The organism is Stenotrophomonas geniculata ATCC 19374 = JCM 13324 (assembly GCF_001431625.1).
Lineage (GTDB): Bacteria > Pseudomonadota > Gammaproteobacteria > Xanthomonadales > Xanthomonadaceae > Stenotrophomonas > Stenotrophomonas geniculata.
Map to the genome: position 1 here is coordinate 1 of NZ_LLXT01000084.1, position 52,411 is coordinate 52,411.

44 protein-coding genes and 1 riboswitch are annotated in these 52,411 nt (G+C 66.8%); of the genes, 17 read left to right on the top strand and 27 right to left on the bottom strand.

The window, feature by feature from the left end; all coding sequences use genetic code 11:
• Positions 1–454: 454 nt before the first annotated feature.
• On the top strand, positions 455–2,419 hold the full coding sequence (locus ARC63_RS05315; protein WP_053443371.1) for a M2 family metallopeptidase: 1,965 nt from the start codon (positions 455–457) through the stop codon (positions 2,417–2,419).
• Between the two features lie 121 nt (positions 2,420–2,540).
• On the opposite strand, the gene ARC63_RS05320 is transcribed toward ARC63_RS05315, so the two are convergent.
• From ARC63_RS05320 to ARC63_RS05330, 3 genes are all read right to left on the bottom strand, one after another.
• Positions 2,541–2,933 (bottom strand): hypothetical protein, encoded by a 393-nt coding sequence (locus ARC63_RS05320; protein ID WP_019338658.1) that lies wholly within the window; start codon positions 2,931–2,933, stop codon positions 2,541–2,543.
• A gap of 83 nt (positions 2,934–3,016) precedes the next feature.
• A complete protein-coding gene (locus ARC63_RS05325; RefSeq protein WP_019338659.1) occupies positions 3,017–3,913 on the bottom strand; it encodes a siderophore-interacting protein in 897 nt (298 codons plus the stop codon).
• A gap of 141 nt (positions 3,914–4,054) precedes the next feature.
• Positions 4,055–5,281, bottom strand: coding sequence for a multidrug effflux MFS transporter (locus ARC63_RS05330; protein ID WP_010482798.1), 1,227 nt, complete (start codon positions 5,279–5,281; stop codon positions 4,055–4,057).
• A gap of 301 nt (positions 5,282–5,582) precedes the next feature.
• Positions 5,583–5,685, top strand: a riboswitch (glycine riboswitch).
• Positions 5,686–5,747: 62 nt separating this feature from the next.
• On the opposite strand from ARC63_RS05330, the gene gcvP reads away from it, so the two are divergent.
• Positions 5,748–8,615 carry an aminomethyl-transferring glycine dehydrogenase gene (gene gcvP, locus ARC63_RS05335; protein WP_019338660.1) on the top strand — a complete coding sequence of 956 codons (2,868 nt, stop codon included), beginning with the start codon at positions 5,748–5,750 and terminating at the stop codon, positions 8,613–8,615.
• Between the two features lie 92 nt (positions 8,616–8,707).
• Here the strand turns inward: gcvP and ARC63_RS05340 are convergent, their stop codons facing one another.
• The 3 genes from ARC63_RS05340 to ARC63_RS05350 form a co-directional block, all read right to left on the bottom strand.
• Positions 8,708–9,118: a VOC family protein gene (locus ARC63_RS05340; protein WP_057502732.1), complete on the bottom strand. Its 411-nt coding sequence runs from the start codon at positions 9,116–9,118 to the stop codon at positions 8,708–8,710.
• A gap of 139 nt (positions 9,119–9,257) precedes the next feature.
• Complete coding sequence (locus tag ARC63_RS05345; RefSeq protein ID WP_057502733.1) at positions 9,258–10,625, bottom strand: amino acid permease; 1,368 nt, start codon at positions 10,623–10,625, stop codon at positions 9,258–9,260.
• A gap of 82 nt (positions 10,626–10,707) precedes the next feature.
• Positions 10,708–11,430, bottom strand: coding sequence for an AraC family transcriptional regulator (locus ARC63_RS05350; protein ID WP_043399063.1), 723 nt, complete (start codon positions 11,428–11,430; stop codon positions 10,708–10,710).
• Positions 11,431–11,544: 114 nt separating this feature from the next.
• On the opposite strand from ARC63_RS05350, the gene ARC63_RS05355 reads away from it, so the two are divergent.
• Positions 11,545–13,635: a catalase gene (locus ARC63_RS05355; protein WP_057502734.1), complete on the top strand. Its 2,091-nt coding sequence runs from the start codon at positions 11,545–11,547 to the stop codon at positions 13,633–13,635.
• Positions 13,636–13,657: 22 nt separating this feature from the next.
• Complete coding sequence (locus tag ARC63_RS05360) at positions 13,658–14,164, top strand: hypothetical protein (protein WP_057502735.1); 507 nt, start codon at positions 13,658–13,660, stop codon at positions 14,162–14,164.
• A gap of 138 nt (positions 14,165–14,302) precedes the next feature.
• Here ARC63_RS05360 and ARC63_RS05365 read toward each other — a convergent pair whose 3' ends face one another.
• Entirely contained in the window at positions 14,303–16,426 is a 2,124-nt protein-coding gene (locus tag ARC63_RS05365; protein ID WP_057502736.1) for a methyl-accepting chemotaxis protein, read from the bottom strand.
• Between the two features lie 235 nt (positions 16,427–16,661).
• On the opposite strand from ARC63_RS05365, the gene ARC63_RS05370 reads away from it, so the two are divergent.
• Positions 16,662–17,621 carry a L,D-transpeptidase family protein gene (locus ARC63_RS05370; protein ID WP_057502737.1) on the top strand — a complete coding sequence of 320 codons (960 nt, stop codon included), beginning with the start codon at positions 16,662–16,664 and terminating at the stop codon, positions 17,619–17,621.
• Between the two features lie 4 nt (positions 17,622–17,625).
• Positions 17,626–18,276, top strand: coding sequence for a M23 family metallopeptidase (locus ARC63_RS05375; RefSeq protein ID WP_057502738.1), 651 nt, complete (start codon positions 17,626–17,628; stop codon positions 18,274–18,276).
• Here ARC63_RS05375 and ARC63_RS05380 read toward each other — a convergent pair.
• The 5 genes from ARC63_RS05380 to hflK all read right to left on the bottom strand — a co-directional run bounded on the left by ARC63_RS05380 (position 18,212) and on the right by hflK (position 22,866).
• Positions 18,212–18,874: a hypothetical protein gene (locus tag ARC63_RS05380; protein WP_057502739.1), complete on the bottom strand. Its 663-nt coding sequence runs from the start codon at positions 18,872–18,874 to the stop codon at positions 18,212–18,214. The two genes, ARC63_RS05375 and ARC63_RS05380, sit on opposite strands and share 65 nt — an antisense overlap.
• A 127-nt stretch (positions 18,875–19,001) precedes the next feature.
• Complete coding sequence (locus ARC63_RS05385; protein WP_010482787.1) at positions 19,002–20,294, bottom strand: adenylosuccinate synthase; 1,293 nt, start codon at positions 20,292–20,294, stop codon at positions 19,002–19,004.
• 325 nt (positions 20,295–20,619) lie between these two features.
• Positions 20,620–20,805 (bottom strand): DUF2065 domain-containing protein, encoded by a 186-nt coding sequence (locus ARC63_RS05390; RefSeq protein ID WP_005414170.1) that lies wholly within the window; start codon positions 20,803–20,805, stop codon positions 20,620–20,622.
• Between the two features lie 67 nt (positions 20,806–20,872).
• Complete coding sequence (gene hflC / locus ARC63_RS05395) at positions 20,873–21,736, bottom strand: protease modulator HflC (RefSeq protein ID WP_010482785.1); 864 nt, start codon at positions 21,734–21,736, stop codon at positions 20,873–20,875.
• Positions 21,733–22,866, bottom strand: coding sequence for an FtsH protease activity modulator HflK (hflK, locus tag ARC63_RS05400; RefSeq protein ID WP_010482784.1), 1,134 nt, complete (start codon positions 22,864–22,866; stop codon positions 21,733–21,735). Before hflK ends, hflC begins: the two co-directional genes overlap by 4 nt.
• A gap of 153 nt (positions 22,867–23,019) precedes the next feature.
• Between hflK and ARC63_RS05405 the strand changes: the two genes are divergently transcribed.
• Both ARC63_RS05405 and pilH read left to right on the top strand, forming a co-directional pair.
• Positions 23,020–24,015 (top strand): YhdH/YhfP family quinone oxidoreductase, encoded by a 996-nt coding sequence (locus ARC63_RS05405; RefSeq protein WP_010482783.1) that lies wholly within the window; start codon positions 23,020–23,022, stop codon positions 24,013–24,015.
• Positions 24,016–24,103: 88 nt separating this feature from the next.
• A complete protein-coding gene (gene pilH, locus ARC63_RS05410; RefSeq protein WP_005410644.1) occupies positions 24,104–24,475 on the top strand; it encodes a twitching motility response regulator PilH in 372 nt (123 codons plus the stop codon).
• Between the two features lie 88 nt (positions 24,476–24,563).
• On the opposite strand, the gene ARC63_RS05415 is transcribed toward pilH, so the two are convergent.
• Positions 24,564–25,457, bottom strand: a complete 894-nt coding sequence (locus ARC63_RS05415; protein ID WP_010482782.1) for a DnaJ C-terminal domain-containing protein — start codon at positions 25,455–25,457, stop codon at positions 24,564–24,566.
• Positions 25,458–25,718: 261 nt separating this feature from the next.
• On the opposite strand from ARC63_RS05415, the gene ARC63_RS05420 reads away from it, so the two are divergent.
• Together ARC63_RS05420 and ARC63_RS05425 are read left to right on the top strand one after the other, a co-directional pair.
• The gene (locus tag ARC63_RS05420; RefSeq protein ID WP_019338671.1) at positions 25,719–26,201 is read left to right on the top strand and encodes a peroxiredoxin; all 483 of its coding nucleotides are present in this window, start codon (positions 25,719–25,721) and stop codon (positions 26,199–26,201) included.
• A gap of 29 nt (positions 26,202–26,230) precedes the next feature.
• Positions 26,231–26,806 carry a ferritin-like domain-containing protein gene (locus ARC63_RS05425; protein WP_043399090.1) on the top strand — a complete coding sequence of 192 codons (576 nt, stop codon included), beginning with the start codon at positions 26,231–26,233 and terminating at the stop codon, positions 26,804–26,806.
• A gap of 154 nt (positions 26,807–26,960) precedes the next feature.
• Here the strand turns inward: ARC63_RS05425 and pbpC are convergent, their stop codons facing one another.
• The 9 genes from pbpC to prpB all read right to left on the bottom strand — a co-directional run bounded on the left by pbpC (position 26,961) and on the right by prpB (position 42,665).
• Positions 26,961–29,342, bottom strand: a complete 2,382-nt coding sequence (gene pbpC / locus ARC63_RS05430; RefSeq protein ID WP_019338672.1) for a penicillin-binding protein 1C — start codon at positions 29,340–29,342, stop codon at positions 26,961–26,963.
• Positions 29,343–29,391: 49 nt separating this feature from the next.
• On the bottom strand, positions 29,392–34,299 hold the full coding sequence (locus ARC63_RS05435) for an alpha-2-macroglobulin family protein (protein WP_057502740.1): 4,908 nt from the start codon (positions 34,297–34,299) through the stop codon (positions 29,392–29,394).
• A gap of 157 nt (positions 34,300–34,456) precedes the next feature.
• Positions 34,457–35,917, bottom strand: coding sequence for a bifunctional 2-methylcitrate dehydratase/aconitate hydratase (locus tag ARC63_RS05440; protein WP_057502741.1), 1,461 nt, complete (start codon positions 35,915–35,917; stop codon positions 34,457–34,459).
• A gap of 71 nt (positions 35,918–35,988) precedes the next feature.
• Complete coding sequence (gene prpF / locus ARC63_RS05445) at positions 35,989–37,167, bottom strand: 2-methylaconitate cis-trans isomerase PrpF (protein WP_057502742.1); 1,179 nt, start codon at positions 37,165–37,167, stop codon at positions 35,989–35,991.
• Positions 37,168–37,190: 23 nt separating this feature from the next.
• Entirely contained in the window at positions 37,191–37,517 is a 327-nt protein-coding gene (locus ARC63_RS05450) for a type II toxin-antitoxin system RelE/ParE family toxin (protein WP_019338676.1), read from the bottom strand.
• Entirely contained in the window at positions 37,504–37,761 is a 258-nt protein-coding gene (locus ARC63_RS05455; RefSeq protein WP_019338677.1) for a type II toxin-antitoxin system ParD family antitoxin, read from the bottom strand. The genes ARC63_RS05450 and ARC63_RS05455 overlap by 14 nt, the downstream gene beginning before the upstream one ends.
• Positions 37,762–37,861: 100 nt before the next feature.
• Positions 37,862–40,480, bottom strand: a complete 2,619-nt coding sequence (gene acnD / locus ARC63_RS05460; RefSeq protein ID WP_057502743.1) for a Fe/S-dependent 2-methylisocitrate dehydratase AcnD — start codon at positions 40,478–40,480, stop codon at positions 37,862–37,864.
• A gap of 97 nt (positions 40,481–40,577) precedes the next feature.
• Positions 40,578–41,735: a bifunctional 2-methylcitrate synthase/citrate synthase gene (prpC, locus tag ARC63_RS05465; RefSeq protein ID WP_010482770.1), complete on the bottom strand. Its 1,158-nt coding sequence runs from the start codon at positions 41,733–41,735 to the stop codon at positions 40,578–40,580.
• A 36-nt stretch (positions 41,736–41,771) separates the two neighbouring features.
• Complete coding sequence (gene prpB / locus ARC63_RS05470) at positions 41,772–42,665, bottom strand: methylisocitrate lyase (RefSeq protein ID WP_010482769.1); 894 nt, start codon at positions 42,663–42,665, stop codon at positions 41,772–41,774.
• A 154-nt stretch (positions 42,666–42,819) separates the two neighbouring features.
• Between prpB and prpR the strand changes: the two genes are divergently transcribed.
• Positions 42,820–44,403, top strand: coding sequence for a propionate catabolism operon regulatory protein PrpR (prpR, locus tag ARC63_RS05475; RefSeq protein ID WP_057502744.1), 1,584 nt, complete (start codon positions 42,820–42,822; stop codon positions 44,401–44,403).
• A 25-nt stretch (positions 44,404–44,428) separates the two neighbouring features.
• On the opposite strand, the gene ARC63_RS05480 is transcribed toward prpR, so the two are convergent.
• The 4 genes from ARC63_RS05480 to pdxH form a co-directional block, all read right to left on the bottom strand.
• Positions 44,429–44,866: an SMI1/KNR4 family protein gene (locus ARC63_RS05480; RefSeq protein ID WP_228354704.1), complete on the bottom strand. Its 438-nt coding sequence runs from the start codon at positions 44,864–44,866 to the stop codon at positions 44,429–44,431.
• Positions 44,867–44,898: 32 nt separating this feature from the next.
• On the bottom strand, positions 44,899–45,360 hold the full coding sequence (locus tag ARC63_RS05485; protein WP_057502746.1) for a DoxX family protein: 462 nt from the start codon (positions 45,358–45,360) through the stop codon (positions 44,899–44,901).
• A 159-nt stretch (positions 45,361–45,519) separates the two neighbouring features.
• Positions 45,520–45,879 (bottom strand): YqfO family protein, encoded by a 360-nt coding sequence (locus ARC63_RS05490; protein ID WP_057502747.1) that lies wholly within the window; start codon positions 45,877–45,879, stop codon positions 45,520–45,522.
• Positions 45,880–45,888: 9 nt separating this feature from the next.
• A complete protein-coding gene (gene pdxH / locus ARC63_RS05495) occupies positions 45,889–46,488 on the bottom strand; it encodes a pyridoxamine 5'-phosphate oxidase (protein ID WP_057502748.1) in 600 nt (199 codons plus the stop codon).
• 40 nt (positions 46,489–46,528) lie between these two features.
• On the opposite strand from pdxH, the gene ARC63_RS05500 reads away from it, so the two are divergent.
• The gene (locus ARC63_RS05500; RefSeq protein WP_043399110.1) at positions 46,529–47,356 is read left to right on the top strand and encodes a kinase; all 828 of its coding nucleotides are present in this window, start codon (positions 46,529–46,531) and stop codon (positions 47,354–47,356) included.
• Positions 47,357–47,362: 6 nt separating this feature from the next.
• Here the strand turns inward: ARC63_RS05500 and ARC63_RS05505 are convergent, their stop codons facing one another.
• The gene (locus tag ARC63_RS05505; protein ID WP_005410663.1) at positions 47,363–47,566 is read right to left on the bottom strand and encodes a dodecin family protein; all 204 of its coding nucleotides are present in this window, start codon (positions 47,564–47,566) and stop codon (positions 47,363–47,365) included.
• A 98-nt stretch (positions 47,567–47,664) separates the two neighbouring features.
• Here ARC63_RS05505 and ARC63_RS05510 point away from each other — a divergent pair, with 98 nt between their 5' ends.
• The 5 genes from ARC63_RS05510 to mdtD all read left to right on the top strand — a co-directional run bounded on the left by ARC63_RS05510 (position 47,665) and on the right by mdtD (position 52,287).
• Positions 47,665–48,207 (top strand): shikimate kinase, encoded by a 543-nt coding sequence (locus tag ARC63_RS05510; protein ID WP_057502749.1) that lies wholly within the window; start codon positions 47,665–47,667, stop codon positions 48,205–48,207.
• Positions 48,204–49,316, top strand: a complete 1,113-nt coding sequence (gene aroB / locus ARC63_RS05515) for a 3-dehydroquinate synthase (RefSeq protein WP_057502750.1) — start codon at positions 48,204–48,206, stop codon at positions 49,314–49,316. The genes ARC63_RS05510 and aroB overlap by 4 nt, the downstream gene beginning before the upstream one ends.
• A 120-nt stretch (positions 49,317–49,436) precedes the next feature.
• On the top strand, positions 49,437–49,676 hold the full coding sequence (locus tag ARC63_RS05520) for a WGR domain-containing protein (protein WP_019336384.1): 240 nt from the start codon (positions 49,437–49,439) through the stop codon (positions 49,674–49,676).
• 26 nt (positions 49,677–49,702) lie between these two features.
• Positions 49,703–50,785 (top strand): uroporphyrinogen decarboxylase, encoded by a 1,083-nt coding sequence (hemE, locus tag ARC63_RS05525; RefSeq protein WP_057502751.1) that lies wholly within the window; start codon positions 49,703–49,705, stop codon positions 50,783–50,785.
• Positions 50,786–50,877: 92 nt separating this feature from the next.
• Positions 50,878–52,287, top strand: coding sequence for a multidrug transporter subunit MdtD (gene mdtD / locus ARC63_RS05530; RefSeq protein ID WP_057502752.1), 1,410 nt, complete (start codon positions 50,878–50,880; stop codon positions 52,285–52,287).
• Positions 52,288–52,411: the final 124 nt, after the last annotated feature.

Here is a 52,411-nt window from a genome sequence, read left to right on the forward strand (position 1 = left end):
CGGCATCCATGCCGCGGACACTCCCGCCACCGGACCCACCCCGCCTTCGACAGTTTTCCGCGGTCTGTTGGGACGACCTTGGGTCGGATCCGTTTTCCGGAGGAAAACGGATCCGACCCCATTTTGACTGTCGATACCTGACAGATGTGTCGACCAAGGTCGACACCCACCAACAGCCGCTACGATCTTTCAGAGGTGGGGCGGTGTGGGCTTGCAGGACCGTTGGCGCCATGGATGGCGCCATCGAGCCCCCATGGATGGGTTCACGGCGTGTCCTGCAAGTCCACACCGCCCCGCCAAACCAAGAATAGTCCGCTGTTGCTGTTGCTTCGGCCTTTGCCCTTGCTTGAAAGCCTCTGCGGGTGCCGGGCGCCGCCCGGCCGACTTCCGCCACTTGCGGTGGCAGCGACGGCCCACTAGCCTTCGGCCGTCGTTCACCACCCAAGGACCGCCCGTGAAACACCGTCATCTCCTGCTGGCCTCGGCAGTCGCCGTCGCCACGCTGGCCCTGGCCGCCTGCAAGAAGGAAGCTGCCCCAGGCACCGATACCGCCAGCAGCAGCGCCCCGGCCGGCGAAACCGCCGACCAGTTCGTGGCCCGCATCAATGCCGAATTCAAGGCCGCCTACCCGGAGATGACCTCGGCACAGTGGCTGTCCTCCACCTACATCAACAGTGATTCGGAACGCATCGCGGCCAAGGCCAACGAGCGCTCGCTGACCCAGCTCAACAGCTGGATCGAGCAGGCCGCCAAGTTCGATGGCAAGCCGATGAGCGAGGACAGCAAGCGCGCGATCCACCTGCTGAAACTGATGTCCTCGATGCCGGCGCCACGCGATCCGGCCAAGCTGGCCGAGCTGACCCAGATCGCCACCCGCATGGAAGGCAGCTACGGTGCCGGCAAGTACTGCACCGACGCCAACGATCCCAACTCCTGCCGCCAGCTGGGCGAGCTGGAACAGGTGCTGGCACGCAGCCGCGATTACGACAAGCAGCTCGACGCTTGGCAGGGCTGGCACAGCACCACCAAGAGCATGCGCGGCGACTACCAGAAGTTCGTCGGCCTGGTGAACGAAGGTGCCAAGGGCATGGGCTTCACCGATGCCGGCCAGATGTGGCGCAGCGGCTACGACATGCCGCCGGAGCAGATCGGCCCGGAAACCGATCGCCTGTGGGAACAGGTCAAGCCGATGTACGAGCAGCTGCACTGCTACGCACGCGGCAAGCTGGACAAGACCTACGGCAAGGACAAGGCCGAAGTGGGCAACGGCCTGATCGCGGCGCACCTGCTGGGCAACATGTGGCAGCAGGACTGGTCGAACCTGTGGGACCAGCTGGAACCCTACCCCGGCGCCGGCAGCCTGGACATCACCGCGGCACTGGAAAAGCAGTACCAGACCAACCTGAGCGCGGCGCTGGCCAAGGCCGGCAAGGACGCCAACGTGGCCGCCCAGTACAAGGCGCAGCGTGAGGCCGAACTGCGTACCGCCAAGCAGATGACCGAGCGCGCGCAGGACTTCTACGTGTCGCTGGGCATGCCGTCGCTGCCGCAGTCCTATTGGGAAAAGACCCAGTTCATCAAGCCTGACGACCGCGACGTGGTCTGCCACGCCAGCGCCTGGGACATGAACATGGAAGGCGACGTGCGCACCAAGATGTGCATCAAGCCGAACGAAGAGAACTTCACCACCATCTACCACGAGCTGGGCCACATCTATTACGACCTGGCCTACAACCCGCTGCCGCCGCTGTTCCAGGGCGGTGCCAACGATGGCTTCCATGAAGCAATCGGCGACACCATCGTGCTGGCGATGACGCCCAAGTACCTCAGCTCGATCGGCTTGGTCGATGCGCCGACCGAAAGCCGCGAGGCGGTCATCAACAACCAGATGCGCATGGCGCTGTCGGGCGTGTCGTTCCTGCCGTTCGGGCTGATGATCGACCGTTGGCGCTGGGGCGTGTTCGATGGCTCGATCACCGCCGACAACTACAACAAGGCGTGGTGGGACCTGAAGGCCAAGTACCAGGGCGTGGCGCCGGCCAGCACCCGTGGCGAAGAGTTCTTCGATCCGGGCGCGAAGTACCACGTGCCGGGCAACACCCCGTACACCCGCTACTTCCTGGCGCGCATCCTGCAGTTCCAGTTCTACAAGGGCCTGTGCGACGCGTCCGGCTACAAGGGCCCGCTGCATGAGTGCACCTTCTACGGCAACAAGGAAGCCGGCCAGAAGTACTGGGCGATGCTGAGCAAGGGTGCCAGCCAGCCGTGGCAGGCCACGCTGAAGGAACTGACCGGTACCGACAAGCTCGATGCCGGCCCGATGATCGAGTACTTCACCCCGGTCAACGAGTGGCTGAAGCAGCAGAACGAAGGCCAGATGTGCGGCTGGCAGGCCAACGCGGCCCCGGCAGCAAAATGAGAAAAGGGGCGGGTCCGCGAGGATCCGCCCCTGATGTTTCCGGTAGCGCCGGGCCATGCCCGGCGGCTCTTCATCGCACCGCTGCGCTCGCCGGGCATGGCCCGGCGCTACCCACGGCGGATCAGCTGTTCTTCTTCGCCGCCATCGCCGCGGCCAGCTCGGCCTTGAATTCCTCGAAGGTCTGGCCTTTCTCCTGCGCTTCGGCCTGTGCGGCATCGCGCAGTGCATCGGAGTACATCAGGCGCACCGGCGTGCCATTGCGCTCGTGCAGCTCACCGGCCTGCATGATCAGCGCCAGCACCTGCGCAGCGCTCTCGCTGTGGCCCGCGATGCGGCCGTCCATGCCCAGCACCCATTCGCCGTCGCGGCGCACGACACCGGCCAGCAGGGTGCGCTGAGCATCGCGCAGTTCGGCATGCGGTTCCACCGGCGACGCCTGCGCGGCGGCCTTGTTGGCGGCCTGCTTTTCCTGGCGACGGCGCTGGTCGCGGCGGGTCTTGGAACTGGTGGACATGGTGCGGTACCGCTGCGAAGGGGGGCGCAAGGATAGCGCACCCCGCCCACAGCGCTGCTTCACGCGTGCTCGATCCAGTCAGGTCAGTCCAGCACCTTGCCATGCCGCCAGTAGCCCATGAAGGTGATCGCGCGGCGGTCCAGCCCGCAATCGCGCACCAGGTGGCGGCGGATCGCCATCACCGCCCCCGCCTCACCCGCCACCCAGGCATACAGCGGACCGGCCACGCGGGTATCAGCCTGCTCCCAGAGGATCTGCGTATCGACGTCGATCTCCTCCAGCGCATCGCCGGCAGCCACGCTCGAGGTCGCTGCCAACCGCGCCTGGACCGCCTGCAGCAACGGCTGTCCGTAGGCGGCCTGCCCGCGCGGCAGCCAGACCAGCTCGGCGCTGGAGGGCGCCTTCAGGTGCACCGCATCACCGGCCTGCGCCACCTCCAGCAGCGCCAGCGTGCGCGGTGGGTCGACCATGGCCGCCAGTTCCTCAAGAATTCCGGCCACCGCCGGCAGCGCGGTTTCATCCGCCACCAGCAGCACCTGGCCGACTCCCGCCGGCGGTTTCCATTCCCAGCCTTCGCTGCTGTCGGCACAGTCGGCATCGGGGGCCAGCAGCACTACGCGGTCGCCCGGTCGCGCGTGGATGGCCCAGCGCGAGGCCGGCCCGGTCTCGCCATGAAGCACGAAATCAACGTCGACCTCGCCCTGCTCGGCGCGCAGGTGGCGGATGGTGTAGGTGCGCATGGGCGGGCGCTGGTCGTCCGGCAGCGCCCGGTAGCGCGGATACCAGTCCTCGCCGCTGGGCACCTGCGGCACGTCCTGGCCGGGCAAGGGGAAGAACACCTTGATGCGCTGGTCCGGGCCTTCGGTCTTCATCCGCGCCACGTCGGCACCAGTGAACACCATGCGGTCCAGGGAAGGGGAAAGAACGCGGCGCTCCTTCAGCGCCACCTCGAACAGGCGATAGGTCTGCTGCGCAGCCATGGGGGAACCTCATGCAACGACATCGGATCGGCTGGCTGTCGTGCATCCACGCACCGGCTGGCTGGAGTCCCCAGCCTAGTCCGGTCGTTCCTCGCCGCAAGCCTTACGGGCATCGCGGCCTGCCCTACCCCTGCGCACTGCTCAATGGCCCGTGCAGGCTGCCTGCGCCGCGCGTTCACGCTGGTGTTCCCAGTACCAGAAAACGAATCCGGCGCCGAAGAACGCGGCCTGGCCCAGCGCCAGGTGCAGCGGGCTGGCACTGAGCAGCGGCGACACCACGCCGGCCACCACGGTGCTGATCATCAGCTGCACGAAGGCCTGCAGCGACGAGGCCAGGCCGCGCTGATGCGGGTACATGTCCAGCACCGCCAAGGCCAGGATCGGGAAGATCAGGGCCATGCCCATGCCGCCCAGGAAGATCGGCAGCACCGCCCACGGCAGCACGAACTGCGGCGACAGCGCCACGTAGCCGACATTCAGCAGCGCCGACAGCGCGCACAGGCTGAAACCGATGGCGACCTGGCGTGTGGGCGTGGTGTGCCCGGCCATGCGCCCGGACAGGAACGAGCCGGTGGTCATGCCGCCGATGGTGGGGATGAACAACCAGGCGAAACCGCCCTCGCCCAGGTGCAGGTGCTGCATCACGAACACCGGTGCCGAGGAGATGTACAGGAAGATGCCGCCGAAACCGATGCTGCCGGCCAGCGCCAGGCGCAGGAAGCGCGGGTTGAAGCCGATGCGCACGTAGTCACGCAGCAGCACGCGCGGCGACAGCGGCACCCGTGCCTCGACCGCATGGGTTTCCGGCAGGAAGCGCGCGGTGGCCGCCAACAGCACCAGCCCGAACACCACCAGGAACCAGAAGATCAGCGGCCAGCCGGCGCCACTGAGCAGGATCCAGCCACCGATGATCGGTGCGATGGCCGGAGCGATGCCGAACAGCATCGACACCTGGCTCATCAGCCGCTGGGCATCGTGGCCGTGGTACAGGTCGCGGATCACCGCGCGGCCGACGATCATGCCGACACCCGCCGACAGGCCCTGCAGCGCGCGGAACGCCAGCAGCGTGGACAGGTCGGTGGACAGCGCGCAGCCAACCGAGGCGCCGACGAACACCACCAGACCGCCGAGGATCACCCGCTTGCGGCCCCAGGCATCGGACAGCGGGCCGTGCGCCAGACTCATCAGGCCATAGAACAGCAGGTACACGCTGATGGTCTGCTGCACCGCCACCTCGTCCACCGCCAGGCGCTGGGCCAGCTGCGGGAACGCCGGGAAGATGGTGTCGATCGAGAACGGGCCGAACATGGCCAGGCCGGCAAGCAGCAGGGCCATGCGGCGGGTGGAAGGGGCAACAGCGGCGGTCATGGAGGAAGCGTCCGGCAGGGCCATGCGGGGCACGCACGGCGGGCGCCGGTCCCGCAACAACGGGGACGGCGCCAGATGAATTCGGGTATCCGCCCATCATAGGTGGGGATTGCGCCTGATGCCACGCAGCACTGCACAAAACGCACGGCCGGGCCATCGGCCATTCAGGCGCGGCGGCACCGACCGGCGGCCGCTGGCCGGGCCCGCAACGGGCTATAATCGGCGGGCAACACGGTGGGAGAAGCGGAACACCGCTGCCGAAGGCGCAACGCCCGTAATCGCTCAGGCCCGATACCACCCGTAACACAACTCTGGAGAGACCGGTTCGATCCGGCGCCGAAGGGGCACGAAGCTGCGGTTTTCCGCGCTTTTAAACTCTCAGGCAAAAGGACAGAGGGGCGCCCCGCAGACCGCCGACCGGCGGCTTGTGCCCGTGCGTGTGCCCTTTCCTGACGGATCCTTCGCCATGTCCCAGAACACCCCTTCCCTGCGTGAGCTCGAGCACCACAACGCGTTCGTCGAGCGCCACATCGGCCCCAACGACGCCGAGATCGCGCAGATGCTCGATGTCGTCGGCCACGCGTCGCTGGATGGCATGACCGATGCCATCGTACCGGCCAAGATCAAGTCGCCGGCACCGCTGGCGCTGCCGGAGTCGATGACCGAAGTACAGGCACTGGCGAAGATCCGTGCGATCGCCGACAAGAACACCGTGCTGCGCAGCTTCATCGGCCAGGGCTACTACGGCACCCACACGCCGAACGTGATCCTGCGCAACATCCTGGAAAACCCGGCCTGGTACACCGCCTACACTCCGTACCAGGCGGAAATCTCGCAGGGCCGCATGGAAGCGCTGATCAACTTCCAGACCCTGTGCGCCGACCTGACCGGCATGGAAATCGCCAACGCCTCGCTGCTGGACGAAGCCACCGCCGCTGCTGAAGCGATGACCCTGGCCAAGCGTTCGGCCAAGTCCAAGTCGGACACCTTCTTCGTGCACGACGCCGTGCATCCGCAGACGCTGGAACTGCTGCGTACCCGCGCCGAGCCCATGGGCATCGTGCTGCGCGTCGGCACCCCGGCCGAAGCGCTGGAAGCGGAAGCCTTCGGCCTGCTGCTGCAGTATCCGGATACCTTCGGCCAGGTGGGCGACTACAAGGCGCTGGTCGATGCCGTGCACGCACGCGGCGGCCTGGTGGCCGTGGCCACCGACCTGCTGGCCCTGACCCTGCTGGCCGCCCCGGGCGAATGGGGCGCGGACATCGTGGTCGGCAACAGCCAGCGTTTCGGCGTGCCGTTCGGCTTCGGTGGCCCGCACGCCGCCTTCATGGCCTGCCGTGACGCCTACAAGCGCTCGATGCCGGGCCGCCTGATCGGTGTTTCGGTCGATGCCCAGGGCAACCCGGCCTACCGCCTGACCCTGCAGACCCGCGAGCAGCACATCCGCCGCGAGAAGGCCACCTCCAACATCTGTACCGCGCAGGTGCTGCTGGCGGTGATGGCCTCGATGTACGCCGTTTACCACGGCCCGGAAGGCCTGACCCGCATTGCCCGCCGCACCCATCGCCTGGCCTCGATCCTGGCCGCAGCGCTGCGCAATGCCGGCGTGCAGGTTGGTGGCGATTTCTTCGACACCCTGCATGTCACCGGCGTGCACGCCGATGAGATCCATGCCAAGGCCCGCGCCGCCGGCTACAACCTGCGCGCGATCGACAGCGACTCGGTCGGCATCAGCCTGGACGAGACCACCACCCGCGCCGACATCGTCGCCGTGGCTGCGGTGTTCGGTGCTTCGCTGGACGTCGACGCGCTGGATGCCAGCACCGCCGACGCGCTGCCGGCCGGCCTGCTGCGCCAGTCCGCGTTCCTGACCCATCCGGTGTTCAACACCCACCACAGCGAGCACGAACTGCTGCGCTACCTGCGTTCGCTGGCCGACAAGGACCTGGCGATGGACCGCACGATGATCCCGCTGGGCTCGTGCACCATGAAGCTCAACGCCACCGCCGAGATGATCCCGGTGACCTGGCCGGAGTTCTCGCAGATCCACCCGCTGGTGCCGGCCGACCAGGCGCTGGGCTACAAGGAACTGATCGACACGCTGGAAGCGATGCTGGTCGAATGCACCGGCTACGACGCGGTCAGCCTGCAGCCGAACTCCGGCGCGCAGGGCGAGTACGCCGGCCTGCTGGCGATCCGCGCCTACCACCGTTCGCGCGGCGAAGATCACCGTGACATCTGCCTGATCCCGGATTCGGCACACGGCACCAACCCGGCTTCGGCACAGATGTGCGGCATGAAGGTGGTGGTGACCAAGACCGATGCCAACGGCAACGTCGATGTAGAGGACATCCGCCTCAACGCCGAGAAGTACAGCGACCGCCTGGCCGCGATCATGATGACCTACCCGTCCACGCACGGCGTGTTCGAGGAAGAGGTGGTGGAGATCTGCGAGATCATCCACAAGCACGGCGGCCAGGTGTACACCGACGGTGCCAACATGAACGCCCTGGTCGGCGTGGCCAAGCCGGGCAAGTGGGGTTCGGACGTTTCGCACCTGAACCTGCACAAGACCTTCTGCATCCCGCACGGCGGTGGCGGCCCGGGCGTTGGCCCGTGCGCGGTCAAGGAGCACCTGGCGCCGTTCCTGCCGGGCAAGCTGGGTGACAACGGCCCGGTCGGCATGGTCAGCGCGGCCAGCTTCGGCAGCGCCTCGATCCTGCCGATCAGCTGGATGTACATCGCGATGATGGGCCGCGAAGGCCTGCGCAAGGCCACCCAGGTCGCGCAGCTCAACGCCAACTACATCGCCAAGCGCCTGGCACCGCACTTCAAGACCCTGTACACCGGCCGCAACGGCCTGGTGGCGCATGAGTGCATCCTGGACGTGCGCCCGCTGGAGAAGACCAGCGGCATCGGCGCCGAGGACGTGGCCAAGCGCCTGATCGACTTCGGTTTCCACGCACCGACCCTGAGCTTCCCGGTGGCTGGCACGCTGATGGTGGAGCCGACCGAGAGCGAATCGCTGCACGAGCTGGATCGCTTCATCGACGCGATGATCCAGATCCGCGAGGAGATCACCGCGATCGAAGACGGCCGCCTGGACCGCGAAGACAACCCGCTGAAGAACGCGCCGCACACCGCCACCGCGGTGACCGCCAGCGAGTGGACCCACGCCTACCCGCGTGAACTGGCTGCATTCCCGCTGGCCAGCCTGAAGCAGAGCAAGTACTGGCCGCCGGTGGCGCGCGTGGACAACGTGTACGGCGACAAGAACGTGATGTGCGCCTGCATTCCGGTCGATGCCTACAAGGATGATGAAGTCGAGGCTTGATTCCTCGCTGCATCGGTAAAGAGAACGGCCCGCGCAAGCGGGCCGTTTTCATGAGGGTGTGTGGACCAAAGTCCACACCCACAAACATCCGATCACGGGTCCGGCATCTGCCCCAGGCTCAACTGCCACGACACGCCGAAGCGATCCTGCACCCAGCCGTAGCGGTTGCTGAAGTCATAGTCGCCCACCGGCATCAACCAGTGGCCGCCCTCGCCCAGCACACGCGCGGCGCGCTCGAACTGCTCGGCACCGGAACACTCGACGAACAGCGAGATCGACGGGCTGAAGGTGAAGTCGTGCACGTCCAGGCTGTCAAAGCACAGGTAGTGGGTGCCGCCCAGCAGGAAGATGGCCTGGCGGACCTGCCCGGGCACGCCGGCACCGGCGCCCTCGGGGTGGCGCTGCAGGGCCAGCAGGCGGAGATCGGCGAAGGCTTCGGCGTACAGGGCCAGGGCGGCCTCAGCCTGGCCGGTGAACATCAGGAAAGGACGGCTGCGCAGCATGCGGTACTCCCGGTCGACGGGCCGCTGGCGGCCCACGCGATCAGGATGGCACGGCGGATGTATGCCTGCTGTAGAGCCGAGCCCATGCTCGGCTGGCGGCCGCGCGAACAGCAGCCGACCGTGGGTCGGCTCTACAGAATCACGCCTCGCGCATGCGCCGCGCGATGGCGCTGCCAGCGGCGATCGTGGCGGTCAGCGCCACCATCGACAGGAACTGCAGGCGGGTGTGCGCCTCGCTCAGCAGCAGGCCGAAGATCAGCGCCAGGATCGCCAGCGCGCAGCAGGTCAGCCACGGGAAACCGGCCATGCGGAACGGCAGGCGAGTGCCCAGGCGATCGGCGCGGCGGCGCAGCACCAGCTGCGAGACCAGCGACAGCGTCCACACCAGCAGGCAGGTGGAACCGACGATGTTCAGCAGTACCGGCAGCACCCGGTCCGGAAACAGCAGTTCCATTACCGTGGCGGCGAAGCCGAACAGCACGCTGGCCAGCACGGCGATCACCGGCACCTGGCGCGGATCGGTCCAGCCCAGCACGGCCGGCGCTTCACGGCGCTGCGCCAGCGAGTACATCATGCGCGAGGCGCCGTAGAGGTTGGCATTGAGCGCCGACAGCAGCGCGATCACCGCGATCAGGGTGATGGCAGTGCCGGCACCCGGAATACGGGCGATATCCAGCACGGCGGCGAACGGCGACTTCAGCGCCTCGCTGGTCCACGGCACCACAGCGATGATCACGCTCAGCGAGCCGATGTAGAACACCAGGATGCGCCACGCCACGGTGCGGATGGCACGGGCGATGCTGCGCTCCGGATCTTCGGTCTCCGCCGCCGCAACGGCCACGATCTCGGTACCACCGAAGGCGAAGACCACCACCAGCAGCGCGGCACCGATACCGGCCAGACCCTTGGGTGCGAAGCCGCCATGTTCGGTGAAGTTGCTCAAGCCCGGCGAGGTCACCTGCGGCAGCCAGCCCATCAGCAGCGCCACGCCGATGGCGATGAACGCCAGGATCGCCGCGACCTTGAGGATGGCGAACCAGAACTCAAACTCGCCGAAGTTCTTCACCCCGAGCAGGTTGATCGCGGTGAAGAACAGCATGAAGGCCAGCGCTGCCATCGGTACCGGCACCGCAGGCCAGACCGTGGCCAGCAACCCGGCCGCGCCCACCGCCTCGGCGGCGATCACGATCACCAGCTGCACCCACCACAACCAGCCGACCGTGGCACCGGCGGTGGCGCCCATGGCGTCGGCCGCATACACCGAAAACGCGCCGCTGGTCGGTTTGGCCGCCGCCATCTCGCCCAGTGCGTTCATCACGATGATCACCAGCGCGCCTGCGACCAGATACGACACCAGCACTGCCGGACCGGCCACCTGCACGCCCACGCCCGAACCGAGGAACAGGCCGGCGCCGATGGCGCTGCCCAGGCCCATCATGATCAGCTGGCGGGGCTTGAGCGAATGCCCGAGGCGGGACGGCGAAGCGGTCGGAATCGAGTTGGGCATCGGCGGGGCTGGCGGCGGGCTACAGGGGCGACACCTTACCCTGTCCCATGCCTGCGGGGATAGGCACAGCGCAGCAGGCGGCTCAGGCCAGCGCTGGCTCGCCGACACTGCCGCCGATGCGGGCGCGGTAGGCGCGCGGCGAGAAACCGGTTTCAGCCTTGAACTTGCGGGTAAAGGCGCTCTGGTCGCTGAAACCGCAGGCCTGGCCGATGCAGGCGATGCTGTCGTCGCCGTGCAGCAGGTGCATGGCCATCTGGATGCGCAGCCGGGTCAGCACCTGCTGAGGGGTCATCTGGAACACCTTGCGGAAACTGCGCTCCAGCTTGGACAGCGAAAAGCCGGTGATGTCCAGCAGGGTCTGCATGCGCACGTTCTCGGCGTAGTGCGCATTGAGGTGGGCCAGGGCCAGCCGTAGCTGCTCGTACTGGGTACCGAGGCTGTCCTTCTGGCCGAGGTCGCGGGAAATGCCGATCAGGCCCTCGATGGCCCCATCGACCACCAGCGGGCGCTTGCAGGTCAGGCACCAGCCCGGTTCGCGGTTGGCGAACAGGTGCAGCTCCATCAGGTTCTCGATCACCTCGCCGGACAGCACGCGGGCGTCCTGGTCGACGTAGTCCGCACTGAGCCCGGTCGGGTAGATCTCGGCCGCGGTACGCCCGATCACGTCCTTGCGCGCGCGCAGGCCCAGCCGCCGCAGCATGGTCTGGTTGACGTGGGTGTAACGCCCCTGAAGGTCCTTGATGAAAAACAGCACATCCGGGATGGCGTCGAACAGGGCTTCGATGTCGGCGGGCTCGACTCGCATGGAGCAAGCATACCCGAGCCTGCTTTTGCCTGTACGTTCACCTCTGCCGGACCTCGGTTTAACGGGGCTGGTTCCAGTGTCGTGGTTCCTTCTGATGATCCGGAGCCAACGTCAATGGCCGCCAGCAAGCCGACCGGCAAGCGCGCAACCGCCCCTGCCGAAAACCACCGCCGGGGCGACGGCGATGAACTGCACCAGCAGGCCGGGGGCACCCATCCGGTGATGACCACCGATCAGGGCATCCCGGTGGCGGACAATCAGAACTCCCTGCGGCAGGGGCCCCGAGGGCCCACGCTGCTGGAGGACTTCATCCTGCGCGAGAAGATCACCCACTTCGATCACGAACGCATTCCCGAGCGCATCGTGCACGCACGTGGCAGCGCAGCACACGGCTACTTCGAGCTGACCCGGTCACTGGCCGCCCATACCCGCGCGCGCATCCTGACCGAGGTAGGCGTCAAGACGCCCGTGTTCACCCGTTTCTCGACGGTAGCCGGCGGCGCGGGCTCGGTGGATACCCCCCGCGACGTGCGCGGCTTCGCGGTCAAGTTCTATACCAAGGAGGGCAACTGGGATCTGGTTGGCAACAACATTCCGGTGTTCTTCATCCAGGACGCCATGAAATTCCCGGACCTGGTGCACGCAGTGAAGATGGAACCGGACCGTGCGTTTCCGCAGGCCGCCACGGCCCACGACACCTTCTGGGATTTCATCTCGCTCATGCCCGAGTCGATGCACATGATCATGTGGGCGATGAGCGACCGCGCCATACCGCGTTCGCTGCGGATGATCGAAGGCTTCGGTGTGCACAGCTTCCGCCTGCTGAACGAGGCGGGAGAGTCGACCTTCGTCAAGTTCCACTGGCGGCCCAAGCTGGGTATCCAGTCCACGGTCTGGGACGAAGCGTTGAAACTGCAGTCGGCCGACAATGACTTCCATCGCCGCGACCTGTTCGAGGCCATCCAGCGCGGCGACTTTCCCGAATGGGAACTGGGAGTGCAGCTGTTTACTGAAGAAGAGGCCGACGCATTCCCGTTCGATCATCTGGACCCGACCAAGATCATTCCCGAATCGCTGGTGCCGTTGCAGGTCATCGGGCGCATGGTGCTGGACCGCTGGCCGGACAACTTCTTCGCCGAGACCGAACAGGTGGCGTTCTGCCCGGCCAACGTGCCGCCGGGCATCGACTTCAGCAACGATCCACTGCTGCAGGGCCGCCTGTTCTCCTACCTGGACACCCAGCTGCTGCGGCTTGGCGGCCCGAACTTCCACCAGATCCCGGTGAATGCCCCGAAGTGCCCGTTCGCCAATCACCAGCGCGACGGCCACATGCAGATGCAGGTGCCCAAGGGCCGCGTCGCCTATGATCCCAGCTCGCTGCAGGAGGACTCGCCGCGCGAGACGCCCGCAGGTTTCCGCAGCCATTCCAGCGCCGACGATGGACGCAAGGGCCGCACCCGCGCGGAGAGCTTCGCCGACCATTACAGCCAAGCCCGCATGTTCTTCCGGAGCCTGGAAAAGCCGGAGCAGGCGCACCTGGCATCGGCGCTGGTGTTCGAGTTGTCCAAGGTGGAAACGCTGAAGGTGCGGGAGCGTACCGTCAGCCACCTGCGCAACATCGACGAATCACTGGCGCAGCGCGTAGCTGATGGGCTCTCGTTGCCTGCACTGCCCGACCCCGCGCCGACCGCCACGCCGGTGCAGGACATGCCTGCCGCTTCCGAGGTGCGCGTGATCGGGCGCAACAAGCCCACCCTGCAAGGGCGCAGCATCGGCATCCTGTTTGATGAGGGCTCCGACGCGCGCGTGATGGCCAGCCTGAGCAAAGCGGCCCGGAAGGCGGGTGCAGACGTGAAGCTGGTCGCGCCCAAAGTAGGCGGCGCCACGCTGAGCGATGGGGCGATGCAGACGGCGGATGGGCAACTGGCGGGCACGCCATCGGCTGTGTTCGATGCGGTGGCCGTGGTGCTCAGCCCGGAAGCCGCGAAGGCCTTGTCGAAAGAGAGTGCAGCCGTCGAATTCGTCAGCCAGGCGTGGGCGCACCTGAAGGCCATCGCCAGCGACGCAGGCGGCCAGACGCTGCTGAAGGCGGCGCGGGTCGGCAACGATGCCGGCATCGTCGAAGCGGAAGACGCCAAGGCCTTCCTGGCGGCGGCCGCCACCCGCCAATGGGCGCGTGAACCGAAGCTGCGCCTGCTGGCCTGACTACTACGACAGGAGATCCGTCATGCCCCGTGGTGACAAATCCGCATATACCGAGAAACAGAAGCGCCAGGCCGAGCACATCGAGGAAAGCGAACGTGATCGCGGCGCGAGTGAAGGCACCGCCGAGCGCATTGCCTGGGCCACCGTGAACAAGCAGGACGGTGGAGGCAAACGTAGCGGCAGTGCCCGCAAGGGCGCGAAGAAGGCGACCAGCAAGAAGGCTGCCAAGAAGGCGCCTGCCAGGAAGTCGGCCACAAAGAAGGCCACGACCAAGGCGACGGCAGCGAAGAAGGCACCTGCGAAGAAGGCGGTGGCAAAGAAGGCACCCGCTCGCAAGACCGCCACAAAGAAGGCCACCAAGAAGGCCGCAAAGAAGACGGCGAAGAAGGCTGCGGCCAGGAAGACGGGTACGGCCGCCTCGCGGAGCGCCGCCGCAAAGAAGGCAGCCAAGACGCGGGCCGCGAAGAAGACCGTGCGCAAGGCGGCGGCGAAGAAAGCTGCGCGTACGCGTACGCGTGCGCGCGCCTGAAGCGTCGGTCAGGGGGGGAGCGCCCTCATCCATGCGACAACTTCGGCTGCGTCAGCACGGCCTTCAGCAGTAGACGGGCTCCTTCCAGCGAAATACGGCCGCTCAAGGCGGCCGTATTCCTGTCGCTGCACTGCCCGCTCAGGCTGCGCGACGGGGCACAGCAGAGACCGCCGCGCCTTCTACCTTGAATACCGCCACCGACGTGGTCAGTGCATGCGCCTGTTCTTCCAGCGCGCGGCTCGCGGCAGTGGCTTCTTCCACAAGCGCGGCGTTCTGCTGGGTCACCTGGTCCATCTGCACCACCACCTGGTTGACCTGCTCGATGCCGGCGGCCTGTTCCTTGCTGGCCGCTGCGATGTCGCTCATCAGCTGGGTGGTGCGCGAGCTGGCCTGGGCCACGCGCGCGATCGCGGCTTCCGATTCAACGGTCACCGCCAGGCCACTCTTCACCTTGGCAGCGGCGTCTTCGATCAGCTCCTTGATCTCCTTGGCGGCGACACCGGCACGCTGCGCGAGCGTGCGCACTTCGCTGGCGACCACGGCAAAACCACGGCCCTGCTCGCCTGCGCGCGCAGCTTCCACTGCAGCATTCAACGCCAGGACGTTGGTCTGGAACGCGATGCCGTCGATCACCGTGGAGATCTCCGAGATGCGAGCCGACGACTGATCGATCTCGCCCATGACCGATGCCATCTGTGCCATCGCCTGCTCGGTCTCGCGCACCGCGGCACCGGCGGCATGCGCTTCGCTGTCGGCCTGACGTGCCAGCTCGGCGTTCTGGCGTACGGTGGAAGTCAGTTCCTCCATCGATGCGGCCGCTTCTTCCAGATTGGCGGCCTGCTGCTCGGTGCGGCGCGACAGGTCGTTGTTGCCGGCGGCCAGTTCCTGCGCCGCGTTGTTGATGCTGTCGGCAGCCACCTGGATGCCCCGCACGATGCCAGTCAGCTGCGCAGTGGTGGTGTTGGCGTCGTCGCGCATGCGGGCGAACACACCGTCGTACTCGCCATCCATGCGTGCGGTCAGGTCGCCGTGCGAGATCGCGCGCAGCACGTCGGAGACATCGGCAATGCTGGACTGCGAACTGGCCATCATGCCGTTGAGGTGCTCGACCATCGCCTTGAACTGGAACTGGAACGCAGTGGCATCGCCACGCATGCTGAAATCACCGGCACGCGCGGCGCGGGCCAGTTCATCGATCTGCGCGTTGATCGCCATCAGGCTCTGCTTCACCGCGGCCAGGGTGCGGGTCAGCGTGCCCTTCTCGCCCGGGTAGTCCGGCAGGTCGCGGCTGAGGTCACCGATGGCGTAACGCTGCATCACTTCAGCCATCAGCAGTTCCACCTGCACGTGCGATTCGACCAGGCTGTTGGTCGCCTGCACCATGCGGCCGAAATCGCCAGGGAACGCACTGGCGTCCATGCGATAGCGGATCGCGCCCGCCTCATGCTGTTCGGCCATCTGCAGCTGCGCGCCGATCGCCGCCTGCACGCTCTGCCGCACGCTGGCCATCGCCTCACCCAGCTGGGTCAGTTCGTCACGGCCGCCAAGACGGAATTCCTGTTCCAGCTGGCCCTTGGACAGGCGTTCGGCCAGGTTCACCGCGCGGGCCAGTGGGCCGGTCAGGCTGCGGCCGATCATCACCGAGGCACCGATGCCGACCAGCAGTGCGACGCCGCCCAGCACCAGCAGCTGCAGCAGGCTGCGCTCGCCCAGCCTGATCGCCTCGGCGGCTGCATCGCGGCTTTCCTTCTCTTCGAAGTCCACGCCGTCGGACAGTGCCTTGTTCCAGCCATTGGCCGCTTCCTGCACCGGGCCCAGGGTCAGCGCCACGGCGCCCGGGTAGTCGCCCTGCTCCATCAGTTCGCTGGTCTGCTTGTTGAGCGGGCGCGCGATGGCGCGCTTGGCCGCGATGGTTTCCGCGATGGCCTTGCCCTCCGCATCACCCGGCAGTGCCTGATAGGCGGTCCAGCTGGCCTCATAGCGCTTGACCAGATCGGCGATGCGCTGCTCGTCGCTGTCGCGCGCTTCGCCCTGGCGGATCAGCATTTCACGGCGCACCACCATCATCTGGTTGTTGGCATCGAGCATCTGCGACAGCAGGCGCACCTTGGCCACGCTGACGTCGACCACCTGCTGCATCGCGCGCTTCTGCACGACACTGGCGGTGGCGCCGGTGGCCACCACGGCGGCGACCAGCAGCAGCAACAGGCCAAAGCCCAGCCCAAGACGCCAGGCAACCCTGACATTCCTCAAGTAGTTCATCGGTACATCCAAAACGGGGGGATGCGCCCCTATCGGCCGTGCCACCGGCAATCTTGATCGGCAACACGCACGCGCGTCGGCAGCCGTTCACCTTGGTGAGGCCACGCGCCGCGCTTCTGCGGCAAGGTCCAACCGCCCGCCGGGACCGCACTGCTCATGCCAGCATCAGGTTGCTTTCACGGGGGCTGCGCAGCCTCTCCGGGCAGGGTGGAGCTGCCATCTGCCGGAGATCTCCATGCCCGTATGTCGCCCCGCCCTGCTCGCCCTGTCCTTGCTGATGTCCCCCGCCTTCGCGCAGGTGCCGCCGCCGGTCCAGCTGCCGGAGCCCATTGCCGAGAAGACCGGACCCGATACCGCGGCGCGATCGCCACTGCACGCCCAGGTGCTTCTGGATCGCGCCAATTTCTCCCCGGGCGAGATCGACGGTGAGGTCGGCAGCAATCAGCGCCGGGCCGTGGCAGGCTTCCAGGCGGCCCACGGCCTGACAGTGAGCGGAGAGCTGGACGATGCCACCTGGAAAGCACTGCAGGCCGATGCGACCACGCCGCTTGCCAGTTACACGTTGACCGCCGAGGACGTGGCCGGGCCGTTCATCGCCGTTCCGAAGACGCCCGCCGCGCAGGCAAAGCTGAAGGCATTGGGCTACAGCAGCGTCGAGGAATCACTGGGAGAGCGTTTCCATGCGTCGCCGGCATTGCTGAAGGCGCTCAACCCCGGCGTCGATCTGGCCAAGGCCGGCAATCGCATCCAGGTGCCCAACATCGCACCGGCTGCATTGCCGAAGGCGGCGAAGATCGTGGTCGACAAGTCCGATTCCACGCTGCAGCTGCTGGATGTGCAGGGCAAGGTGATCGCGCAGGTGCCGGTCTCTTCCGGCAGCCAGCATGATCCGCTGCCGATCGGTGAATGGAAGATTCTCGGCGTATATCGCGACCCGCCGTTCCACTACAACCCCAAGCTGTTCTGGGATGCGCGCAAAGGCGAGAAGAAAGCCACGCTGCCGCCAGGCCCGAACAATCCGGTCGGCCGGGTCTGGATCGACCTGTCCAAGCCCCACTATGGCCTCCACGGAACGCCGGTACCGGGCCATGTCGGCAAGACCGAATCGCATGGCTGCGTACGCATGACCAACTGGGATGCGCTGCGCGTGGCCGATGCGGTGGATACCTCCGTCCCCGTGGTGATGCAGGAGTGAGCCGATGCGTTTTTCGCAGCTGATCGTGCTGGGCGTGCTGCTGGGTGTGGGACTGGGCTGGTGGCTGCGCCGCGATGCTGGCGAATTCGTGGCCGCGTCCACTCCTGCAGCGCAGCCCAGCGTGGCCACAACGCCGTCGATGCAAGCTGCCGCGCCGCGCGCGACGGCACCGACTGGCATCGACGCAGCCTCGGGCACCCTGCTGCTGCCGGTGCAGGGGGTACTGCCCTCTCAACTGCGCGACACCTTCACCGATGCACGCAGCGAGGGCCGCGTGCACGATGCGATCGACATCATGGCCGATGCCGGTACGCCGGTGCTGGCGGTGGCCGACGGCACGGTGGAGAAGCTGTTCGACAGCAAGCGCGGTGGGCTGACCATCTACCAGTTCGAGCCCAGCGGACGCTGGTGCTACTACTACGCGCACCTGCAGCGCTATGCCGATGGCCTGAGCGAAAAGCAGGTGATCAAACGCGGGGATGTGATTGGTTATGTGGGCAGCACTGGTAATGCCAGCGCGGAGGCCCCGCACCTGCATTTCGAAGTACACGTACTGGGGCCGGAGAAGCAGTGGTGGAAGGGGGAATCGATCAATCCGTATCCGCTGCTGAAATCGGCTGCTTCGACGCCCGGCGCTGCCAGCGCCGCAAGGTGAACGTGAACACCGCCAACGCACCCCCGGGAATCAGCAGGAACAGTGCCGCCACCTTCCAGAAAAAGAACGGCCACAGCCAGACGTAATCCAGGTCGGTCAGCTTCAGCAGGTCCAGCGGGGGCTGCAGTTCGATCACGGCCGCCCTGCCCGCCAGCGCCGGGTCCACCTCCAGTACGGTTACTCGCAGCCATGAGCGCCCGCGTGGCAATGCATCACCGCGGCCATATCCAAAGCAGGACGCCATGAGCCCGCTGGACTCAACCGATGCCAGCCTGCGGTTGATACCCTGCCCGGCCACTCCCGAACGCTCTCCTGCGCGGAAGTCCCCATGACCGGTGAGAGTGTCGATGCGCAGCAGCACTTCAGGGTCAGCCTCAGTACCGTCTGCGGCATACCGCAGTCGCAGCCGCAGTTGGTCATCAATGAAGCGGTAGACCGTCACCTCGGCCGTCGCGCCGGGGCTGAGCAGCAGCGGCAGGGTCTGGGTACGCGAGGCCAGATGGTTGGCGATGGCGCCGAGCGCCAGAACCGCGCAGGCGATGACCCACAGGCTCCACAACACCAACAGGGTGACCCGCACCACGGTCTCGCCTTTCACGCTGACATCCTGGTCATCGCTTCGCTTCCTCGCCGGCACTGGCAACACAGTAACGAAAAAGCCCCGCGTTCGCGGGGCTTCTTCCTTCTGCGACGCCAGGCATGGCCCAGCGCTACCAGTCACGCACTCAGGCGAACGGATCCTGCAGGACCATGGTGTGGTCGCGGTCCGGGCCGGTGGAGACGATGCTGATCGGGCAACCCGCCAGCTCTTCCAGCGAACGCAGGTAGGCACGTGCGGCCGGCGGCAGGTCGTCCCAGTGGGTGATGCCGTGGGTGTTCTCGCTCCAGCCCGGGAACTCCAGGTACACCGGGGTGCAGTCTTCCCAGCCCTGTGCGTCCAGCGGGGCGTACTCGGTGCGCTTGCCGTTGTATTCGTAGGCGATGCAGACCTTCAGCTTTTCCATGCCATCGAGCACGTCCAGCTTGGTGATGCACAGGCCGCTGATGCCGTTGATGGCCACGGCACGCTTCAGCGCGACGATGTCCATCCAGCCGCAGCGACGCGGGCGACCGGTCGAGGCACCGTACTCGGCACCGCGGTCACGGATGCCCTGGCCGACTTCGTCGTCCAGTTCGGTCGGGAACGGGCCGCCGCCGACGCGGGTGGCGTAGGCCTTGGCGATACCCAGCACGTAGTCGATCGAATCGGCGCCGACGCCAGAACCGGCCAGCGCACCACCGACGGTGGTGTTGGAGCTGGTGACGTACGGGTAGGTGCCGTGGTCGATGTCCAGCAGCGCACCCTGCGCGCCTTCGAACAGCACGCGCTTACCCTGCTTGCGCAGGTCGTGCAGGATCCCGGCCACGTCGGACTTCATCGGCTGCACGTACTCGCCGAAGGCCAGCGCTTCGTCGAAGGTCTTCTGGAAATCGACCGCATCGGTGTTCAGATACTTGGTCAGCACGAAGTTGTGGTAATCCAGCGCAGTGCGCAGGAGTTCTTCCAGCTGCTTCGGGTAGTGCAGGTCGGCGATGCGGATGCCGCGACGCGCCACCTTGTCTTCGTAGGCCGGGCCGATGCCACGGCCGGTGGTACCGATCGCCTTGCCACCGGCAGCGCGCTCGCGCGCCTGGTCCAGGGCGATGTGGTACGGCATGATCAGCGGCGCGGCCGGGGAGATCTTCAGGCGCGAACGCACTTCCACGCCGGAGGATTCCAGCTCGGCGATTTCCTTCTGCAACGCGGCCGGCGAGATCACCACGCCGTTGCCGATCAGGCACAGCGCGTCGTCACGCAGGATGCCCGACGGGATCAGGTGCAGGACGGTCTTCTTGCCGTTGATGACCAGGGTGTGGCCGGCATTGTGGCCGCCCTGGAAGCGCACGACGGCGCCGATTTCCTCAGTGAGCAGATCGACGATCTTGCCCTTGCCTTCATCGCCCCACTGGGCACCAAGCACTACGACAGACTGACCCATGACGGGCTCCTCATATGTTGCGGCCATCGGGGCCGCGGACGGGTAAACCGTGGCGGGGCTGGCCAGCACCTGGAGGGCGGCTCCAAACGGGGAGCAGCCGGCGATGGAAGGCCCAGACACGGAAAAAGCCGAACGGGGAGGCCCGTCCGGCTTTTGTGCATTATCCGGGTTTCCGGGGTCGGGTGCCACCTTTCCGACGGACGGCTTCACCGGCCGGTCAGCCGCCCCGCCCGGTCGTGCCGGCCGCTGGCCGGCAATGCCAGCCAAGGTTGGCCTCTACCAGAGCAGGGCCACGCATGTGAACGCAGGCGGCCGTGCCGGGCCTTCAGTGCCGCACCCACCACAGCAGGCTCAGCCCGGCCAGCAGCACCAGCCCGCCGAAGCTGCGCAGGGCCGGGCTGGGCAGGTCCAGCAGGCGCTCGGCCATGCGCTTCCAGGCGAACGGGGCGACGAACAGGAACAGGCCTTCCAGCACCGCGACCAGGCAGACGGCGGCGAACAGATCTTTCATGGGGGACTCCGGAAAAAGCACGGGGCCCGGCGTCTGGCCGGGCCCCGTGGGGTAGTGCCCTGCGACCTCAGCGGTCGTTCTTCAGGTACTGCAGGAACGGGTCGTTCTTGTCCAGCACGATCACGCCGTTGCCGTCGGTCATGGAGCCACGGTAGGCCTCCAGGCTGCGGTAGAACGCGTAGAACGAGGGATCGGCCGAGCCGGCCTTGCCGTAGATACGGGCGGCATCGGCATCGCCTTCACCACGCAGGCGCTGGGCATCACGCTCGGCCTCGGCGATCAGCACGGTGCTGTCACGGTCGGCCTGGGCACGGATGGTCAGCGACTGCTCCTCGCCCTCGGCGCGCAGCTTGGCGGCTTCCTGCTTGCGCTGGGCGCGCATGCGCTCGTACACGTCATTGATCACCTGGCTGTCGGTGGGCAGGTCCACCTGCTTGATGCGCAGGTCGATCATCTGCATGCCGAGGCCGGCCACGGCTTCGTTGATTCCCTTCAGCTGCTCGGCGATCAGCTCGCTGCGGTCGCCGGAGACCAGCTGCTGCAGGGTGCGCGAGTTGATCTGGTTGCGCAGCGAGTCGGTGATGATCGGTGCCAGGCGGGCATTGGCGATCCGCGGATCGCCGCCGGTGGCACGGAAGTAGTCCCCCACGTTGGAGATGTAGCCGATGGCGAAGAAGTCGACGCTGACGTCCTTCTGCTCGGCGGTGAAGTAACGCGCCGGCGCGGTGTCGAGCACCTGGAAGCGGCGGTCGAAGACCTTCACCGTTTCCACCACCGGCACCTTGAAGTGCAGGCCCGGCTTGATGTCCGAACGCACCACCTTGCCCAGGTTCAGGACCATGGCGGTCTGGTCCTCACGGACCACGTACACCGAGCCGAGCAGGCCCAGCACCACCGCCACGATCACGGCGATCCAGATAGGACTCTTCATCGGCTGCCCTCCTCACGGCCGCTCGGTCGCCCGGTCGGGCGGCCCACCGGCCGGCCCGGATCACGGGAAGCTTCCGCCGCTGCACCCGGCAGCGACGGCATCACCACCTCCGGGTTCGTCACTCCCGGCGGAGCCGGGGTGGTGGGACGGGTATCGCCGGTCATCGGCACGTAGATCAGCTGGCGGCCATCACCACCGATCACCTTGCGGTTCTCGCTCAGCACCTGCTGCACGGTCTCCAGCCACAGGCGCTTGCGGGTCACTTCCGGGGCGTCCTTGTACTGGGCCTGCAACAGGCTGAAGCGCTGCGCGTCACCCTCGGCCTTGGACACCACGGCCTGCTTGTAGCCTTCGGCAGTGGTACGGGCGCGCGAGGCCTGGCCTCGGGCTTCCGGCACGACCTTGGCGGCGTAGGCCTGGGCTTCGTTGATCAGGCGTTCCTTGACCTGCTGGGCGCCATTGACCTCGTCGAAGGCCGGCTTGACCTCTTCTGGCGGACGGGCGTCCTGCAGGGTCAGGCCGGTCACGGTCAGGCCGGTCTTGAACGCCTTCAGCAGCGCCTGCAGGCGCTCTTCGGCAGCCACGGCCAGCGGGCCACGGTTGTTCAGCACGGCGTTGAGATCAGCGCGGCCCACTTCTTCGCGCACCGCGCTCTGCGCCGACTGCTCCAGCACCTGGTTGGCATCGACCGTGCCGAACAGGTACTGCTGCGGGTCGTCGATGCGGTACTGGACATTCAGCGAGACGTTGACGATGTTCTCGTCGCGGGTCAGCACCGGCACCTGGATCGAGAAGGTCTTGATCTCGGTGGCATTGACCTTGGTGACCGATTCGATCGGCCACGGCAGCTTGAAGTTCGGGCCGGGCTGCAGGATGCGCGAGAACTGGCCGAAGCGCAGCACCACGCCACGCTGCTGTTCGCCGATCAGCTGGAAGCTGGAGAACAGCACCAGCAACACCACGGCTGCCACCACCCAACGCACGATGCCACCGTCGAACAGGTCCTTCAGCGGCCCGGGCAGTCCGCCCCAGCCACCACCATTGCCACCGCCGCGCGACCCGAAGGGCCCGCGTCGATTGTCCTCGGGGCCTTGTCCGCCCTTGTTGCCGCCGGGTGTATTCCAGGCCATGCACGCTCCATCAAGATTTGGGCTGCGGCGCGGGCCCTTCCCGCACCGCCAGCCGTGAAACCATCACCGATCATACAAGATGGGGCGGATCGGCAGGATCGAAAGGGGGGCAACGGGGTAAGGTGGCGTTTTCCTCGAAGTCAGGCAACGCCGATGGCCCCCACCACCCCGTTCACCGCCTTCCGCATCGAAAACGACGACGCCGGCTACCGCAGCGGCCTTGCCCAGCTCCGGATCGACGACCTCAACCCCGGACAGGTGCTGATCCGCGCCCACTGGTCCTCGGTCAACTACAAGGATGCCCTTGCCGGTACCGGCAAGGGGAAAATCCTGCGCCGCTTCCCGCTCGTGGGCGGCATCGACGTGGCCGGTACCGTGGTCGCCAGCTCCGACCCGGACTGGCGTGAAGGCGATGCGGTGCTGGCCACCGGCTGCGGCCTCAGCGAGACCCGTGATGGCGGCTACAGCCAGTACGTGCGGCTGGAATCGCGCGCGGTGATCGCCCAGCCGGCCGGGCTGACCCCGCGCGAGGCGATGGTGCTGGGCACCGCCGGCTTCACTGCGGCGCTGGCCCTGCTGCGCATGCAGGACAACCGGCAGACCCCGGAACTCGGCCCGCTGGCAGTCACCGGTGCCAGCGGCGGCGTCGGTGCGCTGGCGCTGTCGATCTTCAGCCGTGCCGGCTACAGCGTGCACGCGGTCAGCGGCAAGCAGGACCAGGCCGATTTCCTGCGCAGCATCGGCGCCACCGAGGTACTGCCACGCAACGCGCTGGCCGATACCGGCCCGCTGCAGTCGGCGCGCTTCGGCGGTGGCCTCGACAATGCCGGAGGCGACATGCTGGCCAGCCTGCTGGCGCAGACCGTGCCCTACGGCAGCGTGGTCAGCGCCGGTCTGGCCGCCAGCCCGACGCTGGACATGACCGTGATGCCGTTCATCCTGCGCGGTGTCTCGCTGCTGGGGGTGTCCTCGGCCAATGCGCCGCGCGGGCTGCGCGAAGAGGTGTGGTCGCGACTGGGCAGTGACTGGAAGCCGCAGCACCTGGACCGCATCTGCACTGCCGAAGTCGGCCTGGATGGCCTGCCCGCCGTGTTCCAGCGGATGCTGGCCGGCGGCTCGCTGGGGCGCACGGTGGTGCGGATCGACTGAACGTCGCAGGCAGGCGACGGACGGCAGACGCGCCCCTCCCGCCGGTAATGTGCCCGCACTACACTGCGGGCATTACATGGGGAACAACATGGCACGCATTCTGATCGTCGACGACTCACCGTCGCAGCTGTTGGGGATACAGCGCATCGTCGAGAAGCTCGGGCACCAGATCCTGACCGCAACCGATGGCGCCGCCGGGGTCGAAACCGCCAAGGCCGAGCTGCCCGACCTGGTCCTGATGGACGTGGTGATGCCCAACCTCAATGGCTTCCAGGCCACCCGCACCCTCGCCCGCGACGAGGCGACCCGGCACATTCCGGTGATCCTGGTGACCACCAAGGACCAGGACACCGACCGCATGTGGGGCATGCGCCAGGGCGCCAAGGCCTACATCACCAAGCCGTTCTCGGAAGATGAACTGTCCGAGGTGCTGGAACGGGTGTTCGCCGGGCAGGGCTGAAACATTCCGGTGGGTGCCAACCTTGGTTGGCACGCCTTGAACGGCCGAAAGGCGTGTGGACCGAGGTCCACACCCACCAGAATCGATCTCAGATCGTTTCGCCAAACGCCTTGGCCAGGTTCCGATAGGCCTTCTTCTGCGCCTCGTCGGTCGCAGCCGGGGCCACGATCTCGATTTCGACGATCTGGTCGCCGTCCGGGCTGCCGGGAAGGCCACGGCCACGCAGGCGCAGCTTGCGCCCGGCATCGGAATCGGCCGGAATCTTCAGCTCCACCGCACCGCCCAGGGTCGGCACGCTGATGCTGGTCCCCAACGCGGCCTGCCACGGTGTGACCGGCAGCGTATAGAGGATGTTGCGGCCATCGACCTCGAACTGCGGGTGCGCGGCGTATTCCACTTCCAGCAGCAGGTTGCCGCCATGGTTGCCCTGCCCTGCCAGGCGGATCACCTGGCCCGGGCGGATGCCCTTGGGCACGCGCACGTCCAGCTGCTTGCCGTTGACGGTGATGCGCAGGCTGTCACCGTTGTAGGCCGCCTCCAGCGGTACCGACAGCTTGGCGCGGGTATCGCGATTGGGCGCATGGCCCTGGCTGCTGAAGCCCGGCCCCGGACCAGCGCCGCCACCGCCACGCTGGCGCGCGAACAGGCTTTCGAAGAAGTCGCTGAAGCCGCCGTTGGGGCCGCCGCCGCCGAACACTTCCTCGAAATTGAACCCCCCGGCGCCGCCGTAGTTCGGCGGCACGTTGAACTCCTCGCCCGGGCGATAGCCCTGCGCGCGCAGCTGGTCGTAGGCCGCGCGCTTCTCCGGGTCGCGCAGCGCCTCATAGGCCTCGTTGACCGCCTTGAACTTGTCTTCGGCCCCGGCCTCCTTGCTGACGTCCGGGTGGTACTTGCGTGCCAGCCGGCGGTAGGCGGTCTTGATCTCCGCCTCGCCCGCGCTCGGTTCCACCCCCAGGGTGGCGTAGTAATCCTTGAATTCCATCCAGCTACCTCGATTCGCTTCGGCCGCGCCGGTGGCGCCGCCCCGGGTTCATTCTACGCGCCGGCGATGCTACGCCGGGCCTCGTGCGGCGCCGGTGAGGCCGACTGATCCTGCGCAATGCGGCTGCCATCCCCATGCCCCACGCTGTGGCTGGAAGCCCCTGCCGCAAAGCCCGAAGATGGGGCCTGCACGCAGGTTTTCCAATGTCTTGACGCCCCTGTCCCATCCGGCCCACTAGCCTGCCCCAGCAAGGAGTTCCCCATGACCATCCATGTCGGCGACCGCATTCCGGAAGTGACCCTCAAGCGCATCCGCGAGGGCATCGAAACACTCGATACGCATTCGCTGTTCGATGCGCGCAAGGTGGTGCTGTTCGCCGTGCCCGGCGCGTTCACCCCGACCTGCTCGGCGCGCCACCTGCCCGGCTACGTCGAAAAATTCCAAGACTTCCGCCAGCGCGGCATCGACGTCTACTGCATGGCCGTCAACGACCCGTTCGTGATGAAGGCCTGGGCCGCCGACCAAAACGTGCCCGACGGCCTGCTGATGCTGTCCGACGGCAACGCCGAACTGACTCGCGCGCTCGGCCTGGAGCTCGATGCCAGCGCCTCCGGCATGGGCATCCGCTCGCGCCGTTTCGCCCTGTACGTGGTCGATGGCGTGGTGCGTGCGGTCTGGGTCGAACAGCCGGGCCAGTTCGAAGTCTCTTCAGCCGAGTACGTGCTGGAGCACCTGCCCACCTGATCTTCCACCGCAAGAGGAAACGGCCAGCCATGTCCAGCAAGCCAGCCAAAGCCACAAAGCCTGCCGCAAAGGTTCCCGGCATCAGCGACCGCAAGACCCTGCGCGAACGCGCCCGGCGCAACATCGAAGATGGTGCGATCACCGACAGCTACAATGCCGACCGCGAGGCAGTGATCAAGCTGCTCAACGACGCGTTGGCCACCGAGTACGTGTGCGTGCTGCGCTACTACCGGCACTTTTTCATGGCCAAGGGCATGCTGGCCGACGCGGTCAAGGCCGAGTTCCTCGAGCATGCGCAGCAGGAACAAGCGCACGCCGGCAAGCTGGCTGAGCGCATCGTCCAGCTTGGCGGCGAGCCCGACCTCAACCCCGATACGCTGACCGCACGCTCGCACGCCGAGTACAAGGAAGGCAGCGACCTGCGCGACATGGTCCGCGAGAACCTGGTGGCCGAACGCATTGCCATCGACAGCTACCGTGAAATGATCAACTTCATCGGCGACCGCGACACCACCACCAAGCGCATCCTCGAAGAGATCCTGGCGCAGGAAGAGGAACACGCCGACGAGTTTGCCGACCTGCTGGATGGGTGGATCGGGGAATAGCGGTTACGCCACACGCTCGCTGCCATCTGCCGCGTTGTAGAGCCGAGCCCATGCTCGGCTGACTGCACCACGCACGTCGCAAGAGCAGCCGAGCATGGGCTCGGCTCTACAACAGCGTTGCAAATATACGGAAAGCGGCGACCAAGGTCGGCACCTACCGCAGCACGTTGAACCGTACCTGGGTCCACGCGCCATCTGCCGCCAGCGCGGTCAGGGTGTGTGCTCCCGGATCGGCGAACTCGCGCTGCATCAACTGCGCGCCGTGGGTCTGCGCAATCCAGCGTCCATCCAGCAACCAGTCCACCGCCTGCTCGCTGCCCAGCGCGCGCAGCTGCAGGCGTACGCCATGTTCGGCGTTGGGTGCACGCGCCAGTGCTGCGCCATCATTGAGGCCATCGATGTGCAACGCGACACTGGCCTCACGCCCATCGTCGCGGCAGTCAGGGGATAGCGCTGGCAATTGCGAGGCCTCGCGCGTGGCCTTGGACAACCACGGCGACAACAGCGCCGGCCAGCGAGCGATCTCACGCGCGACTTCCTCATGCGGCAAACGGCAATCAGCGGAGACACGCAGACCGGTCCGCGCATCGGCCAGGTAACGCTGCCGCCCCGGCTGCCAGCGCCGCGCCTCGCGCTCGGGGAAGGTCGGTGGTGCTGCACCGTCCAGCAGGTAGGCCTGCATCCTGCGCTGGCAGAGCGCAGCTGGCAGTCCCTCGGCACGTTCGCCGGTCGGCCAGCAGATGTCTTCCTGGCTGACACTGGCCGGCATTGGCGCAGCAGCGGAATCGCCACGCTGGCGCGGCAGGCTGTCCACCACTTCGAACATCAGCGGCAGTGCGGTAACCGCACCATACTGGCCCGGCAACGGCGTGCCGTCTGGTCGCCCCACCCACACGCCCACTGTGTAGTGACGGGTACTGCCGATGGCCCACGCATCGCGGTACCCGTAACTGGTGCCGGTCTTCCACGCCACACGCGGGCGGCCACCGACATCGAACGTCCCGACGCCATAGCCCGGGCGCGGATTCGATTCCAGCATCTCGCGGACGATCCAGCTTGCGCCGGGCGAAGCGAGGCGCCGCTCGATCATTGGCTCATCGTCGGTGTAACGCACGCGCCCGGCGATGCCATTGCGGTTGAGCGCGGCGAACGCGCCGACCAGGTCCTCCAACCGCGCGCCGGTGCCGCCCAGGATCAGCGACAGATTAGGCGTGCTGCCCGGCGGGAAACGCAGCTGGATGCCGGAGTGCGACAGGCGAGCGGCGAAACGCGCAGCACCGACCCGTTGCAGCAGATCCACCGAGGGTACGTTGAGCGACAGGCGCAATGCACTGGAAGCGCCGATCGGTCCGTTGAAGGCCATGTCGAAGTTGCCGGGGCGGTAGCTGCCGAAACTCTGCGGCGCATCCACCAGCAGGCTTTCCGAATGGATCAGGCCGTCATCCAGTGCCATCGCATACAGGAACGGCTTGAGCGTGGACCCCGGCGAGCGCCAGGCCTGCACCATGTCCACGTGCCCCAGCCGCTGGCGGTCACCGAACGCCAGCGTGCCCACATAGGCACGTGCCTGCAGGGTCTGGTTGTCGACCACCAGCAGGGCGGCCGAGGTGCGTTCGGGCAGCGTCGAGAAGTAGCTGGCCACGCGTTCTTCCAGCGTGCGCTGCAGGCCGATATCAATGCTGCTCTGGATGCGCGCTTTGCCCGGCTGCGCTGAATGCAGCCGCTGCGCCAGCAGTGCCGCATGCAGCGGCGGCCGCAGCGAGCGCGCCACCACGTTCTCGATGCGCGCGTCCTCCACTTCCTCCGGCGTCCACGCACCCAGTTCGGCCATGCGTGACAGCACCTTGTCGCGCGCCTTCTGCGCCGCTTCCGGATGGCGGTCCGGGCGCAGCCGGCTTGGCGCCTGCGGCAGCACCGCCAGCAACGCGGCCTCGGCATGCGACAGCTGCGCCGCCGGCTTGCCTAGATAGGCCCAGCTGGCCGCTTCCACGCCCTCGATGGTGCCGCCGTAAGGCGCGCGCTCCAGATACAGGGCCAGGATCTGCTGCTTGCTCAGATGCACTTCCAGCTGCACCGCACGCAGCATCTGCTTGAGCTTTCCCCAGGGCGTGCGCGTATGCGGGTCGAGGATGCGGGCAACCTGCATGGTCAGGGTCGAGCCACCGGACACGATGCGGCCGCCGCGCAGCAACTGGCCGCTGGCACGCAGGATCGCCAGCGGGTTGATGCCCGGATGGCGCCAGAACCAGCGGTCTTCGTAGGTCAGCAACGCCTGCAGGTACAGCGGCGAGACGCTGTCGATCGAAGCCGGATAGCGCCACACGCCCTCGGCATCGGCAAAGGCACGCAGCGGCGTGCCGTCGGCGGCCACCACCAGGGTGCTGGTATCACGCTGCTTCGGCAGCGGCGGCGGGAAAGCGAAGTCCAGCACCAGCAGCAGCGCCAGCGAGGCGGCCGTGCCCCAGCGCAACCACGGCCACAGCGGCCGCAGCCGGCGGCGCAGGGCCGCCAGCCGGGTCTTCATTGCGTCATTCATTGCGAATTGCCATCAGGACGGGCCGCGCCGTCGCGGCCCGTCCGCGCGGTCACGGCTGTACCACCGTGATCGTGGTCGGGTTGCTGCGGCCGACGCCGCGCAGCTGCGGCCGGTACATGTCCTCCACCAGCGGCGGCGGCACCGAGTAGGTTCCCGGGGTCACCGCGCGTACCAAGTAGAACACGTTGGCCTTGCTGCCACGCGACAGCTTCAGCGCAGCCACGTAACGGTCGTCGCGGAACTCCTCGTGCTTGGTATCGGCGGCTTCACCACGATCGCTGATGGTGATGCCGTCCACGACCACGTCGGCCCACTGCTTGGCGTCGCCCAGGTTGAAGTTCTCGATCTCCAGGCCGGCCGGCAACAGGTCGGTCAGCAGTGCATCCGGCATGGTGGTATCGGCAGTGACGGTGACGCGCACGATCAGCGCTTCGCCTTCCTTCAGCGGCCGCGGCGTCCACGGCTTGCCATCGGTGCCGAAGTAGCTGCGTTCAACACCCAGCACGCTGTTGTCCGGTGCCGGCGCGCTGCGCGGGATGCCGGCCACGTCGATGCTGGCAAACATCGGCGGCTGGCCCTGCGGGGTGAAGCGTACGCCGCTGGCCAGTTCGCTGCCGGTGAAGTTGCGGCCGAACAGCTTGCGCTCACTGATCGCCTCGGTGCTGCCACCGATCACCAACTCACCGGCCACCAGCGCCTTCTGGTTGGCGGCCAGGGCCTTGCCGAGGCGGGCGATCGCCACCTGCTCCTGGGTGCTCAGCCACATCCAGCCGGCATTGCGGCGGGCATCCAGGCCACGGCCGAGATCGACCGCACGTGCGTCCCAGGCGGGCTTGGCCAGCTTGTTCTCGTGCGTCAGCGCGATCATCAGTGCGTCATCGCGGATCGCGCTGCCGTAGTCGCCGAAGTACGACGGGCGCTCGCTGCTGGACTTGGCGAACGCCGCCGCCAGTGCCGCCTGGCCACGCTTGGCATCACCCTGCAGTGACAGCGCCACGCCCAGGTGGACCAGCGACAGGCCACCGACCGCCTTGCTGCGCTCGTTGTCGTACAGCGTGCGCAGGGTACCCAGCGGCGCCCGGTTGACCCGGGCCAGCACATAGCCCGAATACGCCTGGTTGGCGAACTTCAGCTTCTCGCGGTCATCCTGGCCGTAGAACTGATTGCCACCGGACAGCAGGTCCTCACTGAGGCGGTTGAGTGCCTTCTGCAGTACGTTGTCGGGCACCGCGAAGCCGGCGTCCTTGGCATCGAGCAGGAACTCGGTGATGTACGGGGTCAGCCACGGGTTCACGTAGCCGTCGTCACCCCACATCGAGAAGTTGCCGTTGGCCACCTGCATCGACGCCAGGCGACCGAACGCGCCTTCCATGCGCTCACGGCGGGTCTTGGCATCCAACCCGTCAGCCCCGAGCATCGACGACGTCGCCTGGTCCAGGATCAGTGCGGCGTAGCCCTTGCTGGTGGTCTGCTCGGCGCAGCCGTATGGGTAGTTCAACGCGCCCTGCAGGGCACTGGCGAACGGGATTGGCGGCAGCGGGCTGACCAGCAGGCGCGCGTTCACCGACTCGGCCATCAGGCCGTCGGTCAGGCTGTTGTCGAGGCTGACCGCGGCCAGTGGATCCAGCGTGCGTACCTGCGAGCGCAGCGCCTGCGGCCACGCCGCACGCACCGGCAGCTCGTAGCGGCGGTCGGCCTTGAATCCGTTGCCGTCCACCCGCACCCGCACCTTGGCTACGCTGTGGCCCTCACGCGCGGACAGCGGGAAACTCAGCGTGGTCTTGGCATCGGCATTCAACTGCACGCTGCGGCTGCCCTCACCCAGGTTCAACGGGCCCTCGCTTTCCACCTTCACGTTGAACTGCCCCGGCTTGCCGGTGAAGTTCTGCACGTCCAGGGTCACGGTGCTGCGGTCGCCCGGGGCCAGGACGCGCGGCATGCTGGCTTCGGCCAGGATCGGCGCGCGCACCACGGTCTCCACATCGCGCTTGCCGTACTGGTCATCGCTGTAGACCAGCGCCGATACGCGCAGGGTGCCGTTGAAGTCCGGCACCTTCAGGCGGATGCGGGCGATGCCCTTGGCATCCAGCTGCACCGGGCCGGAGAACAGGTCCACGGTCTGCACGCGTGCGGTCGGGCGCTTGGCCTGCGGCAGCGCCTGCAGCGCCATGTCGCCACCAAACTTCAGCTTGCCGCTGCCGCCATCGAAGCTCTCGATCACCCGGCTGTAGATGTCGTAGGCATCGATGCCGAGGCGACGCTGGGCGAAGAAGTGCGCGCCGGCGTCGGGCACCGGGAAGCGGGTGATGTTGAGGATGCCTACATCCACCGCCGAGACGGTGACGTGCGCCATCTTGCCCGCCAGCTGCGGTGCACTGACCGTCACCGGCAGGTCCTGCTCCGGCCGCATCTGCTTGGGCGCAGCCAGGCCAACCGCCACGGTGCGGCCCTTGCGGTCCATCGGAACGTGCACCACACCCACAGCACGGGCCGGGGTGATCTTGCTCGGCGCACTGCCGCCACGGAACACCAGCGCGGTGATGTACACGTCGTGGCGTTCCCAGTCGGCGGTGACCGGAATCTTGAAGGTCGACCCCGGCTTGGCGTCGATGCCCTGCACGTACAGCATGCGGTCGGTCTCGACCATCAGGATGCCCTTGCCGGCGTGCGGCGGGGTCACCGTCACCTCGAGCGTGTCGCCTGCCTTGTAGCCGGTCTTGTCCAGGCCCAGCTTGATCTTGTCAGGGCGCGCGTCCAGGCCGCGGTTGTCATCACCCCAGCTCCAGCCCGCACGGAACGGATAGCGGCTGGTCAGGCCGGTGGACGGATCGAACACGTCCACCCGGTACTCGCCCCACTCCACCGGGAAATCAAAGGCCACCGCGCTGCCGCCGGCATCGACGGTGCGCGTTTCCTTGTTCTCGAAACGGCGGGTGAAGTCGTAGTCCCAGCGGTTGTCGTTGAAGGTCCAGTGGTAGTCGCGCAGTTCGCGCACCAGGGTGATCTTCAGGCCCTTGGCCGGCTGCGGCTTGCCCGCTGCATCCACGCGCATCAGCTCGAAGCGCGCATTGCCGTTGGAATCGGCACCGTCTTCGGGATTGAACAGCGGGCGCACGCCCACCAGCGCATTGGCCGGCCACATCACCCGCTTCAAGGTGCGGGTGACGGTACGGCCGCCGGTCTCGTACAGGCTGCCGGACAGCACCACTGCAATCGGTGCCTTGGCCTTGGCCGCCTCCTCCGGCAATGCCACATCCTCGCGCAGCTGGCCGTTGGCCGGCAGCGTGGTGTCGATCACGTCCTTGGCTTCGCGCGGCAGCTGCAGGGTCGGGTCACCGAAGAAGTAGCCCGGCAGGCCCTCCACCGGCTGCTGCTCGGCCGCCACTGCCATGCGCGCGGTGAAGCGGTTGCCATCGGCCGGCGCACCATACAGGTAGGCACCATTGGCCTGCAGGCGCAGGTCCTCACCCGGCTTCAGCGTCTTCTGCACGCTGTCTAGATCCAGCTTCATGCGCTCGGGCAGGAACTCCTCGATGCGCAGGGTCATGCCCTGGATCGCTTCCTTGCTGGCCGGGTCGGTGCGGAACTCGACCTGCCAGCGCCCGGTCGGCGCCTCGGCGGGGATCACCTGCTCGAAATTGATGTAGCCCTGGTCACCCGGCTGCAGGCGGGTCTCGCGGAAAGTCTTGCCGTCGGGCTGCTTCAGTCGCAGGAACACCGGTTGCGCCTTGACCGGCTTGCCATCGTTGTCACGCAGCAGCGCGGACAGGCGCACGGTCTCGCCCGGGCGGTACAGGTCGCGGCCGGACCAGGCGTAGACGTCGAACCAGGCATTGTCACGGCCGGCCACGGCGAATTCGCTCAGGTCCAGCGCCGGCTGGTTGAACGGCAGGAAGCTGGTGTCCTTGCCAGTGCTGGCGACCAGCACGTGGGTGGCATCCAGCGTGTAGTTCAGCAGCGCATTGCCATTGCCGTCGGTGCTGCCCTTCAGCACCACCTCGCCCTTGGCATCGAGAACCCGCAGGTCGATGCCCTTCAGCGGTGCGCCGTCCTTGAGGCCGGCGGTGTGCACGAACAGCTTGTCCTTGTAGGCGCGGGTATGCAGGCCGATGTCGCTGACCGAGAAGAACGCGGTATCGAACTCGCCCTCGTAGTCACCGGTGCGCTTGAGCAGGGCGAAGTACAGGCCCGGCTCCTGCAGTTCCTTGATGTCCTGGGTCGGCAGGTAGGTCAGCACCCGCTCGTTCTGCTTGCCACCCAGGATGAAGCGGTTGACGTAGACCGGCTCGGCCAGCTTGTTGATCGGGCTGCGCTCGTAGTCGCTGCTCAGCTCCCAGCTGCCACGGCGGCCTCCGCGCTGGTACTGGCTGAAGAAGGTCGGCAGGTCCTTCTCGCGCACGCGCAGGAACTCGACGTCGACCTCCGGCACGTTCACCGACACCACCGGCAGGCCACGGCTGTCCTTGGCCGGCAGCACGCTGCCCTGCGAAGCGAAGCCGACCACCGGCTTCAGCTCGCCGCTGAACACCTTCTGCTTCAGTTCCTTGCCCAGGCGGCTGCCATCGGCGGCCAGCAGGTCCGGCGAGACCACCAGGCTGAACTCCTTGCCGGCCTCGACGAACGGGTAACGCAGGGTCAGGCCGTCATCGGACAGCGTCCAGCTGCTGTCGTCGGTGCCGACCTTTTCCTCGAAGCGCACCAGTTTGTCGAAATCCTGGGTGCCGACCAGCGGGCGCGAGAACTCCAGCGCCAGCGACAAGCCGTCATTCTTCTGGTCCGGGTAGGCACGCAGCAGGGTGAACTCCTTCACCTGCTCGGCCTTGGTGGTGATGGCTTCACCGCTGGCCTTGGGCAGCTGCCCGCTGTCGTTGCGGCAGCCGGCCAGACCCAGCAACAGGCCTCCTGCCAGTACCGCCGCCGCCCATCCCCACCGCTTCCGCCGTGCCGGACCGCTCATGTCGTCACTCCTTGATCGAGGTGGCCATTATAGGCAGGCCGCGTCAAGGCGTTGACGCCCCGGCGGTCGGAAACCCGATCCCGCCCGGGACCCGGTAGCCGTCAACCTTGGTTGGCGCCCCCCATGCCAACCAAGGTTGGCATCTACCAGAGCGGCCTCACCCCGGCAGGTACAGGTCCACGTAGTCGGTCACCGGCATCGCCGCCAGCGTCACCGGGTCCAGTGAAGCGGCCCAGATGCGCTGCTGCTGGGCGGTCGGGAAGCGATGGGCCAGGTGCCGGCGGAACTTGTCCATCAGCAGCGGAATGCCTTCCTCGCGGCGCCGGGCGTGGCCGAGCGGGTATTCCACCAGTACCTCGGGCAGCTCGCTGCCGTCGGTAAAGCGCACGCTCAGGCCGTTGGCGATGCTGCGCTTGTCCGGATCCAGATAATCCGCGCTGAGCTGCGGATCCTCATGGCAGGCCATCTTCGCCCGCAGGGCATCGATGCGCGGATCGGCGGCAACGTCGTCCTCGTAATCCTCGGCCACCAGCCGCCCGTGCAGCAGCGCGATGGCGACCATGTACTGCACGCAGTGGTCGCGGTCGGCCGGGTTATGCAGCGGGCCCTGCTTGTCGATGATGCGGATGCAGGCTTCCTGGGTGCGGATGGCGATATGCGCGATGTCCTCGACCCGCCGCCCCATCGCGCGCAGCTGCTGATGCAGCGTGACCGCCGCCTCCACTGCGGTCTGGCCGTGGAACTCGGCCGGGTAGCTGATCTTGAACAGCACGTTCTCCATCACATAGCTGCCCAGCGGTCGCCCCAGCGTCAGTGCCTGACCGTGCATGGATACGGCCTCGAAACCCCATGTCGGTGCACTCAATACGCTGGGATAGCCCATCTCGCCGCTGGCTGCCATCAGCGCCAGACGCACGCCACGACTGGTCGCATCGCCAGCGGCCCAGCTCTTGCGCGAGCCGGTATTGGGCGCGTGACGGTAGGTTCGCAGCGCCTGGCCATCTATCCAGGCCAGCGACACGGCATTGAGCATGCGTTCGCGATCCAGCCCGAGCAGCTGCGAGACCACCGCGGTGGTGGCCACCTTGACCAGCACCACATGGTCCAGCCCGACGCGGTTGAAGGAATTCTGCAGCGCCAGCACGCCCTGGATCTCGTGCGCCTTGATCATCGCAAGCAGCACGTCGTGCACGGTCGGCGGCGGACGACGCAGGGCCTGCGCGTTGCGCCCCAGCCAGTCAAGGACGGCAAGGATGCCGCCCAGGTTGTCCGATGGATGGCCCCATTCGGCGGCCAGCCAGGTGTCGTTGAAATCGAGCCAGCGCACCATTGCGCCGATGTTGAAGGCGGCCTGCACCGGGTCCAGCACGTAGTGCGTGCCCGGTACGCGCGCGCCGTCGACCACGCTGATGCCCGGCACCAGTGGACCGAGCAGTTTGCTGCAGGCCGGGAAGGACAGCGCTTCCAGGCCGCAGCCCAGCGTATCGAGCAGGCAGTGATGCGCGGTCTGGAACGCCAGCGGTGAGTCGATGCGGGCATCGCGCACGTAATCGACGATATCCACCAGCAGTGCATCCCACGCTGCACGCTCGTTGGATGGGGTGTGGTTGTCGGACATCGTCGATCTCCTCGTTGCGGTGCACGGTTGCCCGTGCACCATGCCAACCAAGGTTGGCATCTACCAGAGCACTATTCGGCTGGCACCCGCACCTTGCCTTCCATCAGCACACGGGCGCTGCGGCTCATGATGGCCTTGGTCACTGTCCACTGGCCGTCAACGAGACCAGCCTGCGCACCCACGCGCAACGTGCCCGAGGGATGGCCGAAGGTCACCGCCTCACGTTCGCCGCCACCGGCGGCGCGATTGACCAGGGTGCCCGGAATCGCCGCCGCGGTACCGATCGCCACGGCGGCAGTGCCCATCATCGCGTGGTGCAGCTTGCCCATCGACAACGCACGCGCGTGCAGGTCGATGGCCGAGGCCGGGATGGCCTTGCCGCTGGACGACACATAGTCCTGCGCCGGTGCCACGAAGGCCACCTTCGGCGTGTGCTGGCGCGTGGCCGCATCTTCCAGGTTCTTGATCAGCCCCATGCGCAAGGCGCCGTAGGCGCGGATCTTCTCGAAGCGCTCCAGCGCCCCCTTGTCCTCGTTGATCGCAGGCTGCAGTTCGGTGCCGGTGTAGCCCAGGTCGGCCGCATTGAGGAAGATGGTCGGAATGCCGGCGGTGATCATGGTCACCTCGAAACTGCCCACGCCCGGCACGTCCAGGGTGTCGACCAGGTTGCCGGTCGGGAACATCGCGCCCGCATCGCCGTCATCGGACGGATCGATGAACTCCAGCTGGATCTCGGCGGCCGGGAAGGTCACGCCATCCAGTTCGAAATCGCCGATTTCCTGCACTTCGCCATCGCGCATCGGCACGTGGGCGATGATGGTCTTGCCGATGTTGGCCTGCCAGATGCGCACGGTGCACAGGCCATCGCGCGGCACGCGGGCGGGATCGATCAGGCCATTGGCAATCGCGAACGGGCCGACCGCGGTGCTGAGGTTGCCGCAGTTGCCGCTCCAGTCGACGAAGGCGGTGTCGATCGAGACCTGGCCGTACAGATAGTCCACGTCGTGGTCCGGCACCGAGGCGGTGGAGATGATCACGCACTTGCTGGTGCTGGAGGTGGCGCCGCCCATGCCGTCGGTCTGCTTGCCATACGGATCGGGCGAACCGATCACGCGCATCAGCAGCGCATCGCGTGCGGCGCCCGGCACCTGCGCGGCTTCGGGCAGGTCCTGCAGGCGGAAGAACACGCCCTTGCTGGTGCCGCCACGCATGTAGGTGGCGGGAATACGGAGTTGCGGGAGGAAGGTCATCGTCGAATCCACGCGTTTGAATTTCAGGAAATGTCTTGCATCAGTGCGTCAAGACCACGATCAACGCACCACACACGCATGATGTCCACGCGGTCCGGTAGATCGAGGTAATAGACGAGGTACCGTTCGAAGCCCGGAACCAGCATGAACCGCAACGGCACCGGCAGCTGTGCTGCGAGGTCGGCGTGCCGGGTGGAACCCGAGCCTGGAAATACCGCGATGCGTTGAAGCGTGGCCTCCAACTCGGCGAGAAAGCGCCGACCCAGTATCAGCCCACCCTGCCGTGCGAACCACAGCGCGGCATCGGCTGCGTCGGCTTCGGCCCTGGGTCGCCATTCAATCGCCTTCACGCTCCATCCTTTCGGTCAGTTCACGACGCATGCGCTCGAATGTGTCGGCCGTCACCGGGACGCCAGGCCCAGAAGCCAGCCCCTCGGCAATCAGCTGCTTGAGCAGTTCTTCGGCCTTGCTGCGCTGGCGCTGGCGGATCAGGTCACGCACGTAGTCCGACGTACTGGAATAGCCGCCTTCACGCACTTCCTCGTCCACGAACTGCTTGAGCGGGTCGGTCAGCGAAATGTTCATGGTGGCCATGAGACTCTCCATTGGCAGTTTTTGCCAAGCCAGTGTGCGCCCTGCCCAGGTGTCGGACAAGCCCGCCCCCGGACTCCGGGGGCAGGCATTCAGGCCGGTATCACGCCACCTTGGCGCCTTCCAGGAAATCCTGGGCAAAGCGCTGCAGCACGCCACCCGCCTCGTAGATCGCCACTTCCTCGTCGCTGTCCAGGCGGCAGGTGACCGGCACGATCAGGTCCTGGCCGTCGCGGCGGTGGATGACCAGGGTCAGGTCGGCGCGCGGGGTGCGCTCGCCCACCACGTCGAAGGTCTCGGTGCCATCGATGCCCAGGGTCAGGCGGGTGGTGCCCGGCTTGAACTCCAGCGGCAGCACGCCCATGCCGATCAGGTTGGTACGGTGGATGCGTTCGAAGCCCTCGGCCACGATCGCTTCCACGCCGGCCAGGCGCACGCCCTTGGCGGCCCAGTCGCGCGAGCTGCCCTGGCCGTAGTCGGCACCGGCAATGATGATGAGCGGCTGCTTGCGCTCCATGTAGGTCTCGATCGCTTCCCACATGCGCATCACCTTGCCTTCCGGCTCCACGCGCGCCAGCGAACCCTGCTTCACGCTGCCATCGTCGTTGCGCACCATCTCGTTGAACAGCTTCGGATTGGCGAAGGTGGCGCGCTGCGCAGTCAGGTGATCACCGCGATGCGTGGCATAGGAATTGAAGTCCTCTTCCGGCAGGCCCATCTTCGCCAGGTACTCGCCGGCAGCGCTGGAGGCCAGGATCGCGTTGGACGGCGACAGGTGGTCAGTGGTGATGTTGTCCGGCAGCACCGCCAGCGCGCGCATGCCGGCCAGCGTGCGCTCACCGGCCAGTGCGCCCTCCCAGTACGGCGGACGGCGGATGTAGGTGCTCTGCGGGCGCCAGTCGTACAGCGGGCTGACCGCGGCACCGTTCTCCACGCGTACGTTGAACATCGGGTTGTAGACCTTGCGGAACTGCTCGGGCTTCACCGAGGCCTTCACCACCGCGTCGATCTCGGCATCGCTCGGCCAGATGTCCTTCAGGCGCACCTCGTTGCCATCGGCGTCCACGCCCAGCACGTCCTTCTCGATATCAAAGCGGACGGTGCCGGCGATGGCATAGGCGATCACCAGCGGCGGCGACGCCAGGAAAGCCTGCTTCGCATACGGGTGGATGCGGCCATCGAAGTTGCGGTTGCCCGACAGCACGGCCGTGGCGTACAGGTCCCGGTCGATGATCTCCTGCTGGATGGCCGGATCGAGCGCGCCGCTCATGCCGTTGCAGGTGGTGCAGGCGAAGGCGACGATGCCGAAGCCCAGCTTTTCCAGGTCCGGCAGCAGGCCGGCCTCTTCCAGGTACAGCTGCACCGCCTTCGAGCCGGGCGCCAACGAGGACTTCACCCACGGCTTGCGCAGCAGGCCACGTTCATTGGCCTTGCGCGCCAGCAGTGCGGCGGCGATCACGTTACGCGGGTTGGAGGTGTTGGTGCAGCTGGTGATGGCGGCGATGATCACCGCGCCATCCGGCATCAGGCCCTGCGCCTGCTCGGCCTTGCCCGCTGCCAGCTTGGCCTCGTCGGCGATGCCGCGCTCGGCCAGCTCGGAAGTGGCGACGCGCTTGTGCGGGTTGGACGGGCCCGCCATGTTGCGCACCACGCTGGACAGGTCGAAGCGCAGCACGCGCTCGTACTGCGCGGTGGCCAGGTCGTCGGCCCACAGGCCTGTGGTGCGTGCATAGTTTTCCACCAGCGCCACCTGCGATTCCTCGCGGCCGGTCAGGCGCAGGTAATCGGTGGTCTGTGCGTCGATGTAGAACATCGCGGCGGTGGCACCGTATTCGGGGCACATGTTGGAGATGGTGGCGCGGTCACCGATGGTCAGTGCCGCAGCACCCTCGCCGAAGAATTCAAGCCAGGCTCCGACCACGCGCTCCTTGCGCAGGAACTCGGTCAGGGCCAGCACCACGTCGGTGGCGGTGATGCCCGGCTGCGGGCGGCCACTCAGTTCGACACCGACGGTGTCGGGCAGGCGCATCCACGACGCGCGGCCCAGCATCACGTTCTCTGCTTCCAGGCCGCCAACACCAATTGCGATCACGCCCAGTGCATCCACGTGCGGGGTGTGGCTGTCGGTGCCCACGCAGGTATCCGGGAAGGCCACGCCGTCCTGCACGTAGACCACCGGCGACATCTTCTCCAGGTTGATCTGGTGCATGATGCCGTTGCCCGGCGGAATCACGTCCACGTTCTCGAAGGCCAGTTTGGTCCAGTCGATGAAGTGGAAACGGTCTTCATTGCGACGATCTTCGATCGCGCGGTTCTTCTCGAACGCCTGCGGATCGAAACCGCCACACTCCACCGCCAGCGAGTGATCGACGATCAGCTGCACCGGCACCACCGGATTGACCTTGGCCGGGTCGCCGCCCTTGTCGGCGATCGCATCGCGCAACCCGGCCAGATCGACCAGTGCGGTCTGGCCGAGGATGTCGTGGCACACCACGCGCGCCGGGAACCACGGGAAATCGAGGTCGCGACGGCGCTCGATCAGCTGCTTCAGCGAATCGCTGAGCGTGGCCGGATCGCAGCGGCGCACCAGGTTCTCGGCCAGCACGCGCGAGGTGTACGGCAGGTTGGCGTAGGCGCCGGGCTGGATCGCATCGACAGCGGCACGCGCGTCGAAATAGTCCAGCGCGCTGCCGGGGAGGTTCTTGCGGTAATCGATATTCATGGGCTGGCGGAGTGCTTGAGGCGGGCCGGGTGCCGGCGGTGCGGCGGCGAAAGCATCCGGCCGGCACGCGGCCGGCCGGATGGGTACAGCAGGTGGATCAGACGCGCTTGTCGATGGCGACGAAGTCGCGGTCTTCCGGACCGATGTAGTTGGCGCTCGGGCGGATGATCTTGCCGTCGATGCGCTGCTCGACGATGTGCGCGCTCCAGCCGGCGGTGCGGGCGATCACGAACAGCGGGGTGAACATCGCGGTCGGCACGCCCATCATGTGGTAGCTGACGGCGCTGAACCAGTCCAGGTTCGGGAACATCTTCTTGATGTCCCACATCACCGATTCCAGGCGCTCGGCGATGTCGTACATCTTCATGCTGGACTGTTCTTCGGACAGCTCGCGGGCCACGTCCTTGATCACCTTGTTGCGCGGATCGGAGACGGTGTAGACCGGGTGGCCGAAACCGATCACCACTTCCTTGCGCTCGACGCGGGCCTTGATGTCTTCCTCGGCCTCATCGGGGGTGTCGTAGCGCTTCTGCACTTCGAACGCCACTTCGTTGGCGCCACCGTGCTTCGGACCGCGCAGGGCACCAATGCCACCACAGATCGCGCTGTACATGTCACTGCCGGTACCGGCGATGACACGGCAGGTGAAGGTCGAGGCGTTGAACTCGTGTTCCGCATACAGGATCAGCGAGGTGTGCATCGCCTTCACCCACGACTCCTGCGGCTTCTCGCCGTGCAGCAGGTGCAGGAAGTGGCCACCGATCGAGTCGTCATCGGTTTCCACATCGATGGCGCGGCCGTTATGGCTCCAGTGGTACCAGTACAGCAGCATCGAACCGAGACAGGCCATCAGCTTGTCGGCGATGTCGCGCGCGCCGGGGTGGTTGTGATCGTCCTTCTCCGGCGCCACGCAGCCAAGCACGGACACGCCGGTGCGCATCACGTCCATCGGGTGCGCCGACGGCGGCAGCTCTTCCAGCGCGGCCTTCACCGCGGCCGGAATGCCACGCAGCGACTTCAGCTTGGCCTTGTAGGAAACCAGCTCGGCGCGGGTCGGCAGCTTGCCGTGCACCAGCAGGTAGGCGATTTCCTCGAACTCGCTGGTGTTGGCCAGGTCCAGGATGTCGTAGCCACGGTAGTGCAGGTCGTTGCCACTGCGGCCCACGCTGCACAGCGCGGTGTTGCCGGCAGCGGTGCCGGACAGGGCGACGGACTTCTTCGGCTTGAAGGTCGGGGTTGCGGTCGTATCGTTCATGTTTCCCTCCGAAAACTTGATGGTGCAGGGTACTGCTTATTTCTTGGCGGCGAACAGTGCATCGAGCTGCTGCTCGAACGCGTGGTAGCCGATGCGGTCGTAGAGTTCTTCGCGGGTCTGCATGGTCTCCACCACGTTGCGCTGGTGGCCATCGCGGCGCACCGCCTGGTAGACGTTCTCGGCGGCCTTGTTGGCGGCACGGAAGGCCGACAGCGGGAACAGCTGGATGGCAACACCGGCCGAAGCCAGTTCATCGCGACTGAACAGCGGGGTGGCGCCGAACTCGGTGATGTTGGCCAGCACCGGCACCTTCACCGCGTCGACGAAGCGGCGGTAGGTGTCCAGGTCGTAGGCGGCCTCGGCGAAGATGCCGTCGGCACCGGCCTCGACGCAGGCGATGGCGCGCTCGATGGCCTTGTCCACGCCGTCCACCTGGATGGCGTCGGTGCGCGCGATCAGGAAGAAGTCCGGATCGGTCTTGGCATCGGCGGCCGCCTTCACGCGGTCGACCATTTCACCCTGCGACACGATCTCCTTGCCCGGACGGTGACCGCAGCGCTTGGCGCCGACCTGGTCCTCGATGTGGCAGGCGGCCGCGCCGGCCTTGATCAGCGACTTCACGGTGCGCGCGATGTTGAACGCGCTCGGGCCGAAGCCGGTGTCGATGTCGACCATCAGCGGCAGGTCGCAGACATCGGTGATGCGGCGCACGTCCACCAGCACGTCTTCCAGGGTGTTGATGCCCAGATCCGGCAGGCCCAGCGAGCCGGCGGCAACACCGCCACCAGACAGGTAGATGGCGCGGAAGCCGGCGCGCTTGGCCAGCAGGGCGTGGTTGGCGTTGATCGCGCCGATCACCTGCAGCGGCGATTCGGCAGCCAGCGCCTCACGGAAGCGGGCACCGGCGGAGAAAGGAGTGGAAGCGGTCATGCGGCAATCCAGGTTGGAGATCGTGTGTGTAGGCGCAAACACCATGCCAACCTGCAAGCGCTTGATTTCACGGGGATGACTGACCCGCATCAGTGAAACATATGAAACACTGAAACAGATGTATCATGAAACACCCTTCCCGGTCCGAGCCACCATGTACCTGCCCCGCTCGCCCCTGCGCCACACCGATGCCGATCCCGGCCGTCCGGTGATCTGGACCGTCAGCGTCTCGCGGCTGACCGGCCTGCTCGGCGACGTCATTCCGGAGTTCGACCGCCGCGCGCGTATCGAACAGATCAACCTCGGCTTCGAGGAAGCGGTGGATGTGATCGGGCAGCGCCTGCGCCGTGAGCATTGCGACGTGGTGATCGCCGGTGGCTCCAATGCCGCCTGGCTGCGCAGCCGGCTGGAGCTGCCGCTGGTGCCGATCCAGGCCAACGGCTTCGATCTGATGGAGGCGCTGGCCCGGGCACGACGGATCGCCAGCCGCATCGGCCTGGTCACCCACGCCAGCGACGTACCGGTGTTCAGCAACTTCCAGCAGAGTTTCGGCCTGGATATCGAGCATCGCCGTTTCGTCACCCGCGAGGATGCGCGCGACTGCATTGCCGACCTGCGCGCCAATGGCATCGAAGTGATCGTCGGCACCGGCATGGCCATCGACCACGCCGAACAGGCCGGCCTGCCTGGCGTGCTGCTGTACTCGGCCGACTCGGTGCGGCAGGCGTTCGAGCATGCGCTGGAACTGACCCAGACGCTGGCCCGCTCCAGTGGCAACCGATCCACCCCACGCCGGCGCCCGGCAGTACGTGGCGACGCGCATGAACTGCTCGGCGACAGCGATGCGATGGCACAGGTACGCGCACAGATTGCGCTCTATGCACCGCACGACAGCACCGTGCTGGTCAGTGGCGAAACCGGCACCGGCAAGGAACTGGTCGCGCGCCAGCTGCACGCCGTAAGTGGTCGTCGTGGGCGTTTCGTCGCGCTGAACTGCGGTGCGATCAGCGAATCGCTGCTGGAGGCAGAACTGTTCGGCTACAGCGATGGTGCCTTCACCGGCGCACGTCGCGGCGGACGCGTCGGCCTGGTTGAAGCCGCAGACGGGGGCACCTTGTTCCTGGATGAGATCGGCGAGCTGCCGCTGCCGTTGCAGACCCGCCTGCTGCGGGTGTTGGAAGAACGTGAAGTGCTGCGCGTGGGCGCCACCGAACCGACGCCGGTCGACCTGCGCGTGGTAGCCGCCACGCTGCAATCGCTGGAGCAGCGCGCAGCAGCAGGCAGCTTCCGTCGCGACCTGTATTACCGGCTGGCGGCGCTGCGCATCGCCCTGCCCTCGCTGCGTGCCCGGCGCGGGGACATTCCGCTGCTGGCACAGCACTTCTTCCGCCAGCTGCGTGGCATTGACGCACCACTGGATGAGGATGCACTGGCGGTACTGACCACGGCCGAGTGGCCCGGCAACGTGCGTGAACTACGCAATCTGGTGGATCGCCTGCGCATCCACTGGCAGCCGGCTGAAGGGCCTATTGATGCTTCGCGACTGCTGCAGCTTGCGCCCGAGCTGGCAAGCGAAGGCGCGACGGCACTGCCGCTGGAAAGTAACGGCAAACGCCCGCCGCGTGCGCAGCTGGAAGCATTGCTGCAGGAACATCGCAATGACCGCGAGGGCATGGCACAGGCGCTGGGCGTATCACGCACCACGCTATGGCGCTGGCTGCGCGCGGAGGGGTTGTAGAGCCGAGCTTGCTCGACTGCTTCAGCTAAGCAGCCCGATCATCATTGTTGATGTACCAAGCAATGAAATCTACGAAGTTCTTCCAACGGGCAGGGGTCTCACCTGAAAGAAACTGATCGTGCCGAGCCAGGTAGTAATCATGTACCTCCTGCGTTCGCACATCGTACAAATACATCCCCTCACCTTCGTCAGATGACAGCGGAAGAAAATCCGCAGGGAGCTCGTAACGATCCCGAATGTACTCAGCCTGGTCTGGAATTTTCGGAATTCCAGGACCAACCATTCGCAGCAAGTCAGGCTTGCCGCTCACAGCAGGCAGCGCGCCATTGACTGCCATGTAGAACATCCACATATCGCAGTGAGGATCAACGCCCAAGCGACACATGACGTCGGCCGCCGAAGCGCAATCAGGATTCCGACGATCCGGGTACGCGCGAATCACGCGCTGGATCAGATCATTCATCCGCATTCAATTGCCTCCGCTTCACTCAATGTTCAAGGCACCCAACGAGCTTCGATCGCGAACCGTCCACTCCCCACTGCGGCAATCCATAGCAGCAGTACGCCCAGCGGCACTTCGCTCAGGTAGAAGAACCAGCTCAACCAATCCGGCACGCTCAGTCCCGCAGGAATGCGCGCGATACCATCGGTCAGCGCCGCCACCGCGCAGATCGCCGCCAGCAGCAGGGCCGAGGGGCGGCTCAAAAGGCCCAGCACCAGCAGTCCACCCGCAATCCATTCGATCACACCGAGCACCGGCGCGCTGAACACCGGAAACGGAATCCCCGCACCCACCAGCGTATGCACCATGCGCTCGCGGCCCGCATCGGTGAAAACCTTGTTCCAGCCGGATACGCAGAACATCACACCGGCGACGATGCGGGCGAGCAACAGCAGGAACGCTTCCACGCCGTGACGCGGCGGCGGCAACGCAAACAGGCAACGCCAGGAGGGCATGGCAACTCCGGAAGTCGAGATCATCCGTCGGAGTGTGCCGGTTATGAGCCTGCTCGCAGATGAAGCAAGCCGGTCCATTTGCGACAGCCTGCTCTCGTGGAGTCGAGCCCTGCTCGACTGCCTCATGCGTCGGAGCAGCAGCCGAGCATGGGCTCGGCTCTACAACGGCAGCCCGCCGGCCAGCAGCAGCTCGATCTCCTCCACCTGCACCATCGGCACCCGCCACGGATGATGCGGCACGATGCCATGCTCCAAGATGCGCTGCAGCCGCTGCGTATCCCGAGCCAGGCAGAACTCCAGGCGCACGCTGTCGGCCACTTCGGTGTGGCCCGCCTCACCCTGCACGGGCGACGCCCCCGCGCGTGGGCGGAACTGCTCGAATCCCGGCGCCGACCACCACATCCCGTGCTCGTAGTCGCCGGCCACGAGCGCATCCACCGCGAGGATGCCCTGCTTCACCGCGTCCAGGGCTGCCGGCGGCACGAACACCACCACGCGGTACAGCGGCAGGCGTTGCACCGGCCAGCCTTACGGATACAGCAGGCGCTTGCTCCAGCGCCCTTCGGCACCGGCTTCATAGCACCAGCGTTCGTGCAGGCGGAACTGCGCGCCGTACCAGAACTCGATGCGGTCGGGCACCACGCGCAGGCCGCTCCAGCCCTCCGGGCGCGGCACGTCCTTGCCCTCGAAGCGGGCCTCGACCTCGGCCACGCGCGCATCGAATTCCTCACGCGTTGCCAGCGTCTTCGACTGCTGCGAGGCCCAGGCGCCGATCTGGCTCATCCGCGGGCGGCTGGCGAAATAGGCGTCGGCCTCGGCATCGGCAACCTGCTCCACACGGCCTTCAATGCGCACCTGGATGCCGGCTTCGCGCAGGCTGCGCCACAGGAACAGCAGCGCGGCCTGCGGGTTGGCATGGAGTTCCTGGCCCTTGTGGCTGTCCAGATGGGTGTAGAAGACAAAGCCACGCTCATCGAACGCCTTCAGCAGCACGGTACGTGCCGAGGGGCGGCCGTGCGTATCGGCAGTGGCCACGGTCATCGCGTTCGGCTCGACCTCGCGGCTCTGTTTGGCCTCTTCAAACAGGCCGGCAAACGTGGACAGGGCTTCGGCGTACAGGTCGCTCATGATTGCGTTCTTCTCACACGGATTGGGCTATTGTGGCTGCATGGCCGCTGCTGCGTATATGCCCCAGGTGAAAGGATTCCCCGAAACATTGGCCGAACAGGTGCTGGACGATGCACTGGGCAGCGGCGCAGCAGTTCCAGTATTGGCGATCAGCGGCCTGCAGGGGAGCGGCAAATCGACGCTGGCCGCGCAGGTGGTGGCCCGCGCCCAGGCACGCGGCCTGAACGCAGCCACGCTGTCGATCGATGATGTCTACCTGACCCGCGCACAGCGCCAACGGCTGGCCCGCCAGGTGCACCCACTGCTGATCACCCGCGGCCCGCCTGGCACCCATGACCTGCCGCTGGCCCACGCGGTACTGGATGCAGTGGCCGCACGCCAGCCCTTCGCGATGCCGCGCTTCGACAAGCTGGCCGATGAACGCCTGCCCGAAGCGCAATGGCCGCAGCTGCAACAACCGCTGGACCTGCTGGTGTTCGAAGGCTGGTTCCTGGGCACGCCTGCGCAGGATGACGACGCGCTGGACAGCCCGTTGAACGCGCTGGAACGGGAGGCCGACGCCGATGGCCGCTGGCGGCGCTGGTGCAACCAGGCGCTGGCCCGCGACTATCCTGCGCTGTGGCAGCGCTGCGACCGCCTGTGGTTCCTGCAGCCACCGGATTTCTCGGTGGTACCACGCTGGCGCTGGCAGCAGGAGCAGAACCTGCAGGCCGCACAGCCGGGCCGGCACGGCATGAGCCGGCCACAGCTGGAGCGCTTCGTGCAGTATTACGAGCGGGTCAGCCGCCAGGCGCTGCGTGCCCTGCCCGCCCTGGCCGACCACGTAGTGGTGCTGGACGGCCAGCGACAGGTGCAGGACGTGCGCTGAGCGCGCCTATTCCACCAGGAAGGTCACCCGCAGGTTGACCCGCCATTCGGTGATCTCGCCACTGCCATTGGTGACCACCTTGGTCTCGTTCACCCAGGCGCCCTGGATGCCCTTGACCGTCTCGGAGACCTTTTTCAGCCCGCTGCGCACGGCGTCCTCCACGCTTTTCGGCGAGGAGGCGGTGATTTCGATGACCTTGGCGACCGTCATGGCCTGTACTCCGGCTGGCGCGGGAGACCCCGCAGGAACGCCTACCCTGACGTGAAGAACGTAAAGGCCAGGGCACGGAGGTGTTAGCATCAGAGAGCATGAATCCTGCTCCGAACCTGATCCTGATCGGCCCGATGGGCGCCGGCAAAACCTGCATCGGCCGCCGCCTGGCCGAGCGCTTCACGCTGGACTTCGTCGACGTCGACCAGGCCATCGTCGATGCCGCCGGCGCCAGCATCCCGACCATCTTCGAGCACTCCGGCGAAGCCGGCTTCCGCAACCATGAACGCGAGGCGCTTGCGCGCGTGCTGGAAGGCCGCGGCCAGCTGGTCTCCACCGGTGGCGGCGCGGTGCTGGATCCTGGCAATCGTGCACTGATCGCCCAGCGCGGCTTCGTGGTCTACCTGAGGGTCAGCGTGGCCGCGCAGCTGGAACGCCTGGCCCGCGACAAGGGCCGGCCGCTGCTGCAGCGCCCGGACCGCGAGCAGGTGCTGCACGATCTGGCCGCACACCGCGACCCGCTGTACCGCGAACTGGCCGACCTCACCCTCGATACCGACCCGTATACCGCTGCCGACGCGACCGCCCACCTGGTGGTCAAGCTGGCCACGCAATGGCAGCGCCAGGACCTGACCGCATGACTTCCCCCGCCCTGCTGCAGGTCGCCGTTGGCGGCGACCGCCCTTACACCATCACCATCGGCCCCGGTGCCCAGGCCGACGGCGCTGCGCTGGCCTCGCATGTTCGCGGCCGCCACGTGCTGCTGCTCAGTGACAGCGAAGTGGCCCCACGCTATCTGGACGCCGTGAAGCAGACGCTGTTGGCCGCACGCCCCGACCTGATCGTCGGCGAGCACGTGCTGGCCGCAGGCGAAGCCTCCAAGACCCTGGCCGAGTTCGGCCGTGCGATCGAAGCACTGGCCGCGCTTGGCGCCACCCGCGACGCCTGCGTGTTCGCCCTCGGCGGCGGCGTGGTCGGTGATCTCGCCGGTTTTGCAGCCGCCTGCTGGATGCGCGGCGTGGACTGCGTGCAGCTGCCGACCACCCTGTTGGCGATGGTCGATTCGTCGGTGGGCGGCAAGACCGCGGTCGACATTCCGGCCGGCAAGAACCTGGTCGGCGCCTTCCATCCGCCGCGCGCAGTCATTGCCGATACCCGCGTGCTGGCTACGCTGCCGCCGCGCGAACTGCGTGCCGGCCTGGCCGAAGTGGTGAAGTACGGCGCGCTGGGCGATGCCGTGTTCTTCGAATGGCTGCAGCAGCATGCCGATGCGCTGATCGCCGGTGAAGACAACGTGCTTTCCGAAGCCATCGCGCGCAGCTGCCGGCACAAGGCCGCCATCGTCGAGCGCGATCCGTTCGAGAAGGGCGAGCGTGCCCTGCTCAACCTGGGCCACACCTTCGGCCATGCCATCGAGACCGAACAGGGCTACTCGGCCCCGGGCCGCGATGCGCTGAACCACGGCGAGGCCGTAGCGGTGGGCATGGTGCTGGCGGCGAAGCTGTCCACCCACCTGGGCCTGGCCGAGGATGCCGACCGCGCGCGCCTGCAGTCGCTTCTGGAACGCCTTTGCCTGCCGGTGGCGATTCCGGCCGGGCTGGACCCACAGGCCCTGCTCGGCCGCATGCGGCTGGACAAGAAGAACGTGGCCGGCCGCCTGCGCCTGGTGCTGTGGCGCGGCATGGGCCGTGCCGAGGTGGTGCCGGACGTGGATGAGGCGGCGGTGCTGAAGGTGCTGGGCGCGGGCTGACCTTTCCGCGTTCGCCGGGCATGGCCCGGCGCTGACGGATTGTGCTGCGGCATGAAGCGCAGCCGAGCGTGGGCTCGGCTCTACAGGTCCGTGCCGCCCCAGGGCGATACAATCGGCGCCATGCACGTCTACCTGCAACATCCCGACGCCGGTGCGCAGGCACCGCGCTTCCTGCGCCTGAGCCTGCAGCCGGATCTGTTCGGCGGCTGGGAACTGCTGCGCGAAAGCGGCCGCGTCGGTGCCCGCTCGCAGCTGCGGCGCGAGCTGTTCCTGCAGGCCGACGAAGCCCGCCATGCTTTCGAGAAGGCCCGCGATGCCGAACTGCATCGCGGCTTCCAGATCCTTTCGCACGGCGACTGACGCCGCTGCCAACTTTCGTCCAAGGAATGCCCATCGTGACCAGCCCTCTCCGCAATGATCGCCTGCTGCGCGCCCTGCGCCGCGAACCGGTGGACTGCACCCCCGTCTGGCTGATGCGCCAGGCCGGCCGCTACCTGCCGGAGTACCGCGCGACCCGGGCCAAGGCCGGCAGCTTCCTGGCCATGGCCAAGAATCCGGAGATCGCCTGCGAAGTCACCCTGCAGCCGCTGCGCCGCTTCCCCTTGGACGCGGCCATCCTGTTCTCGGACATCCTCACCATTCCCGACGCGATGGGCCTGGAGCTGTACTTCGTCGAAGGCGAAGGCCCGAAGTTCCGCCACCCGGTGCGTGATGAAGCGGCCATCGCCAGGCTGGCCGTGCCGGACATGGAACAGGACCTGGGCTATGTGATGGACGCGGTGCGCCTGATCCGCCGCGAACTGGATGGCCAGGTGCCGTTGATCGGCTTCTCCGGCAGCCCGTGGACGCTGGCCTGCTACATGGTGGAAGGCGGCGGCAGCAAGGACTTTGCGCGCATCAAGGCGATGGCGCTGAACCACCCCCAGGCCCTGCACCGCCTGCTGGAGATCACCACTGAAGCGGTGATCGCCTACCTCGGCGCGCAGCGTGCGGCTGGTGCGCAGGCGCTGCAGGTGTTCGACACCTGGGGTGGCGTGCTGTCGCCGTCGATGTACCGCGAGTTCTCGCTGCGTTACCTGCAGCGCATTGCCGAGGGCCTGGAGCGTGGCGAAGGCAGCGAGCGCACGCCGCTGATCCTGTTCGGCAAGGGCACCGGCCTGCATCTGGAAGCGCTGTCGCAGACCGGCGCCGATGCGCTGGGCCTGGACTGGACGCTGGACCTGGACGAGGCCATGCGCCGCACCGGTGGCCGCGTTGCCCTGCAGGGCAACCTCGACCCGACCACGCTGTACGCCTCGCCGGATGCGATCGCCGCCGCTGCCGCACGCGTGCTCGACACCTATGCCGCGGGCAACGGTGGTTCGCGCGAGGGCCATGTGTTCAATCTTGGCCACGGCATGTCGCCGGACATGGACCCGGCGCACGTGCAGGTGCTGGTCGACGCGGTGCACGCGCACAGCCAGCGCTGAACCTTGCGCATGCGGTTGCGGCGCGATGTTGATCGCGCCGTGACCCGCAGTGCGCGATCATGGTCTCCCCAACGCTGCACCGGCCGCGCCCCATGTCCACATCGCCATCGACCTACAACCGCCAGCGCCCCCTGCTGTGGTTGGTTTCGTTGGCGATCTTCATGCAGATGCTGGACTCGACCATCGTCAACACGGCGTTGCCGGCGATGGCCGCCAGCCTGGGCGAAAGCCCGCTGCAGATGCAGTCGGTGGTGTTCAGCTATGCGCTGGCGGTGGCCACCTTCATTCCCGCCTCCGGCTGGATCGCTGACCGCTACGGCACCCGCCGCACCTTCCTGGTGGCGATCATCCTGTTCACCCTCGGCTCGCTGGCCTGCGCGCTGGCCCAACACCTGCACCAGCTGGTCGGTGCGCGCGTGCTGCAGGGCATCGGCGGTGCGATGCTGCTGCCGGTCGGTCGCCTGGCGGTGATGCGTTCGGTGCCGCGCGAGGATTTCCTGCGCGCGATGAGCTTCATCGCCATCCCCGCGCTGGTCGGCCCGTTGATCGGTCCCACGCTGGGTGGCTGGCTGGTCGAGATCGCCTCGTGGCACTGGGTGTTCCTGATCAACCTGCCGATCGGCGTGATCGGTTTCATCGCCGCGATGAAGATCATGCCCGACCACTACGCCAGCCATCGCACCCGCTTCGACCTGCGTGGCTACATCATGCTGGCCTTCGCGATGGTGGTGCTGTCACTGGCGCTGGACGGCATCGCTGGACTCGGCACGCCACATGCGCTGGTGATGCTGATGACCGTGGCCGGCCTGGCTGCGCTGGTGGGCTACTGGCTGCACGCCGCCAACTCCACCGCTCCCTTGTTCTCGCTGGCCCTGTTCCGCGTGCCCAGCTATCGCATCGGTATCCTCGGCAACCTGTTCTCGCGCATCGGCAGCAGCGCCATGCCGATGCTGATCCCGCTGCTGCTGCAGGTCGGCCTGGGCCTGGGCCCGATGAACGCCGGCCTGATGATGGTGCCGGTGGCAGCGGCCGGCATGGTGTCGAAGAAGCTGGCGGTAAAGCTGGTTGAGCGCTACGGCTACCGCCGCGTGCTGATGGTCAACACCGTGCTGGTCGGCCTGGCGATGGCCAGCTTCATCCTGATGACACCGGGCCAACACCTGGCTTGGCGCCTGCTGCAGCTGGCGTTCTTCGGTGCGGTCAATTCGCTGCAGTTCACCGTGATGAACACCGTGACCCTGCGCGACCTGGACCGCGAATTCGCCAGTTCCGGCAACAGCCTGCTGTCGATGGTGATGATGCTCGCCGCTGGTTTCGGTGCCGCCGCTGCGGGCAGCCTGCTGGCCGCGTTCGGCAACCACCTGGACAGCAACAGCGCGACCGCGGCGCTGCATGCGACGTTCCTGTGCGTGGGCGCGATCACGCTGACTTCGACGATGATCTTCTGGCAGCTGCCCGATACCAAGCCGGAGCCACGGCAGGTCGAGCACGTCGCGGAGTGAGGGTGGTTCGGCAGGGCTGCGCCCTGCACCTGCAGAGGCTTCAAGCCAAGGCAACAGCAACGGCAAAAGCAGGCATTCCTTGGGATGGCGGGGCGGTGTGGGCTTGCAGGACACGCCGTAAACC

What these genes read in the sequence shown, in the direction of transcription:
- ARC63_RS05425 (WP_043399090.1), top strand. Translation starts at nt 26,231, where the DNA reads ATGTCCAGCAAGCCAGCCAAAGCCACAAAGCCTGCCGCAAAGGTTCCC.
- prpR (WP_057502744.1), top strand. Translation starts at nt 42,820, where the DNA reads ATGTACCTGCCCCGCTCGCCCCTGCGCCACACCGATGCCGATCCCGGC.
- ARC63_RS05320 (WP_019338658.1), bottom strand. Translation starts at nt 2,933, where the DNA reads ATGTCCACCAGTTCCAAGACCCGCCGCGACCAGCGCCGTCGCCAGGAA.
- pdxH (WP_057502748.1), bottom strand. Translation starts at nt 46,488, where the DNA reads ATGAGCGACCTGTACGCCGAAGCCCTGTCCACGTTTGCCGGCCTGTTT.
- ARC63_RS05500 (WP_043399110.1), top strand. Translation starts at nt 46,529, where the DNA reads ATGGCCGCTGCTGCGTATATGCCCCAGGTGAAAGGATTCCCCGAAACA.
- ARC63_RS05365 (WP_057502736.1), bottom strand. Translation starts at nt 16,426, where the DNA reads ATGAACTACTTGAGGAATGTCAGGGTTGCCTGGCGTCTTGGGCTGGGC.
- ARC63_RS05520 (WP_019336384.1), top strand. Translation starts at nt 49,437, where the DNA reads ATGCACGTCTACCTGCAACATCCCGACGCCGGTGCGCAGGCACCGCGC.
- gcvP (WP_019338660.1), top strand. Translation starts at nt 5,748, where the DNA reads ATGTCCCAGAACACCCCTTCCCTGCGTGAGCTCGAGCACCACAACGCG.
- ARC63_RS05330 (WP_010482798.1), bottom strand. Translation starts at nt 5,281, where the DNA reads ATGACCGCCGCTGTTGCCCCTTCCACCCGCCGCATGGCCCTGCTGCTT.
- ARC63_RS05355 (WP_057502734.1), top strand. Translation starts at nt 11,545, where the DNA reads ATGGCCGCCAGCAAGCCGACCGGCAAGCGCGCAACCGCCCCTGCCGAA.
- ARC63_RS05360 (WP_057502735.1), top strand. Translation starts at nt 13,658, where the DNA reads ATGCCCCGTGGTGACAAATCCGCATATACCGAGAAACAGAAGCGCCAG.
- ARC63_RS05435 (WP_057502740.1), bottom strand. Translation starts at nt 34,299, where the DNA reads ATGAGCGGTCCGGCACGGCGGAAGCGGTGGGGATGGGCGGCGGCGGTA.
- ARC63_RS05420 (WP_019338671.1), top strand. Translation starts at nt 25,719, where the DNA reads ATGACCATCCATGTCGGCGACCGCATTCCGGAAGTGACCCTCAAGCGC.
- ARC63_RS05405 (WP_010482783.1), top strand. Translation starts at nt 23,020, where the DNA reads ATGGCCCCCACCACCCCGTTCACCGCCTTCCGCATCGAAAACGACGAC.
- ARC63_RS05440 (WP_057502741.1), bottom strand. Translation starts at nt 35,917, where the DNA reads ATGTCCGACAACCACACCCCATCCAACGAGCGTGCAGCGTGGGATGCA.
- mdtD (WP_057502752.1), top strand. Translation starts at nt 50,878, where the DNA reads ATGTCCACATCGCCATCGACCTACAACCGCCAGCGCCCCCTGCTGTGG.
- prpB (WP_010482769.1), bottom strand. Translation starts at nt 42,665, where the DNA reads ATGACCGCTTCCACTCCTTTCTCCGCCGGTGCCCGCTTCCGTGAGGCG.
- hflK (WP_010482784.1), bottom strand. Translation starts at nt 22,866, where the DNA reads ATGGCCTGGAATACACCCGGCGGCAACAAGGGCGGACAAGGCCCCGAG.
- ARC63_RS05510 (WP_057502749.1), top strand. Translation starts at nt 47,665, where the DNA reads ATGAATCCTGCTCCGAACCTGATCCTGATCGGCCCGATGGGCGCCGGC.
- ARC63_RS05340 (WP_057502732.1), bottom strand. Translation starts at nt 9,118, where the DNA reads ATGCTGCGCAGCCGTCCTTTCCTGATGTTCACCGGCCAGGCTGAGGCC.
- prpF (WP_057502742.1), bottom strand. Translation starts at nt 37,167, where the DNA reads ATGACCTTCCTCCCGCAACTCCGTATTCCCGCCACCTACATGCGTGGC.
- hemE (WP_057502751.1), top strand. Translation starts at nt 49,703, where the DNA reads ATGCCCATCGTGACCAGCCCTCTCCGCAATGATCGCCTGCTGCGCGCC.
- ARC63_RS05385 (WP_010482787.1), bottom strand. Translation starts at nt 20,294, where the DNA reads ATGGGTCAGTCTGTCGTAGTGCTTGGTGCCCAGTGGGGCGATGAAGGC.
- pilH (WP_005410644.1), top strand. Translation starts at nt 24,104, where the DNA reads ATGGCACGCATTCTGATCGTCGACGACTCACCGTCGCAGCTGTTGGGG.
- ARC63_RS05390 (WP_005414170.1), bottom strand. Translation starts at nt 20,805, where the DNA reads ATGAAAGATCTGTTCGCCGCCGTCTGCCTGGTCGCGGTGCTGGAAGGC.
- ARC63_RS05480 (WP_228354704.1), bottom strand. Translation starts at nt 44,866, where the DNA reads ATGAATGATCTGATCCAGCGCGTGATTCGCGCGTACCCGGATCGTCGG.
- hflC (WP_010482785.1), bottom strand. Translation starts at nt 21,736, where the DNA reads ATGAAGAGTCCTATCTGGATCGCCGTGATCGTGGCGGTGGTGCTGGGC.
- ARC63_RS05370 (WP_057502737.1), top strand. Translation starts at nt 16,662, where the DNA reads ATGCCCGTATGTCGCCCCGCCCTGCTCGCCCTGTCCTTGCTGATGTCC.
- prpC (WP_010482770.1), bottom strand. Translation starts at nt 41,735, where the DNA reads ATGAACGATACGACCGCAACCCCGACCTTCAAGCCGAAGAAGTCCGTC.
- ARC63_RS05415 (WP_010482782.1), bottom strand. Translation starts at nt 25,457, where the DNA reads ATGGAATTCAAGGATTACTACGCCACCCTGGGGGTGGAACCGAGCGCG.
- ARC63_RS05375 (WP_057502738.1), top strand. Translation starts at nt 17,626, where the DNA reads ATGCGTTTTTCGCAGCTGATCGTGCTGGGCGTGCTGCTGGGTGTGGGA.
- ARC63_RS05345 (WP_057502733.1), bottom strand. Translation starts at nt 10,625, where the DNA reads ATGCCCAACTCGATTCCGACCGCTTCGCCGTCCCGCCTCGGGCATTCG.
- acnD (WP_057502743.1), bottom strand. Translation starts at nt 40,480, where the DNA reads ATGAATATCGATTACCGCAAGAACCTCCCCGGCAGCGCGCTGGACTAT.
- ARC63_RS05325 (WP_019338659.1), bottom strand. Translation starts at nt 3,913, where the DNA reads ATGGCTGCGCAGCAGACCTATCGCCTGTTCGAGGTGGCGCTGAAGGAG.
- aroB (WP_057502750.1), top strand. Translation starts at nt 48,204, where the DNA reads ATGACTTCCCCCGCCCTGCTGCAGGTCGCCGTTGGCGGCGACCGCCCT.
- pbpC (WP_019338672.1), bottom strand. Translation starts at nt 29,342, where the DNA reads ATGAATGACGCAATGAAGACCCGGCTGGCGGCCCTGCGCCGCCGGCTG.
- ARC63_RS05350 (WP_043399063.1), bottom strand. Translation starts at nt 11,430, where the DNA reads ATGCGAGTCGAGCCCGCCGACATCGAAGCCCTGTTCGACGCCATCCCG.
- ARC63_RS05505 (WP_005410663.1), bottom strand. Translation starts at nt 47,566, where the DNA reads ATGACGGTCGCCAAGGTCATCGAAATCACCGCCTCCTCGCCGAAAAGC.
- ARC63_RS05485 (WP_057502746.1), bottom strand. Translation starts at nt 45,360, where the DNA reads ATGCCCTCCTGGCGTTGCCTGTTTGCGTTGCCGCCGCCGCGTCACGGC.
- ARC63_RS05455 (WP_019338677.1), bottom strand. Translation starts at nt 37,761, where the DNA reads ATGGCCACCATGAACATTTCGCTGACCGACCCGCTCAAGCAGTTCGTG.